Source organism: Microbacterium sp. MYb72, assembly GCF_002979415.1.
Classification (GTDB): domain Bacteria; phylum Actinomycetota; class Actinomycetes; order Actinomycetales; family Microbacteriaceae; genus Microbacterium; species Microbacterium natoriense.
The window spans coordinates 1-56302 of record NZ_PCOT01000023.1; the positions used below are offsets into that span (position 1 = coordinate 1).

Below are 56302 nucleotides of genomic sequence, written 5' to 3' on the forward strand. Positions count from 1 at the left end.
CGCGAAGCCGATGTCTCCGCCAGACAGCAGCACCACGACGACCCCGACGACCAGGACGGATGCTGCGCAGACCGGGGAGATCGGCGACGGCACGATGTCGGAGCTGCTGTCGTGGCTGGGGCGCGTGCTGGAGCCGGCGTACGGGTTCCGCTCGCTGCTGCGGTTCAAGGCCAAGTTCAATCCGGAGTACCGGCCCCTGTACATGGCCTACCCGGATCCCGGTCGGCTGCCGGCGATCGGGCTGGCGCTCGCCAGGGCCTATCTCCCGCACGTCACGGCGTCGGAGTACCTGGCACTGGCGAGGACTCTGCGGCGCTGATCCTGCTCGCGTCGGTCCCTCACTTGTGCGGGATTCCACGTCTGGATGCTCAGCTCGCGACGCCTGCTTGTTACGCTCGCCCATGCCGGTTCACGGGGGTGTGCCGGCTTCTGGGGGGCTGCTCACGTCGATCCGCATGCGGATCGTGCGCGGGCAGCCATGCTGTGGGGCAAGGGGGAAGCGATGGCTCTATTCGGGCGTCGGCGCCACGGAATCGACGTGCGCACAGAGCGTGCGGAACCGGCGGCGGGGGCGGCATCGGGTGGTGATGCGCTCGCGGTGATCGAGGAGCTCTTCGCGCCGACCGTGTCGTCTGCTGCGGATTCGCTCACGTTCTCGTGGACGGCCTCCGAATCGGAGACCGTCAGCGCTGCGCATCATGTCGCGCTGAGCGCTTCGGACGCGGGACTTCCTGCTCTCGATGTCGATCGAGGCGACGGTGCGGCGAAACGGGCACGAGCGGCCGCGACGGAGACGATCCCGAGCCTTCACGTGACCCCGGACAACTCTGCGATGCGGGATCGAACCCTGCGCGCAGCATCCATCAGCCACACCGGCAGCGAACAAGAAAGAGCAGCAATGGCACATCTCGAACAGTCCGTTCAGGACCTCCTGTCGATCGACGGCGCGACCGGAGCGGCCATCGTCGACTCCGCGTCCGGCATGGCACTCGGACAGGGAGGGCACCCCGGATTCGATCTGGGCGTCGCGGCCGCCGGCAACTCGAACGTCGTCCGCGCGAAGCTGCAGACGATGAAGGAGCTGGGGCTCGCCGGGCAGATCGACGACATCCTCATCACGCTCGACGAGCAGTATCACCTGATCAACGTGCTGAACGGCGCGGGCGCCGAAGGCCTGTTCATCTACCTGGTTCTCGACCGGTCGAAGGCCAACCTCGCCCTGGCCAGGCACAAGCTGGCCGCCGTCTCGGCGCAGATCGAGATCTGAGGGCGAGAGTCCGACCGACGAGGAGACCCCCTGCCTCGGCCGAGGCAGGGGGTCTCCTCGCGAATCTGAGGACCGACGGTCAGTCGGTCTCGACGATCTCGGAGTCGGCGTTCCGGCGGATCGAGTCGATGCCGTTGAGCGCTCCCGACTTCGAGGAGTAGCCCTCGCTGGACAGCGCGATGACCTCGCCGTTGCCCGCCTTCAGACGGAACCGGTACTCGCCGGACTTGTCGGTGTACAGCTCCCACTTGCCTGCCATGAGGCGTCCTTTCTCTTCGGATCGAGGGAACGACGCCCCTCCCGGGAACACGCTAGCCCCGGGATGCAGCGGGGGGAAGGGCGTCGTCACGAATCGTCGCGGCGGTGTTCAGCCGCGCGGATGCACCGCGACGGGTTCGGGGGACACGGCGATGCGCACGCGGTCCCCGAAGGCGGGGTGGATGCCGGGGGAGTGCTGCAGACGCACCAGCTCACCCGACTCCGTGCGCACCAGGGTGCGCCGCATGCTGCCGAGGAAGGTGCTCTCCTCGACGAGGGCGTCGGTGGCGGCATCCGCCTCCGATGCGAAGTACACGTTCTCCGGGCGCAGGTACACGTCGACGGGGCCGTCCGCGGGGTTCTGGAGCGGAAGCCGCTGCCCCCACACCGTGACGTGATCGCCCTCGGCCACTCCGGAGACGACGCTGGAGAGCCCGACGAATGCGGCCACCCCTGCCGTGGACGGCGTCGTGTACAGCTGCTCGGGAGAGCCGATCTGCTCGATGCGGCCGGAGTTCATCACCGCGATCCGATCGGACACCGCGAGGGCCTCCTCCTGGTCGTGGGTGACGAACACCGTCGTGATGCCGAGCCGCAGCTGGATGCGGCGGATCTCGTCGCGCAGCTGCACCCTGACCTTCGCGTCGAGCGCGGAGAGCGGCTCGTCGAGCAGGAGCACCTTCGGCTCGGTGACGAGAGCCCTGGCGAGTGCCACGCGCTGCTGCTGGCCGCCGGAGAGCTGATGCGGGAAACGGTCGGCGAAGTCTGCGAGGCCGACGAGAGCGAGGGCGTCGAGGGCCCGCGCCGCGGCATCCGCCTTGCCTGCCCCACGACGACGCAGCCCGAAGGCGGTGTTGTCGACCACCCTCAGATGCGGGAACAGCGAGTACGACTGGAACACCATTCCGATGTCGCGCTTGTTCGTCGGCACGCGGGAGACGTCCCCTCCGCCGAGGAGCACGGCGCCCTGGTCGGCGCCCTCGAGGCCGGCGAGCACCCGCAGGAGCGTGGTCTTGCCGCAGCCCGACGGGCCCAGCAGCGAGACGAACTCGCCCGGAGCGATGTCGAGGTCGACGCCGTGCAGCACGGTGGTGCCGGCATAGCTCTTCACGATGCCCTGCAGCTGCACGCGGGTGCCCTCTCCCGCCTCGGCGAGGAGGATGTTGTCGGCAGTCCGGGGAAGAGTCATGAGCGGGCCTTTCGGGTGCCGCGGGCGAGGCGGCCGATGAGGAGGAGCAGGGCGAAGACGAGCAGCAGCGCCAGCAGCGTGAAGATCGCCGGGGCATACGGGTCCTGCTTTCCGACCACGACCATGGCGGTCTGGAACACGGGCCGGTTCAGCAGCGATGCGATCGTGAACTCGCCGAGGACCACGGCGATCGAGATGAGGGAAGCGGCGAGCAGCCCCTGGCGCAGGTTGGGTGCGAGCACCCGGAGGACGACGGTCGGCCAGCTGGCACCGAGCGAGCGCGCGGCCTCCGAGAGGGTGCGCAGATCGGCCGCGTCGATGGATGCCTGGATCGAGCGGTAGGCGAAGGGCAGAACCGTGATGCCGTATGCGAACGCGAGTGTCCAGGTCCCGGTGCCGAGTGCCCGCCCGATCTGCAGGTAGATCGGGGCGAGGCCGACGACGAGCACGATCGCGGGGATCGAGATCGGCAACAGGGCGACGAACTCGAACACCGGCTTGAGCCTCGTGAAACGAAGATTCACGAGGATCATGGTCGGTGCGAGGATCAGCAGCACGATCACGACCGTGACGAGGGCGAGCACCAGCGAATTGCCGAGACCGATCCAGATCGGCTTGATCGCGGCGGACTTCACCGGGTCGAACAGGGCGATCCAGCGCGCGAACGAGAGCCCGCCCTTCGGATCGCGCAGCGTGTACAGCAGCGTGGAGAACAAAGGGATCGCGAAGAACGCACCGACGAGGATGCCGATGATCCAGCGGGTCAGTGGCGAGGGGCCGAGGCGGTTCATGCCTGCCACCTCGCAGCCCGACGCTGGATGGACGAGTACAGCGCCATCACGATGCCGACGATGACGATCATGCCGAGAGCGAGGGCCCCTGCGAGGTTCTCGCGGCCGAGCACGGTCTCGCTGGTCAGCGCCGTGCGGATCTGCAGGGGAACGATCTGCGACCCCTGGCTGGCGAGGGCCGCCGCGGTCGCGTACGACGAGAACGCGTTGGCGAACAGCAGCAGCAGGCTGGCGAGGAACGAGGGCGCGAGCACCGGGATGCCGATGCGCAGCCAGAAGCTCGTCCTGGTGCCGCCGAGCGTGAGGTTGGCCTCGGCCCACTGCGGCTTGAGAGCGGCGAGGGCGGGCATGAAGGTGATGACCATGAGCGGGACCTGGAAGTAGATGTAGGGCAGGATCAGCCCGGGCAGCTCGTACAGCCACGTGCCGTTCTCGTAGATGTTGAGACCGAACGTGTCCTTGAGGAGGAGCGTCATGACGCCCTGGATGCCGATCGTCGCGATGAAGGCGAAGGCGAGCATGACGCCGCCGAACTGGGCGAGCACGCCGGCCGCGGCATCCACCGTCTGACGGACGATGCCCTCGGGGTTCATGCCGAGGAGCGCGTAGCAGACGAGAGCGCCGACGACCGCTCCGACGGCGGCGGTCAGCAGCGACAGCCAGGCGGAGTTGGCGAAGGTCGTGAGCACGACCGGGTCGACGAGGGCGGTCAGGTTCGTCCAGGTGAAGCTGCCGTCCTTCGTGAAGAAGCCCGAGCCGATGGAGAGCACCGTCGGGACGGCGAGGAACAGGACCACGTAGACGGCGAAGGGGACGAGTCCCAGCCAGGAGAGGGAAGGGGCGAACCGCCGGACCCGCGAGGGTCCGGCGGTCGGGGTGGGGGCGGATGCCGCGGCATCCGCCCCCGTCAGCGCAGTCGAGGTCACTGGACCGCCGCTGCCCACTTCTCGCCGAGGAGCTTTCCGGCGTCGGCGGACTGCTTCTCGGTCGGGACGACCGTCTTCTCCGGGGCCTCGGGGAGCTTCGCGAGGAGGTCCTTGTCGATCGTTCCGGCCTCGGTCATCGCGTCGACGCGCGCCGGGCGTGCGCCGCCCTTGAGCCACAGGTTCTGCACGTCGTCGCTGTACAGGAACTCCTGCCACAGGCGCGCGGCCGCCGGGTGCGGGGCGTCGGCGTTGATCGCCTGGTTGTAGTAGCTGGAGTAGCCGGTGCCCGGGAGGACGACGACCTTCCAGTTCTCGTTGTCCTTCTGGTGCGACGTGTTCAGGTAGTCCCAGTCGAAGACGACGGGCGTCTCACCGCTCGCGACGGTCGAGGTGGTCACGTCGACCTTGAGCAGGTTGCCGGCCTTCTGCAGCTTCGAGAAGAAGTCGATGCCGGGCTCGAAGTCGTCGAGGGTGCCGTCGGACTGCACGGTGGCGAGGCCGACCGCCGCGAAGGCCGCTCCGGCCTGCGTCGGGTCGCCGTTCAGCGCCACGGCGCCCTTGTAGTCGGCGCCGAGCAGGTCGTCGAGGGTCTTCGGGGCGTCGTACTTCGACGAGTCGTAGCCGATCGACATGTACCCGCCGTAGTCGCCGACGAAGAGACCCGTGGACTCCTTGAGGTTGTCGGGGATCTCGTCCCACGTCTGCACCTTGTAGGGGGCGAAGCTCTTCGTGTTCTGCAGGGCGACCGCGATGCCGAGGTCGAACACGTCGGGTGCGGTGTCGAGGCCCTTGTTCGTCTCGGCGGCCTGGATCTCCTCGGCGCTGGACACGTCGGGGGAGGCCTCGTTGATGGTGATCTCCGGGTACTTCTTCGCGAAGAGATCGAGGATCTCGCCGTAGTTCGCCCAGTCGCGGGGGAGGGCGATGACGTTGAGCGCGCCCTCGGCCTTGGCTGCGGCCTCGAGGTCGGCGAACGTGCCGAAGTCGGAGACGGAGGTCGCGGATGCCGCGTCGACCTTGTCGCCGTCAGCGGCGGGAGCGTCGCCGCCGGATGCGCATCCGGCCAGGACGAGCGCGGCCGTGGCGGCGAGGGCGATGCCGGCGCCGAAGCGGGCGCGGCGGGGGAAGTGTGCCATGAGGGTCCTCTCGGTGTCCGGCGCGGGTACGCCGGGTCGGGTTGCGAGTGGACGCTACGGGGTGGAGGTTGCCGATCGTCGCGGGTCGGGTGAACGACAGATGACCGGGTGGTGGCTGACGGATGCTGCGGGTCGGCTGACGCCCCGGGGAGAGGCGCCGCGGAGAGGCGCCGGGAAGAGGCGCCGGGGTCAGTCCTGAGGGATGCGGAGCTTGAAGCCCACGTGCGAGCCCGTGTAGCCCAGCCGCTCGTAGAAGCGGTGCGCGTCGACGCGGGCGGCATCCGAGGTGAGCTGGACCATCGCCGCATCCAGCGCGGGGGCCGCGGCATCCGCCACCCAGCGCATCATCGCCGACCCGATCCCCGATGAGCGCAGATCGCTCCGGACCCGGACGGCTTCGACGAGGAGCCGCCGTGCGCCGCGGCGGGCCATGCCGGGGATGGACGTCAGCTGCATCGTGCCGACGACGCGGCCGGCGAGCTCGACGACCACAAGGTCATTCGACGCCTCGGCGAGGATCTCTGCGAGGGCGGTCTCGTACGCGGGACGGTCCTCGGCCGAGGCCACGTCGCCCCGCGCCGCGCTGATCGGATCGTCGGAGAGCAGAGTGATGAGAGCATCCGCATCGTCAGCCGTCGCGCGCCTCAGCGTGGCCCGTCCGGCTCGGGATTCGAAGACGTGCGGCAGCGGCAGGGCGTCGAGCATGCTCCCAGTCTGACATCCTGGGCGGATGGACATCGGCGCTGTGCTCGGGCTGGAGCAGCTCACCTGGGGCACGCTGATCCTCGTCGTGATCGCCGCGTTCGCCGCCGGCTGGATCGACGCCGTCGTGGGTGGCGGCGGTCTGCTGCAGCTGCCCGCCCTGCTCCTGATCCCCGGGATGGCTCCGGTGCAGGCCCTCGCGACGAACAAGCTCGCCTCTGTCTTCGGCACGGCGACGAGCAGCATCACCTACTACCGCAGGGCCAAGCCCGACATCCGCACGGCGGTGCCGATGGCGGTGATCGCGCTCATCGGGTCGTTCGGCGGGGCGGCGGTCGCGACGGTGCTCCCGTCCGCCGCGTTCAAGCCGATCATCGTCGTCGCGCTCTTGGCCGTGGCGCTGTTCACGGCCTTCCGCCCGCAGATGGGGGCCGCGACGCAGCTGCGCTTCAGCGGCCACCGGCATCACATCGCGGCGGGGGCGGCCGGCCTCGGAATCGGCTTCTACGACGGCATGATCGGCCCCGGTACCGGCACGTTCCTCGTGATCACCCTGGTCGCTCTCCTGGGATACGACTTCCTGCAGGCGAGCGCGAAGGCGAAGATCGTGAACTTCGCGACCAACGCCGGGGCGCTGCTGCTGTTCATCCCGCACGGCTCGGTGCTGTGGCTGCTGGGCGGCATCCTCGCCGTCGCGAACGTGGCGGGGAGCTACCTCGGGTCGCGCATGGCCATCTCCCGCGGCACGACGTTCATCCGCGTCGTCTTCCTCATCGTGGTCATCGGCCTCATCGCGAAGCTCGGCGTCGACGTCTGGAACGAGAACATCGCCCCGGCGCTCGGCCTGCCCGGTCGGTGAGCGGCTCCCTGTCACCGGTCGTTGAGCGAGGAGCGAAGCGACGAGACGAAACGCCCCATGCTCCGGGGAACATGAGGCATTTCGTCTCGCTTCGCTCGCTCAACGACCGGGTGGCTGGGGTCGCTCAACGAGCGGGTGGTCGGGCGCCGTGCGAGGGTCAGGCCTCGTCGTCCTCCGGGACGAAGTCGACGCCGGCCTCGGCGCGCTGCTCGGGGCTGATGGGCGCCGGAGCCGAGGTGAGCGGGTCGAAGCCGCCGCCCGACTTCGGGAAGGCGATCACGTCGCGGATCGACTCGCTCTTCGACAGGTGCTGCAGCACGCGGTCCATGCCCAGCGCGATGCCGCCGTGCGGCGGTGCGCCGAACTTGAACGCGTCGAGCAGGAAGCCGAACTGCTCCTGTGCGACCTCGTCGCTGATGCCCATGACCTCGAACACGCGCTTCTGCACGTCTTCGCGGTGGATGCGGATCGATCCGCCGCCGAGCTCGGAGCCGTTGCACACGATGTCGTACGCGTAGGCGAGAGCCGAGCCGGGGTCGGTGTCGAAGGTGTCCTCGAACTCGGGCTTCGGGCCCGTGAAGGCGTGGTGCACGGCGGTCCATGCCCCTGCGCCCACGGCGACGTCACCCGAGGCGACGGCATCCGCTGCGGACTCGAACATCGGAGCGTCGACGACCCAGGTGAACGCGAATTCGTCCGGGTTCAGGTAGCCGAGGCGGCGGCCGATCTCGACGCGCGCGGCGCCGAGGAGCGCGCGGCTCTCCTTCGCCGAACCCGCGGCGAAGAACACGCAGTCACCGGACTCGGCGCCGACGAGCGCCGCGAGCCCTGCCTGCTCGGCCTCGGACAGGTTCTTGGCGGCGGGGCCGCCGAGCGAACCATCCTCGTTGAAGAGCACGTAGGCGAGGCCGCGGGCGCCGCGCTGCTTGGCCCAGTCCTGCCAGGCGTCGAGCTGCTTGCGGGGCTGTGAGGCTCCGCCGGGCATGCGAACGGCGCCGACGTACTCCGCCTGGAACACGCGGAACGGCGTCTCAGCGAAGTACTCGGTGGCCTCGACGAGCTCCAGGCCGAAGCGCAGGTCGGGCTTGTCAGAGCCGTACTTCGCCATGGCGTCGGCGTACGTGATGCGCGGCAGCGGGGTCTGCACCTCGACGCCGATCGTCTTCCACATGGCGACGACGAGCGACTCCATGAGGGCGATGACGTCTTCCTGGTCGACGAAGCTCATCTCGATATCGAGCTGCGTGAACTCCGGCTGACGGTCGGCGCGGAAGTCCTCGTCGCGGTAGCAGCGCGCGATCTGGAAGTACTTCTCCACGCCGCCGACCATGAGCAGCTGCTTGAACAGCTGCGGCGACTGGGGCAGCGCGTACCAGCTGCCCGGGTGCAGGCGCGCGGGCACGACGAAGTCGCGGGCGCCCTCGGGAGTGGAACGCGTGAGCGTCGGCGTCTCCACCTCGGTGAAGTCCTCGGCGTGCAGCACGTCGCGGATCGCCTTGTAGACGTTCGAGCGCAGACGCAGAGCGGATGCCGTCGCAGGACGCCGCAGGTCGAGATAGCGGTACTTGAGGCGAGCCTCCTCGCCCACGTTCTCGGTCTCGGCGAGAGCCGTGGAGACCTGGAACGGCAGCGGGGCCGACTCGTTCAGCACGACGACGTCGCTCGCGATGAGCTCGATCTCGCCGGTCGGCAGGTTCGGGTTCTCGTTGCCGTCCGGGCGACGCGACACCTCTCCGGTGACCTTGAGGACGAACTCGTTGCGCAGCGGGTGGGCCACCTCTTCGTCGCGGATGACGACCTGGGCGATGCCCGAAGCATCCCGAAGATCGATGAACGCGACTCCTCCGTGATCACGACGACGATCGACCCAGCCCGTGAGGGTGACGGTCTGACCGATGTTCTCGGCTCGCAGGGAGCCTGCGGAGTGAGTGCGAAGCACGGAGGATTCCTCCTGATCTGGGAAATGATGAACCCGCCCATTCTACGTGGGCGCGGATCGCCTCCCCGCCTGTGTGGTGTCGATCAGTATGATCGCCTCGACACAGCCATCACACAGAAAGGATGCATCGTGGACTCCAACGGCATCTCCGATCTCTACGCATCGATCTTCTCCGGCACGACCGGTCTGATCGCGCTCGTCTTCTACGTCCTGGTGGCCATCGGCCTGTGGAAGGTGTTCTCCAAGGCGGGGTACCCCGGCATCCTCGCGATCATCCCGATCGTGAACATCGTCATCCTGGTGCGCATCGCCGGGATGTCCGGATGGCTCGCACTGCTGTACCTCATCCCGATCGTCGGTTTCGTGTTCGGCATCATCGTGGCGATCAAGCTCGGTGAGCGCTTCGGCAAGGGCGGCGTCTTCTCGTTCTTCCTGCTGTTCCTGTTCCCCTACATCGGCTACCTGATCCTCGGTTTCGGCGAGTCCCGCTACAGCAAGGCCTGACGTGCCGGCGAAGCGACTGCACCTCGTCCGCCACGGCGAGGTGCACAATCCCGCGCGGGTGCTCTACGGGCGGCTGCCCGACTACCACCTGAGCACCGCGGGACGTCGCATGGCGCAGGCGGCGGCCGATCACGTGGCCTCGTTGGATCGGCCCGTCGCCGCCCTGTACTCCTCGCCGCTGGAGCGGGCGCAGGAGTCGTCGGAGCCCTTCGCGGTGCGGTTCGACCTGGTGCCGGAGATCGACATCCGCATCATCGAGCCGACCAACGTGTTCGAGGGCACTCGGATGCGGCGCTCGCTCATGAATCCTCTCAACTGGTGGCACCTGCGACAGCCGTCGCTGCCGAGCTGGGGCGAGCCGTACACCTCGATCGCGGAGCGGATGCTGGGCGCCATGGGCGAGGCCTGGCAGGCAGCCGATGACGGCGACGTGGTGATGGTCTCGCACCAGGCGCCGATCTGGATCACGCATCTCCGCGTGGCAGGCCTGCCGTTGCGGCACGACCCGCGCACGCGGAGATGTGCGCTGTCGAGCGTCACGTCGTTCGAGCTCGTCGGCGATGTGTGGCGCGAGGTCGCCTATGCGGAACCGGCGACCACCGAGGGCGCAGTGGACGTCGGCGCCGTCTGACCCCTGACGCCCTCGACGCTCCGGGTCAGTGCTCGGCGGCGAGCAGCGACTGGATGATCCCCACCGCGGCGAGCTGGCCGGCCGTCGCCGCCAGCATCACGGCGGCCATCGGTCCCGGCAGCGTCGCGCGGTGCGCGAGATCGCCGGCCGCGAAGACGCCGGGCGCGGAGGTACGTCCGAAGTCGTCGATCTCGATCGCACCGGACTCGAGCATCCGCAGGTCGAGCTGCGCCGCGAACGGTGCGCGCTGGCGCATCGTCCCCGAGGCGACGAAGACACCGGCGACGGTGTGCTCGGCGTCGGACGTGCGCACCACGACACCGGCGTCAGCAGCCGAGACCGCGACGACCGCCGAGCCGCTCCCCCTGGCGCCGCGGGCCTCAAGGGACACGACCTCCTCGGTCGTGAAGGCGGTCCCCACGGGGATGACCGTGATCTCGCTCACGATCCGTCCGAGCATGCCGATCAGGTGCTCGGCGCGCGCCGCTCCACCGAGAACCGCGATCGGCTTCCCCGCGTGCTCGTGGCCGTCGCAGAAGGGGCAGGAGAACGCTCGGGTGCCCCAGAGTTCCGACAGCCCGGCGATCTCGGGCAGGTCGTCGACCACCCCGGTCGCGAGGATGATGTTCCGCCCCGATGCCGTGGAGCCGTCGGCGAGCGCCACGGTGAAGTCCCCCTCGCCGCCGGACACGCGGTCGGCGCGGACATCGCGGATCTCCACGTCGTCGTAGGCGCCGAGCTGTGCGCGTGCGGTCGCTCGGAACTCGGCGGGAGGGGTGCCGTCGTTCGCTATGACGTTGTGCATGTGCAGCACCGTGCCGTTGCGGTATTCGCCCGAGTCCAGGAGCAGCACCGACCGGTGCATGCGTCCGAGCGTGAGTGCCGCCTGCAGGCCCGCGGGGCCTGCGCCGATGACGATCGCGTCGTACATGTGCGGGTGTCCTTCCGTGGATGGGGTTGCGTTCCCGCTCAGTCTGTGACTTCATGTCGACATGAAGTCAAGCGCCGAGCATCCGTGGTCCGTCGGCGAGGTCGCCGCCCGCTTCGACCTCCCCACCAACGTGCTGCGGCACTGGGAGGTGGTGGGCCTGCTGCGGCCCGAACGCGACACGGCCGACCGGCGCCGCTACGGCGAGGACGAGGTCGTCCGCATCGCCGTGATCCAGCGCAGCAAGGCGGCGGGGATGAGCCTCGAGCAGATCGGGGTGCTGCTCGACGACGGGAGCGCTGGTCGGCATCAGGTGCTGCAGGAGCACCTCGACGATCTGGACCGGCGCATGGAGGAGATGCGCCGGTCGAGAGAGATGACCGAGCACGCGATGCGCTGCCGGTCGCACGACATCGCCACCTGCCCGCGTTTCCGCGAGGGCGTCGCCGACGTCCTCGCCCGGTTCTGACGTCCCTCCGGACGCCCTCGAGAACGGGCCCGCGGAGGCCCCACCCGTCCGGCTCACGCATAGGAACCCTTGCGTAGACTGGGAATCGTGCCACTCGCCTCGACGGTTCGCCCGATCCGCAGCGGCCGCCGCTCCCGCATTCGCGTCCTTCGTGGTGCGGTCGGAGCCGCGCTCGCCGCGGTGTTCGCCATCGGCCTCAGCGCCTGCGCCCCCGATGCCGTCAGCGACTCGTTCCTGAGCGGCGAGAACACCGGCTACGTGGCGGCCGACGGCGCGATCGTCGAGATCCCCGTCGCCGAGCGCGGCGACCCCGTCGACTTCGCAGGCGTCACCGAGGCGGGGGAGAAGTTCTCCAGCGCCGACATCGCCGGCAAGGTCGCCGTCGTGAACTTCTGGTACGCGGGCTGCGCGCCGTGCCGCGTCGAGGCGGGCGACCTCGAAGCGGTCTGGCAGAAGTTCGGCGACCAGGGCGTCTCGTTCATCGGCATCAACACGAGGGATCAGGCCGACACCGCCAAGGCCTTCTCCGACGAGTACGGCATCACCTACCCGAGCCTGATCGACGTCGACACCGCGGAGGCGAAGCTCGCGTTCGCCGAGGTCGTGCCGATCCAGGCCACGCCGACCACGCTGGTGCTCGACAAGCAGGGCCGCGTCGCCGCCCGCATCATCGGGCCGATCGACAGTCCGTCGATCCTCTCCACGCTCGTCAAGGACGCGCTCGCGGAGACCTCGTGAGCGCGCGGGGTGCGCTGTGAACCCCGAGGTCATCATCAACTCGGGTGCGCTCTGGTTGGCGATCCCTGTGGCGATGCTGGCGGGGCTCATCTCCTTCCTCTCCCCGTGCGTGCTCCCGCTCGTCCCCGGATACCTCGGCTTCCTCGGTGGTGCGGTGTCGCCGCGCGCTGCGCAGGGACGAACGGATGCCGTCGCACCAGGGCGCGGTCGTCTCGTGCTGGGAGTGCTGCTCTTCATCCTCGGCTTCAGCGTCGTCTTCGTCGCCATCACGGCACTCGGCGGCGTCGCGAACGTGTTCCTGATCCGATGGGGCGATCTGATCACCCGCATCCTCGGCGTCGTGATCATCATCATGGGCCTGGTGTTCCTCGGGCTCTTCGGCTTCGCCCAGCGCGAGTTCCGATTCCACGTCGACTCGAAGCTCGGCGTCGCCGGAGCCCCGCTGCTCGGCGTCGCGCTCGGCATCGGCTGGGCGCCCTGTCTCGGGCCCACTCTCACGGCGATCTTCGCGCTCTCGTTCAATGCGGGCGACCCGGTGCGCGCCGGATTCCTCGGGCTCGCGTACTCGCTCGGCCTCGGCATCCCGTTCCTGCTCGTCGCCCTCGGTTTCGGCTGGGCGACGAGGGCCATCGGCTTCCTGCGCCGCCACATCCGCGTGGTGAACGTCATCGGCGGCGTCCTGCTCATCGTGCTCGGCATCCTCATGGTGACCGGGCTGTGGACCGACATCATGTCCCGGCTGACGGCGGTGATGAACAGTGTCATCCTCCCGCTCTGACCTGAACGACCAGAAGGACCCCGTGGACACCGACCCGCTGCGCCCGTCCGACCACATCGACGGCGACGACACGATCGTCCAGCCCAAGCTCGGTTTCGTCGGCTGGCTGCGGTGGGGATGGCGCCAGCTCACCTCGATGCGCACGGCCCTGATCCTGCTGCTCGTGCTCGCGATCGCGGCGATCCCCGGCTCGATCTTCCCCCAGCGCATGGCCGACCCCAACGGCGTGACGCAGTGGGAGCGCAACAACCCCGACATCTTCCCGGTGCTCGACTCGCTGAAGATGTTCGACGTCTACCTGTCGCCGTGGTTCTCGGCGATCTACCTGCTGCTGTTCACCTCTCTCGTCGGCTGCGTGATCCCGCGCATCAAGCACCACCTCAAAGCCCTGCAGGCGCGCCCGCCGCGCACCCCCGCACGGCTGAAGAGGCTCGCCGACTTCCGCGCGGTGGAGCGCACGAGCACGGATGCCGCCGCCGACGCGGCCGCGTCCATCGACATCGCCCAGAAGCAGCTGAAGGCACTCGGGTACCGCGTCGAGCGCTACGACGCCGGGCGCACCTTCTCGGTCTCCGCCGAGCGCGGGTACTGGCGTGAGACGGGCAACCTGCTCTTCCACATCGCGCTGGTCGGAGTGCTCATCACGGTCGGCGTCGGCGGCGGCTTCGCCTACACCGGCCAGCGCGTGCTGGTCGAGGGGGAGACCTTCGCGAACACCCTTCTCGACTACGACTCCATGAACCGCGGCCGCTTCGTCGGCGACGGGGCTCTCACGCCCTACTCGATGCGGCTCGACAGCTTCGACGTCACCTACCAGCCGTTCGGAGAGCCCGGATCGGGGCAGGCCGGCGACTTCTCCGCCAACGTCACGCTCAAGGAGAACGGCGACACGCGCACCGGCTCGGTGAAGGTGAACCACCCGCTCGAGGTCGGGGGCGACCGGATCTACCTGCTCGGCAACGGCTACGCGCCGACCATCACGGTCCGCAACGCCGACGGCAAGGTCGTCTTCAAGAACAGCGTCCCCTTCCTCCCGCAGGACACGAGCATGACCTCGCTCGGCGTCGTCAAGGTCACCGACGGGATGCCGGAGCAGCTCGGTCTCCTCGGGTTCTTCTACCCCACCACCGGCGTGCTCGACACGGGGGCCTTCTTCTCCGCGTACGGCGATCTGACCAACCCCACGCTCACCCTCGACGTCTACTCGGGTGACCTCGGGATCAACGAGGGCACGCCCCGCTCGGTCTACGTGCTCGACACCACGGGGATGACGAAGCTCACCGGCCGCACCACGGACGTCGAATCGATCAAGCTGACCCCGGGCAAGACCGCAGACCTCCCGAACGGTCTCGGCACCGTGACCTTCGAAGACGAGTCTCCCGCTGGGGCGACCGACCTCACGCACTCGGTGAAGAGGTTCGCGTCGCTGCAGATCCACCACGACGCGTCGTCGGTGTGGGTGCTCGTGTTCGCCCTCCTGGCCCTCGGCGGGCTGATGCTGGCGCTCTTCGTGCCGCGCCGTCGCGTGTGGGTCAAGGCCACCCACTCCGGTGACGGGGTCGCCCTGGAGTACGCCGGTCTGGCGCGAGGCGAGGACCCCACGCTCGGCGCCGCCGTCGACGACCTCGTGGCCGGGCACGCACGGCTGCTCGACGCCGCCGGTGTCACGGCCGCCCGCGAGGCGGAAGACGAATCCGAGCCCCCGGCATCCGAGCCCCCGGCATCCGACACTCCGAAAGTAGACTGACAGCATGCTCGAGCTCACCGTGATCTCGCCCGTCCTCCTGTGGACCGCGATCGCGATCTACGCGGCCTCCTTCGTGGCGTACGCCTTCGACCTGGCGCGCCGCTCGCAGGCGACGGCCGATGCGAAGACCGTCCGCGAGGGCGAGCTCGTCGGCGTCGGCGCCCGTGGGGGAGCGCCGACGGTCACCGCGACCGGCGCCGCCGCGGATCCCGCGCCGCAGCGCTTCGTGATGGCGCGCATCGGCACCTCGCTGACGATCCTCGCCTGGGTGTTCCACCTCGCCGCCGTCGTCACCCGCAGCATCGCGGCCGGACGCGTGCCATGGGCCAACCTCTACGAGTTCGCGATGATCGGCACGCTCCTGATCGTCCTCGTCTACCTCGTCGTGCTCACCCGCATCGACCTCCGCTACCTCGGCACCTTCATCACCGGTCTCGTCGTGGTCCTGCTCGGACTCGCGGCGACGAACTTCTACGTCGCCGTCACGCCGCTGATGGACCCGCTGAAGAGCATCTGGCTGATCATCCACGTGTTCGTCGCGTCGCTCGCCACCGCGTTCTTCGCGCTCGCGTTCGCACTCTCGGTGATCCAGCTCATGCAGGCCCGCCGCGAGCGGCTGGTGCGCGAGGAGGCCGCGAAGACCGGTCCCGGATTCCTCCGCACGCTGCCGGGGTCCGACCGCCTCGAGAGCCTCGCCTACCGCTTCACGATCATCGGCTTCATCCTGTGGACGTTCACGCTGATCGCAGGGTCCATCTGGGCGCAGGACGCCTGGGGTCGCTACTGGGGCTTCGACGTCAAGGAGACCTGGACTTTCGTGATCTGGGTCGTGTACGCGGGCTACATCCACGCCAGGGCGACGCGTGGCTGGCGCGGCAACCCGTCGGCATGGCTGTCGATCGTCGGCTTCGCGTCGGTGATGTTCAACTTCACCATCGTGAATGTCTTCTTCAAGGGTCTGCACGCGTACTCGGGCCTCAGCTGAGCGCGGAGCCCCGCTCTCAGAACGGCCAGATCAGCGGCACGTAGAACACCGCCACCGCGAAGAACAGCGCCATCAGAGGCAACCCGAGCTTGGCGTAGTCGCCGAAGCGGTAGCCCCCGGGCTCCATCACCATGAGGTTCGCGGGGGTGGCGACCGGCGTGAGGAACGCCGCCGCCCCGGCCACCGTCAGCGCCATCATGAACGGCATCACTGACGCGTCCATGGCCGAGGCGAGGGCCACGGCCACCGGTGCGACGATGAGCACCGTGGCGGTGTTGCTGATGAGCTGGCCGAGCACGAGCGTGATCAGCACGATGACGGCGACCGCCGCATGAGGACCGGCTTCTCCGAGGAACGAGCGCAGCCCGTCGGCGATCAGCTGCGCCGCGCCCGTCTCCTGGAAGGCGGTCGAGAGCGGGATCATCCCGGCGACGAGGATCACCGTGGTCCAGGAGATCGCGCGGTAGGCCCGGGTGATCGAGACGACTCCGGTGAGGATCAGGGCGCCGGCGGCGAGGAGCCCGGCGATCGCCGCCGGCACGATGCCCGTCGCGAGCAGCACGATCATCGCGAGCAGGATCACGGCCGTCCGCTTGGCTCCGGCCCCGAGTGGCACGGAGCGACGCAGGGTCAGCGGCGCGTCCACCACGAGCACCTCCTCGCGCTTCGCGGTGTGCCGCTGCAGATCGTCCCATGACCCGTCGAGCAGCAGGGCGTCTCCGGCGCTGAGCTCGGTGCCCGATTCGTCGAAGGCCTCCTCGCCGCGACGGACGCCCAGGATGACGAGGTCGCCGCTGGGCGTGCACATTCCAGGGAACACGTGCAGCCCGATCAGCGAGGACCGAGGAGGCACGACGACCTCGGCGACGCCGCGCGCCGGAGACATCAGCGCACGCTCGGGGGCGATCTCGTAGTCGGCCCGCAGCGCCGCGGCGAGCTGCTCCAGGTCGACCGGGGCCGACACCGGGCTGCGCGTCGGCAGCAGGCGCGAACCGAGCAGCAGGATGATCGCGAGAGTTCCGACGAGCAGGGGGAGACCGGCCAGAGCGAACTCGAAGAACCCGAACTGCCTGCCGCCGTTCTCGGCGGCGATGTCGGAGACGATGATGTTCACCGGGGTCCCGGTCAGGGCGAGCATCGAACCGGCGTGCGCGGAGAACGCCAGCGGCATCAGCATCTGCGAGGGCGCGATGCCCGCGCGCGCCGCCACCACGACCACGAGGGGCAGCAGCGAGGCGACCGACCCGTTCACGCTGATCACTGCGGTCAGCACGGCGGTGAGCAGCCCGATCGTCAGCAGCAGTCTCCGGCGCCGGGTGCCGGTCCTGGCGATGACCTCCTGTCCGGCCCATGCGACGATGCCGGTGGCCTCCAGAGCCTCGCTCACGACGAAGAGCGAGGCGATGAACAGCACCGTCGGATCGCCGAACCCTGACAGCGCGGTGTTCAGATCGAGGACGCCGAAGAGGTACAGCGCGATCGAGACGCCCACGGCGACGACCCCGAGCGGGATCCGGTTCGAGACGAACGCGATCACCGCGCAGAGCAGGATGACGAGGGTGGAGGTGATCGGATCCATTGGTTCACACAATAGAAGGCCCCGACGTCAAGGGGACCCCCTAGTTCTAGGGGGTCAGCTTGCCCCGGCATCCCTCGCGCCAAGATCATGGGGCTATGGCTGGCGATATGACGCTGAGTGCCCCCGACGCCGATCGCAAGGGGTTCCTGAACTGGATCGAGAAGGTCGGCAACAAAGTCCCTGATCCGACGATCATGTTCGTCTATCTGATCGGGTTCATCGCCGTCCTCTCCTTCCTGCTCGCCTGGGCCGGAGTCTCCGTCACCGACGAGGTGGTCGTCCCCGGTCCGCAGAGCCAGCTGGACGAGCTCAACGAGCAGTTCGGCGGCGGCTGGCAGATCTACGACACCACCACCGGGCTGCCGGCCGAGACGCCCGACTACACGATCGAGGAGCGCACCTTCGAGGTGCGCAACCTCCTCTCCATCGAGGGCGCCCGCTTCTTCTTCTCCTCCTTCGTCGACAACTTCGCAGGCTTCGGAGTGGTCGCCGTCGTGCTGATCGCGATGGCGGGCGTCGGCGTCGCCGAGCACGCCGGTCTCATGGGGGCGATGATCCGTCGCGTCGTGAAGGTCGCGCCGCGCCGCTGGATCGCCGCGATCCTCATCTTCGTCGGCGTGCTCTCCTCGGTCGCCACGGATGCCGGGTATCTGATCCTGGTCCCGCTCGCGGCCGCGGCCTTCCTCACCGTCGGGCGGCATCCGCTCGCGGGGCTCGCCGGGGCGTTCGCGGGCGTCGGAGCCGCGTTCGGCGCCAACATCCTGATCACCCCGAGCGACAGCATGCTCACCGAGATCACCAACGAGGTGCTCACCGCTGCGGGCATGCAGCCGATCGAGGTGACCCAGAACTGGTACTTCGGCATCGTGTCGACGCTGCTGCTGACCACAGTCGCCCTGCTCGTGACCATGTTCATCACCGAGAAGCGGCTCGGTTCGTACGACCGCTCGGAGATGACCGTCGCCGACGAGGCCGACGGCGTCGACCACGATGCCGAGGCCCGGGGACTCCGCTTCTCCTTCTGGGCGCTGCTCGGCTACCTCGCCGTGATCCTGCTGCTGACCCTTCCCCCTGGCGCGCCGCTGCGCGACCCCGAGACGGGCGACATCATCGGCACCACGCCGTTCATGGCGAGTCTCGTGTTCATCATCTCGCTCGCGTTCCTCGTGTGCGGTGTCGCCTACGGCGCCGGGGCGAAGACGCTCAGGGGAGGCTCGGCCGCGGTCGGAGCCATCGCGAAGACGTTCGCCAGCCTCGGCGGACTGCTGGTGATGTTCCTGATGATCGCCCAGTTCATCGCGCTGTTCAACTGGACCAACCTGCCCACCGTGGCCGCGGTGTCAGCCGCCGAGCTCCTGCAGCAGGCGAGCGTGCCGGCGATCGTGCTCCTGCTCGCGTTCATCCTCGTGATCGTGATCCTCGACTTCATCCTCCCGGGGCTCGTGCCCAAGTGGGTGATCTTCGCTCCGGTGTTCATCCCGATCTTCGCCTCGCTCGACGTCGCGCCCCAGACGCTGCTGGCGGCGTATCGGGTGGGCGACTCCCCGGTCAACGTGCTCACCCCGCTGATGGTGTATCTGCCGTTCATGGTGACGGTCGCGCAGCGCTACAAGAAGGACGCGGGCATCGGCACGATCATCGCGCTGATGATCCCGTACGCGGTCTGGATGCTGATCTCCTGGGTCGCGCTCTACGTCGTGTGGTTCCTCCTCGGCATCCCGTGGGGACCCGGCTCACCGGTCGACGTCGTCGGCTGACCCTCCCCGCCGTCCGGCCTCGCCCTCCCCCGGGACCGGGCGGCGGGCCTCGACATCACCACCGCACGCAAGGAGCCATCATGGAACGCAGACCGAACAAGCTGATCCCCGCCGACCTCCCGACCGTGCCGGGCCTCGACGCGCTCGACGCCGCGACGATCACGGTCGGGGTCGTGCCAGACGACATCGAGGCGCTCGGCATCGGAGTGCACTCCGATGGCGACGTGCCGGCGGAGCTCGGCTTCGACAGAGCGGCGCTCGAGCAGGCCGGCTTCACCGGCGCGGCGGGGTCGTCTCTCCTGCTCCCTCAGGCGGGTGCGGCCGACATCGTCGCCGTAGGGCTCGGAGCACGGGGCGAGACGACGGCGAATGCGCTGCGGGATGCCGCCGCGACGTTCGTGCGCGCGGCATCCCGCCGTTCGCGACTGGGTCTCCGCATCGACGACCTCGACGACGTCGACGCGGACACCGCTGTTCGGATGCTGGCGGAGGGGGCCCTGCTCGCCCGCTACCAGTACACCGTGCTGCGCGGCTCCTCGCCGCACGTCCCGCTCGCCTCGCTCGTGCTCGATGTGCCAGGGGGTGCGGATGCCGCCATCGCCGAAGCACGCACGGGTGCGCGGGCGGCCGTGGTCGCGCGCGACCTCGCCAACACCCCGCCGGGGCACCTCACCGCCGTGAACCTCGGAGAGATCGCGACGGAGCTCGGAGAGCGATTCGGGTTCCAGGTGGAGCTGTTCGACAAGCAGGCGCTCATCGATCTCGGCTGCGGTGGCCTGCTCGGCGTCAACCAGGGCTCCGTGGAGGAGCCGCGGATGGTGAAGCTGAGCTACACCCCGTCGGGCGGAGCGACCGGCCACCTCGGGCTGGTCGGCAAGGGCATCATGTACGACTCCGGAGGCATCAGCCTCAAGCCCAGCGACCCCATGCACCTGCTCATGAAGATGGACATGGGAGGAGCCGCGGCGGTGCTCGGGGCCTTCACCGGCCTCCGCGACGCGGGCGTGACCGCTCAGGTCACCGGGTGGCTGATGTGCACCGACAACATGCCCTCGGGCACCTCGTACAAGCTCGGCGACGTGCTGACCGCCCGAGGGGGGACGACTGTGGAGGTCAAGAACACCGACGCCGAAGGACGACTGGTGATGATGGACGCTCTCGTGCTCGCGAACGAGGACGGCGTGGACGCCATCATCGACATCGCGACGCTCACCGGCGCCGCGCTGGTGTCGCTCGGCCCCGCGACCGCGCCGGTGCTCGGCAACGACCAGAAGACGATCGACCTCGTCCGCACGGCATCCGCCGCGGTGGACGAATCCGTGTGGCAGCTGCCGCTGGAGCGCAAGTACCGGCCGCAGCTCGACTCGGAGATCGCCGACATCGCCAACCTCGGCGGGCCGTTCGCCGGGGCGACGACTGCGGCGCTCTTCCTCGCGCACTTCGTGGGGGAGACCCCGTGGGCGCACCTCGACATCGCCGGCACGATGCAGACCGAGAAGGACGACTCCTGGCGGACGGCGGGGGCGACGGGCTTCGGCGCGCGCATCCTGCTGGAGTCCGCGCGCGCGTTCCGGGCGGGGGAGTGACCACCATGACCACGTCGAACTACGTCGGACCGCTGAGCTTCGCGGTCTTCGCTGTGCCGGCCGACGCGGAGCTCGTCTCCGTCATCGACGAGCTGCAGAGCCTGCAGCTCTCGCACGCCGTCGAGGTGCTCGATCTCGAGCTGGTGGAGCTCTCCGACGACGGGACGGTGCGCCGGCTGACCTTCGCAGACGAGACTGCGGCCGCCGCGGAGACCGATCTGCTCGATGACGACGACCTCTCCGAGATCGGACGCGAACTGCGAGCGGGCGAGCGGGCGCTCGTCGTCGTCTACGAGGACCGCAGCCTTGCGACGGTCGCCGACCGCATCACGGCGCTCGGCGGACGCGAGGCATGGGCGGGCGGCATCGACGCCGCCGATCTGGACGAGGGAGTCGCATCATGAGTCTGCTCCGCACGGCCGCACGCGCGGCGGTCGCCACCCGGGTGGTCGGCAACGTCCAGCGACGGCAGCACCAGCAGTGGGCGGCCCAGGACGCCGCCGTGGCCGCGCAGCAGGCGCAGGCGGCGGATGACGCCGCTGCTCGCCTCGCGGCCACCGCCGCTCCTGCACCGGCCGCTCCGGCGCCGGTCGCTGCGCCGGACATGACCCAGGTGATCGCACAGCTCCAGCAGCTCGGCCAGCTGCGGGACGCCGGCGTGCTCACCGACGCGGAGTTCGAGGCGCAGAAGCAGCGGCTCCTCGGCGCCTGAGCCCGACCCATGACCCAGGATGCCGCACCTGCGGCATCCGTCACGAACGCCGCAGACGCGGCAAGGAGTACAACAGCATGCATTTCTGGTCCTCGATCGTCGACATCCTCTGGTGGTCTCTCACGGTCTTCGTCTTCGTCGCCTATCTGATGGCGTTGTTCTCGATCATCAGCGACCTGTTCCGCGACCGCGCGCTCAACGGCTTCGCGAAGGCGGTCTGGCTGCTCTTCCTGGTGTTCCTGCCCTTCCTCACCGCGCTGGTGTACCTCATCGTGCGCGGCAAGGGCATGGGCGAGCGCGCCGCGCAGCAGTCCGCCGCCGCGCAGTCCGCTGCCGAGGACTACGTCCGCTCGGTTGCCGGGACGGCCGCGACGCCCACCGACGAGATCGAGCGGGCCAAGCGCTTGTTCGACGCCGGTGCGATCAGCGAGGCCGAGTTCGCCTCGTTGAAGCAGTCCGCGCTGCGTCGCGCCTCGGCGTGATGCGGTGCAGCGGCTGATCGGGCAGGCGATGCGCGATCACGACGAGGCCCCGGTCGGCGGCGCCCCCTTCTCCGGAAGGGGGATGCCGTCGGCCGGCGCCTCGTGGGCCGGCCGGCTGGCCACCTCCGCCGAGGGGATCTACGGGCTGATCATCGTCGCCGGCATGATCGTCGTCAGCCGCAACCTCACCGCGAGCTCCGGAGACGCCCTGATCTCGGTCGTGACGACGCTGCTGGTGTTCTTCGCGGCGCACGTCTACTCCTCGGCGGTCTCCTGGATGGCCAGGGGGTCCGAGCGCCGATCGCTCGGCGAGGCGCTCGCGCACGGGATCGGGGAGTCGTCCGGAATGATCGTCGTCGGTGCGGTTCCCGTCGTCATCCTGCTGCTCGGTGTGATCGGTGTCCTCCGCGATGCGGACGCCGTGTGGCTCGCCCTCGGCGCCGATGTGATGCTGCTCGGGCTGCTGGGCTGGTTCATCGCCGCCTCCCGCAGCGACAGCCTGTGGGTGCGCCTCGGGAGCATGCTCGTCACCGCCGCGTTCGGCGGGGTGCTCATCGCGCTGAAGGCGCTCGTCCATCATTGATGCCATGAAGGATTCGGACTCGCCCCGCCGTCGCTGGTGGCACGTCGATCCGGGCGGAGCGCTCGGCGGCCTGCTGCTGGCGGTGCTGTCGGCGACCCCGTCGTTGCTCCCTCGTGCGGCGCTGTTCCAGGGGCTCATCACGGCGGTCGCCTTCGCTGTGGGCTATGGAGTCGGCACGGCGGCGTGGCTCGGCATCCGACGCCTCGTGCCGATGCGCAGCCGACCGATCCTCTGGATCGCGTACGGGGTGCTCTGGCTCGTCGCGGTCGGAGCGCTGTCCGTGCTCGCCGTCGCATGGCAGAACGAGGTGCGCAGAGCAGTGGAGATGCCTCCGCTGGACGCCGTGGACCTCGCCGGGTTCCTGCTCGGATTCCTCCCGGTCGTCGTCATCCTGATCGCGGTCGGAAAGCTCAACCGTCGCGTCTTCCGTGCCCTCCAGCGCATGTCGGGCACACCGGTGGCGCTGCTCGGCACCCTCACCGCGCTGATCGCGGGCATCGCCGCGACCGTGCTCGTCGTCATGTTCGGCGTGGACGCCGTGTACAAGGGACTCAACGGAGCCCCGGATGCCGAGGCCGTCGAGCCGTCGAGCGAGTTCCGCTCCGCCGGGGCCGGGTCAGCGATCCGCTGGGAGGACCTGGGGCGGCACGGCAGCGCCTTCATCGGCGGTGGACCCACGGCGTCGGAGATCACGGCGCTCACCGGAGTGGAGGCGAAGGACCCCATCCGCGTCTACGCGGGGCTGGAGTCCGCGGAGACCCCGGAGGCGAGGGCGCAGCTCGTCGTCGACGAGTTGGAGCGGACGGGCGCGTTCGACCGCTCGGTGCTCGTCGTCGCGACGACCACCGGGTCGGGCTGGCTGGAGGCGCAGACCGTCGACGCGATCGAGTACCTGCACGCCGGTGACACCGCGATCGCCGCGATGCAGTACGCCTACACCCCGAGCTGGGTGTCGTTCCTGTTCGATCCGGACGCTCCCGTCGAGTCGGCGCGGGCGCTGTTCGACGCGGTCGAGGAGCGGTGGTCCCGGCTCCCCGCCGATGACCGCCCCGAGCTGATCGTGTACGGTCTGAGCCTCGGCGCTCACGGCGGACAGGCGGTGTTCGACGGCCTCGGCGATCTGCGGTCTCGTGCGGACGGGGCGATGTTCGTCGGCAGCCCCAACGGATCGGCGCTGTGGCGCACACTGCAGGGGGCGCGCGATCCCGGGAGCCCGGTGTGGCAGCCGGTGCTCGCAGACGGACGAGAGGTGCGGTGGATCTCCCGCGCGGGGGACGAGAGCCTGCTGCCAGGGCCCTGGTCGGAGCCGCGCGTGCTGTACCTGCAGCACGCGACCGACCCGGTGACCTGGCTCACTCCCGAGCTGATCTGGAGTCCGCCCGAGTGGCTGGATCCGTCGCAGCGAGCGGATGACGTCAGCCCGGAGATGCGGTGGATACCGGTCGTGACCGCCGTGCAGGTCGGCATCGACATGCTCGGCGGCGAGGCCGTGCCCGCACGGCACGGACACAACTTCGGCGATGTCGTCACGACGGGCTGGCGCGAGGTCGCCGGCGACGCGGGTCTCGACCAGGCGGCCGTGGACCGCATCCAGGAGGAGATCGAGGGCTACGCGCCCATCCAGCCCTACCTGGAGTGAGTCAGCCGCCGAGCGGGATGATCTCGGCGTACTCCCCGCCCTCGTCGTACCAGACGAACTCGGCCTCGGTTATGGTCTCGGTCGGCGGGAGCTCGAATGCGCGACGCGCCGCGCGCTCCAGAACCTCCCACTCCGCAGCGCCGAGGGAGCGTGCGTAGACGAGGGAGAGGTGGAACGTCCAGTCGTCGACGCTCAGCTCATCGAGCCGCCGGTAGTCGGTCGGCTCGAGCCTGTCCGTGAGACGGGAGTACGCCTGGACCAGGGACGCAGACCGCGCCGCGCGGAGGATGACGACCTGCCAGGGAGACGGGAACGCGTCGACGGCATCCGCCGTCACCTCGATCGGAGGCTGTTCAGCAGCCCACTCGCGGACCAGCCCCGCGACCTCTTCTCGGCGCCCCGCCTCGAAGAATCCGCGCAGCGTCACATGTCCGGTGTGCGGATGCTTCAGGTCGCGTGCGGGCCCGTCGAGCAGCGCGCGCTGCGTGCTCTCGTACTCGTGCGCGACGGCCGCGGAAGGCCGCAGCACGAGGTACTGCTGGCCCTGCAGCGAGGCGAGCTGATCCGGGGTGTCCATGAACGGTCGTCGCATGGGTCGAGGGTACGTGAGTCCGGTCGCCCCCGTGCGTCACATGACGGTGACGTTCCGGAGAAGCGCGGTCGACGACCGGGCGGCGACTCGAAGGTGCTGCCGACGTCAGGGGGCGACGGCGGGAGCGGGAGCGTCGATGGCGAGTTTCACGCCGATCGCGCCGAGCAGCGTGCCGGTGACCCGTTTCTGCCATCGCATCCACGTGGGCCTGCGCTGAAGGAAGGTGGCGACGGAGCCGGCGACGACGATGATCGCGCCGTTGACCACCACCCCGACGAGGATCTGGATCGCGCCGAGCTGGAATCCCTGCGCCACAATGCTGCCGGCGGCGGGATCGATGAACTGCGGAATGAGCGCGAGATAGAGGATCGCGACCTTCGGGTTCAACAGGTTCGTCAGAAGCCCCATGCGGAAGAGCGTGCCGAACGAATCGCGAGGCAGATCATCGGTCTCGAACGGGGACCTCCCACCCGGGCGAAGCGTCTTGTAGGCGAGCCAGAGGAGGTACAGGGCGCCCGCGATCTTCACAACGATGAACAGCCAGGGGACGACGAGGAAGACCGCCGCCAACCCGAGGTTGGCCATGACGAGGTACACGACGAAGCCCACAGCCGTCCCGGACAGCGACATCATCCCGGCACGCCATCCCTGGCTGATGCTGCGAGAGACCAGATACATCATGTTCGGTCCGGGGGTGAGGGCGAGCCCGAGCTCGATGAGCGCGATACCGAGGGCGGCGGACAACGAGATCATGCACGCTTCTTTCATCAGGAGGATTCACACGCGCATCCCCCTCGACGCTGCACCCAGTCTCGCATCCGATCTACGTATGAGCTCGCACACGCTCCGATGCGCCGGGGGAGATCTGTGCCGGCGCCGACGAGAACGCCTCCGCAGGTCGCTGTGCGGAGGCGTTCTCGGTCCCCCGGAGGGCGACGGTCGATGGATGCTCAGGCGGTCGCGAGCACCGTCTTCGCAGAGGTCGTCCGGCGAAGGGCGATCGCGAGGGTCGTGACGATCAGGGACAGCACACCCCAGACCACGAGCCCCGCTGCGGCCCCGCCGTTCGCGGCGATCAGACCCGTGAACGCGGGCGCCGTGGGCAGGGAGGCCCCGATCGCCGAGAGCCACCCGGGAACGGTCGAGATGAGCCCGGTCGCGACGGCCAGCACACCGACCAGAGCGCCGATCCAGCGGCCGATCCCGCCGAAGACCGCGACGAGCGCCTGGTTCACCGCGGCGAACACGACGCCGGCGAGCACAGCCGTGCCCGCGAACGCCCACCAGGTCGCCGCGTCATAGCTCGCCACGATCTGCACGATGAGCGCCACGAGCACGCCCTGACCGGCGCCGATCAGCGCGGCCGGCGCGAAGGAGCGCAGAGCGAGACCGGCCGAGGAGCGGCGGGACGTGAGGGTGCGCGCCGTGTGCGCCCGCATCACGATGAACGAGGCGAGTCCGCCGAACCACAGCACGACGGCGGCGAGCAGCGGGATCGCGGTCGGGCCGAAGATCGTGTCCATCTTCGAGTTCGAGGTGACCGGGTCGGCCATCACCGTCGCCAGCGACTTCGACTCGCCGTCGGTGAACGACGGCAGGGAGTCGGAGGCCTTGCGCAGTCCACCGGCGAGATCACCGGTGCCCGTCGCCAGGGTGTCGAGCCCGGTGGCGAGCTCGGTCGCTCCGGTGGACAGCTGCGTGGCGCCGTCCGACAGCTGCGTCGCCCCGTCGGCGAGCTGGCGGGCGCCGCTCGCGGACTTGTCGATGCCGTCGGTGGCGAGCTGGTTGAGGCCGGCGGAGATGGATGAGGCGGCGGTGCCGGCATCGCGCATGCTCGTCGCGAGCGTGGTAAATGTTCCGGGGAGGGCGGTGAGGCCGTTCTGGACGTCTTGATTGCTCAGGATGGCCGACGCGGTACCCGCGGACGTCGCGGCGTTTCCGGCCAGGCCCGAGGCCTCTTTGACCTGCGCGCACAGGTCGTCCGCTGTGGCGGACACACACGTCGCGGCCATCATGCCGAGGTCTTCAGCGAGCTTCGCCGTGTCCTTGGCGGCGCTTCCGGCCGATGTCGTCGCGATCTTGAGGTTGTCCACCAGCCCAGGCATGCCGGCCGTGTCGGTCGTGAGCTTCGACGCCCCGCCGAGCAGCCCGGACCCGAGCTGTCCCGCGCCGGCGGCGATCTGACGGGTGCTGCCGGCGATCGTGCCGAGGCCGTTCGCGAGATCGGAGGCGCCGGATCCGAGACCGGACGCGCCGGTGGCCAGCTTCGCGGCGCCGTCCGGGATCGCGGCCGCACCGGTCGCGGCATCCCGTGCTCCGGAGGCGAGTTGCAGCGCGCCGTCAGCCGCTTCGCCGATCTGGTCGCCGAGGGTGGTGAAGCCGACCAGCACGTTGCTCATGGTCGCCTCGCTGAGCATCGAGCCCATCGTCGACGTCGCGACCGAGGCGATCTGGCTGGTGATGAGATCGTCGGCGACGAGGCCGTCGGGTGGAGTGGTGACCGTGATGGTCGCCTTCTCAGCCTTGTCGGAGGCGGCGCCGCCTCCGTCGGAGATCGCCTGGCCTGCGGAGGTCGCGGCGGCGGAGAAGTCCTCGGGGATCGTGATGACGGCCTGGTAGGTGCCGTCGGCGAGCCCGTCGGCGGCGTCGTCCTTGTTGGAGATGACCCAGGTGAGGTTGGAGTCGAGGTCGTCCGAGCCCTCGACGAGCCCCGCAGAGAGCTGTCGGCCCAGCGGGGTCAGCTGCCCGTCGATCGTGACCGGGTCGTCGAGGTTCACGATCGCGGCGGTCATGGAGTCCAGCCGCTCGGTCGGGTTCTGCAGCGCCGCGACGAGGATGCCCCCGACGGCTGCGGGGAGCAGCAGGATGCCGAGGATCGTCAGCCACGTGATGGGCTTGCGGGAGCGTGCGCGCTCGATGGGGAGGGTCATGCGGTCACCTCGGTGGATTCTGCGGAGTCTTCGGCGTCGAGGCCGGCGGCATCCGTTGCGTCTGCGGCGGAGTCGGGGTGGGCGGCGGGCGCGTCGGCGAGGCGAGGAGCGGGTGCGCTCACGTCGACGAGGTCCGTGGTCTCGCGCCCGGCGGACGCGAGGATGTCGAGCGCCGCGGCGGGAGCAGCGGCGGTGAGAAGCACGGCCGTGGCGGCATCCGCGTCGCGCAGTCGCGCAGCGAGCTGATCGCGCGCCGCCTGCGGAAGCAGGTCGACGCCGTCGATCACGACGAGTGCGGGGCGGCCGCGCAGGGCTTCGGAGAGATCGGATGCCGTGGCTCCGGCATCCGTCGCGATCACCGTTCCGACGTGCGCCCTGACCCACGCTGCGCGTCCGGGGAGGAGGTGGCCGGCGACCCGCAGTCGACCGTCGTCGGGGGTGACGCGTCCGGCGATCGCGAGGGCGAGCGCGCGGAGTGTACCGGGGGCGGCTCCGGTGAGGACCGCCGATCCGCCGGGTGCGACGCGCAGGTGCAGTCCGTCGATGCCGGTGTCGGCGAGAACGAGACCGTCGGCGGCGACGACCGAGTCGTCTCCGGGCCAGGAGGAGAGGTGCCGCTCACGCTCCACGGCCTCGCCCTCGATGTCGACGCTGGGGAGGATCCGTTCGAGCCACGCGGGGATCTGCCAGGCGCGCTCGCCGAGGATGGCCATGAGCGCCGGGATCAGCGTCATCCGCACGAGGAAGGCGTCGATCGCGATGCCCGCGGCGAGCCCCAGCGCGATCGGCTTGAGCGAGGAGTCGCCCTCGGGGACGAACGCGACGAACACCGCGAACATGATGAGTCCTGCGGCGGTGACGACCTTCGCCGAGCCCGTGAAGCCAGTGCGCACGGCTCGGAGGGCCGCGGCCCGGCGCGCCGAGCGGTCGGGGTTCTTCGAGTCCTTGTCGTGCACGAAGTCCTCGCGCATGCGGGAGACGAGGAACACCTGGTAGTCCATCGCGAGTCCGAACAGCACGCCCATCAGGATGATCGGCATGAAGCTGATGATCGGGCCGACCTTCGCGACGTGCAGGAGGTCGGCGAACCAGCCCCACTCGAAGACGGCGCCGACGATGCCGAACGCCGCGACGATCGAGAGCAGGTAGCCGAGGGCGGCGGTGACGGGGACCCAGATCGAGCGGAACACGATGGTCAGCAGGATCAGCGAGAGGCCGATCACGAAGATGCCGAACGGCAGCAGCGCGTTGCCGAGCTGGTCGGAGATGTCGATCCCGACGGCGGTGAAGCCCGTGACCTTGAGATCGATGCCGAACTCCTTCAGCCACTCGTCGTGGTGGGAGCGGAGCTCGCGCACGAGATCGGCTGTCGCGGGGGCGTCGGGCGCCGTCTCGGGGATGATCTGCACGATGCCGGTGTCGGCGGTCTCGTTGGGGGTCGAGAGAGCGACCTCCTTCACGCCGTCGACCTTCGCGACGGCGTCTCCGAGATCCTCCATGAGGCCCAGCGGATCGGTCGACGTGACGATCGTGCCGGTGAGGATCAGCGGACCGTTGAAGCCGGCGCCGAACTCCTCGCCGACGAGGTCGTAGGTCTGCCGCGCCTCGGAGTCCTTCGGCAGCACGCCCGCGTTCGGGAGCGCGAGGTTCAGGCTCAGCGCGGGCACCGCGACGATGCCGAGGCCGATCACGACCGCGAGCGACACGAGGATCGGGCGCTTCGTGACGCCGGAGACCCAGCGCTGGCTGAACGAGCGACGGGCCTCGGGTGCGGAGGCGCCCTTGCGCGCCTTGCGCTCGCGGCGCGGCCAGCCGGTGACCCGGCCCTTGACGAAGCCGAGCACGGCCGGGGTGAGGGTCACGGCGATCGCCACGGCGACGGCGACCGCGACGGATGCCGCGATGCCCATGGTCGTGAGGAAGGGGATGCCGGCGAATCCGAGGCCGATCAGCGCGATCAGCACGGTGACTCCGGCGAACACGACCGCAGACCCCGCTGTGCCCACGGCGCGCGACGCGGACTCCTCGGGGTCGACGCCCTCGCGCACCTGATCCTGGTGTCTCGCCATGATGAACAGGGCGTAGTCGATGCCGACGGCGAGCCCGAGCATGAGCGCCAGGAGCGGCGTGGTCGAGGAGACGGTCGCGAAGGCCGTGGCGGCGAAGATGCCGGCCATGGAGATGCCGACGCCGAGGATCGCGGTGAGCAGCGGGAGTCCTGCGACGACGAAGGAGCGGAACGTGACGATGAGGACGAGCAGGGCGATCAGCAGGCCGACGGCCTCGGTGAGCGTCACGCCGGGGATGGACATCGCGAAGAGGTCTCCGCCGAGGGAGGTCTGCGAGCCGTCGGGGAGCGCTGCGGAGAGCTCGTCGACGGTGCGGGTGAGAGCATCCTTCGTCTCTGCCGAGACGTCGGTCGCCTGCCCTTCGAACTGCAGGCGCACGATCGCGGCGGTCTTGTCGTCGTTGATCATGCCCTTGACCATCTCGTCATAGGGCGAGGTGATGGCGAGCACGCCCTTCATCGTCGACAGCTCGTCGACGGCGTGCTCCACGTCTGTGCGGTAGGCGTCATCCGTGATGTGGTCGCCGTCGGCCGCGACGACGATGAACTGCGCGTTGGTGCCGCTCACCTGGGGGAACGAGCGGGACAGCTGCTCGAGGCCGGCCTGCGATTCGGTCCCGGGGATCGAGAAGGTGTTGTCGGTGCCCTGCCCCAGAGCCAGCGCACCGGCGCCGGCGATGCCGAGCACGATGAGCCAGGAGACGAGCACGCGCCAGGGGTGCCGGAACGACCAGCGCCCGAGCGAGGACAGGAGAGTGGACACGACGTTCCTCCGAGGATCCCAGTTGGATACACAGGTGTATCCAATACATAGATGTATCGTAAAGGTGTCGGCCCGCGAAAGTCTGTGTGCCGGGTGTGAGAATGAGGGGGCAGGAGGATTCGATGACGACATCCACGACGCGCAGTCGCGAGAACACACTAGCCAGGCTGCTCGATGCCGCAGCACAGGTGTTCGCCGAGGTGGGCCTCGACGGCGCATCGGTCGAGGCCGTGTGCGAGCGCGCAGGCTTCACCCGCGGAGCCTTCTACTCCAACTTCGAGTCCAAGGACGAGCTCTTCCTCACGCTCGCCGCCAGTGTGGGCGAGGTGCGCGTGAAGGCGGTCCGCGCCCGCGTCGAGGAGATGACGGCCGACGGCGCGCTCGCCGAGGGGTGCGATCCCGTCGAGCTCGTGCAGGACGTCATGGACTCGGGCGGCGACGACCGTCTCGGCGTGATGCTCATGAGCGAGATCCGCATCCGAGCACTTCGGGACGAGGCCTTCGGCGCCGCCTATCTCGCCCAGGAGCGCGAGATGGTCGCCAGCATCGCGCAGATCATCACCGACATCGTCGCCGCCGGTCTCCTGCGGCTGCGAGTGCCCGCCGAGGCCGCCGCGCGCATGCTCATGATCGTGTGGGAGGGAATGACCGTCCGCGGCGCGATGGACGGGCAGGATGCCGCGCAGCTTCGCCGCTCCGGCGGCGTCGAGCTCGGACGCCTGGTGCAGCTGCTCATCGAGGAGTGAGTCCGCGCCGCGAGGCGAGGATCACGATGCGGCGCGCGCTGCCCGCTTCTCCTGCTGGAACACGCGGATCGCTTCGTAGCGCTCAGCGGATCGGGCCTGGCGCTTCGCCGCCTCCTCCGCACGGTTCTTCGGCGGCGCCGGGGTGACGAGCTCGTCGAGCAGACGACGCGTCGACTCCGCGATCTCGGCGACGGCGCGGTCGAACACCTCCTGATTCGCTCGCGAGGGCTTCGTCGTGCCCGCGATCTTGCGCACGAACTGGAGCGCGGCGTCGTGGCACTCCTCGTCGGTGGCGGCCGGTTCGAGGTTGTTCAGAGGGACGATGTTGCGGCACATGCAGCCAGGCTAGGACGCATCTCCGACGCCGCCAAGCACCTCGTGGCAGCGGCCGAGGCGGGCCAGCCACCAGTCGCGGCGCTCGTCGGAGGCCGCGAGCCGCGTGAGCGCCGCGGCATCCGGTGCCACCCTGCCCACCGGGATCGAGCCGTCGACCGGACGGAGGTCGGCGACGTCGTCGAGGAACAGCGACGCCGTTCCGAGACCGCAGTCGAAGTCGAGCCGCGGCAGCGCGGCGGCGAGGGCGGCGCCCTGGGAGAGCCCGATCGCGGTGTCGAGGGCGCTCGACACGACCACGGGGAGTCCGGCGGCGGTCACGATCTGGAGCGCGTGCGTGACGCCGCCGAGCGGCTGCGCCTTCACGACGAGGAGGTCGGCCGCCTTCGCGCGGGCGACGGCGAGCGGGTCGGACGACTTGCGCACGCTCTCGTCGGCGGCGACCGGGATGCCCATGTACTTCACCCGTCGGCGCAGCTCGGCGAGCTCGTCGACCGTCGCGCACGGCTGCTCGACGTACTCCAGGTCGAACTCGTTGAGGGCGTGCACGGCGTGCTCGGCCTCGTCGACGTTCCACAGACCGTTCGCATCGACGCGGATGCGGCCCTCCGGACCCATGACCTCGCGCACGGCGCGCACGCGGGCCACGTCGTCGGCGAGCGTCTGACCGGGCTCGGCGACCTTGACCTTGGCGGTGCGGCACCCGGGGAACCGGGCGAGCACCTCGGCCACCTTCGACGCGTCGACCGCGGGGACGGTGGCATTGACCGGGATGCGGTCGCGCAGCGGCTCCGGCTGGGCGTTCCAGGCGAAGTCGATCGCCGCGGCGAGCCAGGTCGAGGCCTCGGCATCCGCGTACTCCACGAAGGGGGAGAACTCCGCCCAGCCCTCGGGGCCCTCGAAGAGCAGGGCCTCTCTCGTGTCGACGCCGCGGAAGCGCGTGTGCATCGGGAGGGAGACGACCCGTGCCGAGTCGATCAGGTCTGCGAGCGGCGGGAGCGTCATAGGGTCCATCTTGCTCCGTCGCGGGCCGAAACATGGCGGGAACTCGCCCCTAGGCTGGGAGCATGTCGCACCCCCGTCACGCCCTCGACATCGAGGCCTTCGACCGCCCGGCCCGCTCGCAGGCGCTGCTGGATGCCGTGCACTCGCGCGTGGTCATCGCCGACGGCGCGATGGGCACCATGCTGCAGCAGCACGATCTGTCTATCGAGGCCGACTTCCAGGGGCTCGAGGGGTGCAACGAGATCCTCAACGTCACCCGCCCCGACGTGATCGGCGGCATCCATGACGCGTACTTCGCGACGGGCATCGACGCGGTCGAGACCAACACGTTCGGGGCCAACTGGTCGAACCTGTCGGACTACGGCATCGACGACCGCATCCATGAGCTCGCCGAGCGCGGCGCGCGCATCGCCCGCGAGCGCGCGGAGGCCGCCGAGGCCGTGGACGGTCGCGTGCGCTGGGTGCTGGGGTCGATGGGGCCAGGCACCAAGCTGCCGACCCTCGGCCACACCACGTACGACCATCTCAAGCAGACGTTCGCGCTGCAGGCGGAGGGCCTGATCGACGGAGGCGCCGACGCGTTCCTCATCGAGACCAGCCAGGACCTGCTGCAGACGAAGGCCGCGGTGAACGGATGCCGTCAGGCGATCGTGGCGCGCGGCATCCGTCTGCCGATCTTCGTCGAGGTGACCGTCGAGACCACCGGCACCATGCTGATGGGGTCGGAGATCGGCGCCGCGCTGACGGCGCTGGAACCGCTCGGGGTCGACGCGATCGGCCTGAACTGCGCCACCGGCCCCGCCGAGATGAGCGAGCACCTGCGCCACCTGTCGAAGCACTCCACGGTGCCGATCGCGTGCATGCCCAACGCGGGGCTGCCCGTGCTCGGCGCGAACGGCGCGCACTACCCGCTGACCCCTGCGGAGCTGGCGACCGCGCACGAGCAGTTCGTGCGCGAGTTCGGTCTGGGGCTGGTGGGCGGATGCTGCGGCACCACCCCCGAGCACCTCGCCGCCGTGGTCGAGCGGCTGGAGCCGTACCGCACCCGCGCGCTGACCACTCGCACGCCCGAGGTCGAGTCGGGCGTCGCGTCGCTCTACCAGCACGTGTCGTTCGATCAGGACGCCTCGTACCTCGCGATCGGCGAGCGCACGAACGCGAACGGCTCGAAGGCGTTCCGCGAGGCGATGCTGGAGGAGCGCTGGGACGACTGCGTCGAGATCGCCCGCAACCAGATCCGCGTCGGCGCGCACCTGCTCGACGTGTGCGTGGACTACGTGGGGCGCGACGGCGTCGCCGACATCCGCGAGGTCGTCTCGCGCTTCGCCTCGCAGTCGACGCTGCCGCTCGTGATCGACTCGACCGAGCCGCCCGTGATCCAGGCGGGACTGGAGCTCATCGGAGGGCGCCCCGTCGTCAACTCCGTGAACCACGAAGACGGCGACGGCGCCGACAGCCGGTTCGGCCGCATCATGCCGCTCGTGAAGGAGCACGGCACCGCGGTCGTCGCGCTCACGATCGACGAACAGGGACAGGCCCGCACGACCGAGGGCAAGGTCGCGATCGCCTCGCGCCTGATCGACTCGCTGGTGGGCGAGTGGGGCATGCGCGTGGAGGACATCATCGTCGACGCGCTGACGTTCCCGATCGCCACAGGCCAGGAGGAGACCCGGCGCGACGGCATCGAGACGATCGAGGCCATCCGGCAGATCACGCAGAAGTACCCCGGCATCCACACCACCCTCGGCGTCTCGAACGTGTCGTTCGGGCTCAACCCCGCCGCGCGCATGGTGCTGAACTCGGTGTTCCTGCACGAGGCGTCGGAGGCGGGACTGTCGAGCGGCATCATCGACGCCGCCAAGATCGTGCCCCTGGCCTCGCTGCCCGAAGAGCAGCGCAAGGTCGCGCTCGACCTGGTGTGGGACCGCCGCGAGTACGACGTCGACGGGAACGTCACCTACGACCCGCTGTCGACCATGCTCGACCTGTTCGCCGGAGTCGACACCGCGGCCCTGCGCGACCAGCGCGCCGCCGAGCTCGCGGCACTCCCCGTCGGCGAGCGGCTGGAGCGGCGCATCATCGACGGCGAGGGCAAGGGTCTCGAAGCCGACCTCGACCTCGCACGTGCCGAGGGCAAGACCGCGCTCGGCATCATCAACGACCACCTGCTCGAGGGCATGAAGATCGTGGGTGAGCGGTTCGGCGCGGGTGAGATGCAGCTGCCGTTCGTGCTGCAGTCGGCCGAGGTCATGAAGACCGCGGTCGCGCTGCTCGAACCGCACATGGAGAAGTCGGATGCCTCGGGCAAGGGCACCATGGTGATCGCGACCGTGCGCGGAGACGTGCACGACATCGGCAAGAACCTCGTCGACATCATCCTCACGAACAACGGCTACAGGGTGATCAACCTCGGCATCAAGCAGCCGATCGCCGACATCATCGCGGCGGCCGAGGAGCACGACGCCGACGTGATCGGCATGTCGGGCCTGCTCGTGAAGTCGACCGTCGTGATGAAGGAGAACCTGCTCGAACTGCAGTCCCGCGGGCTCGCGAAGAAGTGGCCCGTGATCCTCGGAGGCGCCGCCCTCACTCGCGCCTACGTCGAGGACGATCTGGCGGGCATGTTCGACGGCGAGGTGCGCTACGCCAAGGACGCGTTCGAGGGGCTCGCGCTCATGGAGCCGCTCGTGCGGGTCGCGCGCGGCGAGGACCCCTCCGAAGTCGGACTGCCGGCGCTCAAGAAGCGCATCCACGCGCGCGGCGCCCAGCTCACGCTGACGGAGCCCGAGGCGATGCCCGGCCGCTCCGACGTGGCATCCGACAACGAGGTCCCTGCGCCGCCGTTCTGGGGCACCCGCATCGTGCGCGGCATCGCGCTCGCCGACTACGCTGCCTTCCTCGACGAGCGCGCCACCTTCATGGGGCAGTGGGGTCTCAAGCCCGGCCGCGGCGAAGACGGAGCGTCCTACGAGCAGCTCGTCGAGTCCGAGGGGCGCCCGCGCCTGCGGTACTGGCTCGACCGGATCCTCGGCGAGGGGATGCTCGACGCCTCCGTCGCCTACGGCTACTTCCCTGTGGTGTCGGAGGGGGATGACGTCGTGGTGCTGCACCACGGCGACGACCCGACCGGCACCCTGGGCGTGCCCGGACTGCTCGCGCCGGACGGCGGATCGGGCGGCCCGCTCGGGTCGGACCGCCTGCGGTTCACGTTCCCGCGCCAGCGTCGCGATCGACACCTGGACCTCGCCGACTTCGTGCGCTCGCGCGAGTCGGGGCAGGTCGATGTGCTCCCCGTGCAGCTCGTCACCGCGGGCGCCGCGATCGACAAGGTCACCGCGAAGCTGTTCGCCGAGGACCGGTACCGCGACTACTACGAGCTCAACGGCCTCGTGATGCAGCTCACGGAGGCGCTCGCCGAGTTCTGGCACGCGCGCATCCGCTCCGAACTCGGCTTCTCGGCCGAAGACCCCACCGACACGGCCGGTCTGTTCAAGCTCGAGTACCGTGGCGCCCGCTTCTCGCTGGGCTACCCCGCGTGCCCCGACATGGAGGACCGCCGCAAGGTCGTCGAGCTGCTGCGCCCCGAGCGCATGGGCGTCGAGCTCAGCGACGAGCTGCAGCTGCACCCGGAGCAGTCCACCGACGCGTTCGTGTTCCACCACCCCGAGGCGAAGTACTTCTCGGTCTGAGCAGGCTGCATCACTGATGCCCGTCTGAGTCTCGACGCCCGCTGGCAGACGTCAGCGAAGCGGGGCGTCGACGGCCAGGTGGGGCGTCGACCGGGTACGGCGGGCCGCCACGGGCTTCGCGCGGCGGAGGGCGGTGAGCACGGGGCGGCCGATCAGCGCGACGCCCACGATCGTCGTGATCGCGCGCAGGGTGTCCCAGCCCGCGCTCGAGGTGACGAGCGAGTACAGCAGGAAGCTGCCGAGGTTCTGCCCGATCGGCGCACCCGGCGCGTAGGAGATGGCCGTGTCCGATCCGATCGCGAAGGGCCAGAACCACAGGTTCAGCAGCAGGCCGAACAGGTAGGAGGCGAGGGCTCCGTATGCGCACAGCATCACGATCTCGCCCCAGCCCCGGACCCTGCGGGGGAGGAGCCCTGCACCGGCTCCCACCCAGGCGCACGCGAACATCTGGAAGGGCGTCCACGGGCCGAACCCGCCGAACACGGTCGACGACAGCAGGATGGTGGACACCCCGAGCAGCATGCCGAACCGGGCGCCGAACGTGCGACCGGCGAGCACGAGCAGGATGAACACGGCCTCGACGCCGCCCACGCCGGTGCTCGCGATGCGCAGGGCCGTGCCGATCGCCGCGAGCACGCCGAGGTACGCGAGCACGTGCGCTGATCGCACGGTCTGGTCGAGGGCCGCGACGGCGACGACCACGGCGATCGGCGCCAGCGCGAGAGCGACCCACGGGACCGCCGCGTCGGCCTGCGCGGGCACCGCCGCGGCGACGAAGGGCCAGGTGAAGGATGCCAGGGCCACGAGGTTCGCGGCGAGAAGTGTGAGCGGTGTCCAGCGCGCGGCGGGACGAGGAGCGGCAGACCCCGCCACGCGCCCACCGGTCACGCGCGGTGAACGAGCCGGAGCGGGGGCGCCGGCCACGGCATCCGCCGCTCGCGGATCCGTGCGCAGCGCCGCGTCGATCCGCGATGCACGGCTCTTGCCCGCCCGCTCGACGAGGGAGGGCAGAGACGGCGCTGCGACGGATGCCGGGACGATGCCGTCCCGCATCGGCAGCACCTTCGCGCCGAGTGCCGCCGCGAAGTCGGCGTCGTGCGTCGCCATGAGCACGGCGGCGCCGGCATCCGCCGCCTGCTCCAGCGCGGAGCGCACCTGCTCGCGGGCGCGGGAGTCGAGTCCGCGCGTGGGCTCGTCGATCATCAGCGCCTCGGGGGAGCGCGCGAGCTGCAGGGCGATCGCCAGGCACCTGCGCTCGCCGAGGGAGAGATCGCGGGGATGCCGCGGCATCCGCTCTGCGAGACCTGCGGCGTCGAGGCTGAGGAATGCCGCGAATCGGTCGGCCGTGGACGTGGGGGAGTGGATGCCGTGCCGCTGCGCCGAGCGGTCGGCCCGCGCGCACTCGGCGGCGACGGTGTCGCGCGTGAACAGATCGTCGGAGGCGTCGGGGACGAGCACGGGGGCGCCGACGACCTCCAGGCCGTGCGGCGGCAGGGCGAGGGCCGTGAGCAGCGACGACTTGCCCGCGCCGTTCGGTCCGATCAGCGCGGCGATCTCGCCGTTCCCGAGAGCGAGGGAGGCGTCGTGCACCGCGACGACGTCGCCGTGGGCGATGCGGACGTGCGACGCCGCGAGGACAGGCGACGGAGACGCTGACTGAGGGAGAGGGTCCGACGCGGTGCGGTGCGGTGCAGCTTCCGGAAGGATGACGTTCGGCGTCGCGCTGCGCTCGGTCGACCCCGTCGACACCGTGCCCTGCTCGATCGACCGCCACTCGTCGGCGACGCCGTCGAACGCGGCGGCCCTGTGCTCGGCGACGAGCACGCAGGATCCGCCCTCGTGAGCCAGAGCATCCAAGGCGGCGACGACGCGCACGCGCGCCTCTGCGTCCAGATCGGCGAGCGGCTCATCCACGAGCAGCAGGATCGGCTGCTCGACCACCGCGGCGGCGATCGCGACCATCGTCGCCTCCCCCGCGGAGAGCGTGTGCACGGAGCGGTCCCGCAGGCCGGCGATGTCCAGGCGCTCCATCACCTCGTCGACGCGGGCGCTCACGATCACGGCGGCGACGCCGCGCAGCTGCAGCGACAGGCCGATCTCGTCGCGGACGAGCTCGCTGCAGAACGCCTCACGGGGGTTCTGCAGCACCACGCCGACCAGCCGCGAGGAGTCGCGCGGCGGCATCCGCCGTCGGTCCCGGCCTGCGACCTCGACGACGCCCGTCGACCAGCCCCCGTCGACGTGGTCCACGAGGCCGGCGAGCCCGCGAAGCAGCGTCGACTTGCCCGAGCCGGTCGGTCCGGTGACGACGGTGAGCGCTCCGGTGCCGAGGGCGAGCTCGGGCACCGTCAGCACCGCGTCGTCGCCGAACCCGAACGCCGCCTCCTGCAGCCGGACCGGGCTCGTGCACTCCCCGTCGACGGGGTCGCCGCCGAAGCCGCGCAGCTCCAGCCCGTTCGCGACGGCGGCGGCGCGTTCCAGGGTGCGTTCGAGCACCGGCACCAGCATCCGCGGTCCCGGCCTCTCGCCGCGAAGACGCTGGGCGGTGTGCACCGTGCGAACGGCCTGACCGAGCCCGGGGAGCGTGGACCAGGCGACGGCGAGAGCACGGGCGATGCCGCGCAGCGGACCGCGCCTCGCGAGCAGCCCGAACGCCCTGGACACGTCGAAGATCGCGTTCAGCAGCCCGAACAGCAGGATGACGGCGGCGATCGGCAGTGCGGACAGCGCGGCATCCGCGAGCCCGTCGACCGTCACGGGGCCGAGGAGTGTCACCCAGCTGAACGGCGCGGGGAGGCGGATCGCGGGCAGAGGGAGCAGCACCGGGCCGCTGCCGGCGGCTCCGTTGAAGAGCACGCGGTAGAGGATGCGGGCGACGACGAACACCGCCGCCAGCCCCGCCGCCGCGCGCAGCGGGCCGGGTCTCAGTCTGAGCCGGCCCGCATCGCTCACGACGCGGGTGCGGCGGGAGCGCCGTTCAGCGTGAAGAGCAGCTCGACGCTGTCGCCGGGGTTGAGCTCGAGGGCGGAGAGACCCGTCTGCGCGTAGTCCCACGTGCCGCCTGCGGGCTTGACCCACAGGCCCCAGTACGCGGCGGCCGGAGGCATGTCGGCGCAGGTCTCGTGGTAGGCGGCGCCGTCGTCGCCGGTCAGCTCGGTGTCTTCGGCGGGCACGCCGTTCACACGGCAGATCACGTCGTCGGGGTACGTCGTGGTGCCGACGGTGGTGAACCCGGCTTCGGAGACGGCATCCGTCCCCAGGATCTTCCCGTCCGTGTCGACGCAGACCGAGGCGGAGGGATCGTCGGAGACGTCGAGGTCGCCCGTGTCGACGACCACGGTCACCCCGGCGCACGACTCAGCAGACGCGGTCGACGAGGACGACGGCGACGACGTGGGCTCGGAGGAGGGCGTCGGCGGCGTACAGGCGGTCAACGCGAGCGTCAGGGCGGATGCCGCGACGAGGGACAGGGCGAGGTGGCGGGTCTTCGGGGTCACCGTTACACCCTACGGAATCGGGGACATCTCGCCCGTCCGTCGTGTCACATTCGGCCGCGCGCCCCGTCGCGCGGAGCCCTCACCTCAGGCGCTTCTGCAGCTCGCCCATCCGCTCCCGAGGGCGGAAGCCGAGCAGGGTGTTCACGGCGAGCATGTGCGCATTGGACTCCGCGTTGTACGTGTACACGCAGGGGGTCCCCGGTGACTCGTGCTGCAGCATCCTGAGGTTCGCGACCTTGACGGCCGTTCCCAGTCGGTGCCCTCGATCCTCACGGCGCACGAGCGTGCCCCACTGGTAGGCGTTGCCGTCGTCGCCCGAGACCACGATCTGCGTGTAGGCGGCGACAGCGCCGTCCGAGGCCAGCGCGACGGTGCCGAAGGAGATGCGGTGCTGCAGCACGAGCAGGTCCTCGGTCTCGCGGATGCCGGCGATGTCCGGCGTCGCGGGCTCGATGTCGAGCTCGCCGCTGGGGGCCTCGGTCTCGATCGACGCGTCCAGCGACGCCCAGCCCTCGACCACGTCGTCGGGTACAGGGCCGATCCAGCTCCGCAGCGTGTAGCCCTCGTCGGGGACTCCGGCCTGCAGTCGGTCGAGCAGCGCGGGGTCGACGGGCAGGTCCAGCCGGTTCTGCACGTCGCCGAGGGCGAGGGAGTAGCCGTGACGGCGCGCGAACTCGCGCCCCGGTGAACCGGAGCCGTCGGGTCCGAGCTCGTACAGCCAACTCGTCGTGGACTGCGCGGTGGTGCGTCCGGCAGCCACGGCCTCGCCTTCGAGGAAGGCAAGTGCGTGCGAGCCGTAGCCTCGACGCCGATGACGGGGCGGCACGCCGAGGCCGAGGTGCGCCACGTGCGTGTTGTCCTTGAGGGGCAGCGCGAGGCTCGCGGCGCCGATGCACTCGCCGTCCGAGCGCAGCAGGTAGGTCCGCCGCTCCACGGCCGACGAGTCCTGCTGCAGCTCTCGCCTGGTCTCCTCGCGGGTCCATACCGGGGTGCCCTTCGCGCGGTCGGCGCGCTCGGCCGCGGCGTACGCGTCCCACCACTCGTCGACCGTCGCATCGTCGAAAGGGTCGACCCGGCTGATCTCGAGACTCATCCCTCCACGCTACCCGGCGCCCTCTCCGGCCTCGGCAGGTGGGGAGCAGTGAAGGAATCTCATCAATGTGCGCTTGACTATAGTGTGTGACACACAGTAATGTGATGGGCATGAACGAGACGCTCGACACGCACCTGCAGGAACTGCGGCGCGGCACCGTCGTCCTGGCCTGCCTGCAGCTGCTGCGCACGCCCGGCTACGGCTACGGACTGCTCGAAGAGCTGGAGGCGCGCGGCTTCGCGACCGACGCGAACACGCTGTACCCGCTGCTCCGCAGGCTGGAGAAGCAGGAGTACCTCACCAGCGAGTGGAACACCGAAGAGGCCAGGCCCCGCAAGTTCTACCGCACCTCGGATGCCGGCATCCGGCTCGCCGACACCCTCACCGACGAATGGCGATCGCTCACCACAGCGATCTCCGCCCTCACCGCAGAGGAGAACTGACATGACCACGACAGCCACTCTCACCGAGCGCTACATCGCCGCCACGGTCAAGGGCCTGCGACCCGAGACGCAGGACGATGTGCGGGCGGAGCTCGAAGCCTCCATCGCCGACGCGATCGAGGCGCGTCTCGAGCAGGGCGAGGCGCCGGATGACGCAGAGCGCGCCGTCCTCACGGAGCTCGGCGACCCCGGCATCCTCGCCGCCGGGTACGCGGATCGTCCGCTGCACCTGATCGGTCCGCGCTTCTACCTCACGTGGTGGCGGCTGCTGAAGCTGCTGCTGGCGATCGTCCCGGTGTGCGTGCTCGGCGCCGTCGCCCTCGGGCAGACGATCTCGGGCGCGGCTGTGGGCGAGGTCATCTCGACCTCGCTCGTCGCGGCAGGTGGCGCGATCATGCACATCTGCTTCTGGACGACCCTCGTGTTCGTCATCCTCGAGCGCACCGGGAGCACGACGACGATCGACGAGTGGGATCTCGACAAGCTGCCCGAGATCACCGACGACGGGGTGGGGCGCAGCGAGCTGATCGCCTCGCTCGTCTTTCTCGGCATCGCGGCCGGTGCGCTGCTCTGGGACCGCTTCCGTGGCTTCGTCCCCGGTGAGGCGCTGCCGATCCTCGACCCGGCCCTGTGGCCGTGGGGCATCAGCGTCCTGTTCGCGCTCATCGTGGCCGAGGTCGTGTTCGCCGTCGTCGTGTTCCGTCGCGGCTGGAGCACCGGGCTGGCCGTGGTCAACACCGTCCTGGCGCTGGCCTTCCTCGCCTGGACGCTCGTCCTGCTGCTGGGCGGGCAGCTCGTCAACCCGGACTTCCTCTCGTACATCGTCGCCGTGGGCGGGGAGGGGTTCGCGGCCGGCGATGCCGGGGCCGCAGGCGAAGGCGGCGTCTTCCGCATCCTGGCCGTCCTCCTCGGGTTCGGCGTCGCGATCGGCGTCGGGTGGGACATCGTCGACGGATGGCTCAAGACCGTCCGCCGCAGCCGCCGCTGACGGCATCCATGCAGAAGGCGCTGTTCCCCGGGGGAGCAGCGCCTTCCGCATGTCCACGCGGTCACGGGAATAGGCTGGATGCCGTGACCACACCCTTCGTCTCCGACCTGTTCGATCCCGAGGAGTGGGTGCTCGCGCCCGGTGCCGAGGACTACACCGACATCACGGCGCACGTCACGCACGACGGCGGGGTCGCGCGCATCGCGTTCAACCGGCCGGAGGTGCGCAACGCGTTCCGTCCGCACACGGTCGACGAGCTGTATCGCGCCCTCGACATCGCCCGGCAGGACCCGCGCATCGGAGCCGTGCTGCTCACGGGCAACGGCCCCAGCCCGAAGGACGGCGGCTGGGCGTTCTGCTCAGGCGGCGACCAGCGCATCCGCGGACGCGACGGCTACAAGTACTCCGATTCAGAGACCACCGTGCACGACTCCGCACGAGGCGGGCGTCTGCACATCCTCGAGGTGCAGCGGCTCATCCGCTTCATGCCCAAGGTCGTCATCGCGGTCATCCCCGGGTGGGCCGCGGGGGGCGGGCACTCGCTGCACGTCGTGTGCGACCTCTCGGTGGCATCGGCGGAGGAGGCGCGCTTCAAGCAGACGGATGCCGACGTCGGCAGCTTCGACGCGGGATACGGTTCCGCGTACATGGCGCGGCAGACCGGCCAGAAGATCGCGCGAGAGGTGTTCTTCCTCGCTGAGGAGTACTCGGCGCAGCGCGCGTACGAGATGGGCGCGGTCAACCGCGTCGTGCCGCACGCGGAGCTGGAGCGCGAAGCACTGGCGATGGCCAGGACGGTGCTCACCAAGTCGCCGACCGCGATCCGCATGCTGAAGTTCGCCTTCAACGCCGTCGACGACGGACTCGTCGGCCAGCAGGTGTTCGCGGGGGAGGCGACCCGTCTCGCCTACGGCACGGACGAGGCCGTGGAGGGTCGCGACTCCTTCCTCGAGAAGCGCGCTCCCGACTGGTCGTCCTTCCCGTACCACTACTGATCCCGCTCATGGTCTCGACGATCTTCGACCCTCTCCACCCCGGCATCGTGGGGGAAAAGCCCCGTGCTCGGCGGGGCGACCGATGATCGCGCTCAGGCCCACGGATGCCGACGACCCGGTCGCGCTGCGTGAGGCGCTGGCTCGGGCGCTCGACGGCGGACCCGCTCTGGGCTTCGGCATGCTCGACGGCGCCCCTGAGCGCGTGCCAGACGGCACGGCCGCGGTCATCGCGACCTCCGGGTCGAGCGGCATCCCGAAGCGGGTGGTCCTGAGCGGGGAGGCGCTGCGCTCCAGCGCCGAGGCCACCGCGTCGCGGATCGGCAGCGGCCGCTGGCTGCTCGCCCTCCCCGCGACCTATGTGGCCGGGCTCCAGGTGCTCGTCCGCTCCGTCGTCGCCGGCACCGAGCCCGCCGTGCTCGAGGGCCGGTTCTCGGCGGAGACGTTCGCGCAGACCACCCTGTCCATGCTGCGCACGGGGGAGGAGAGGCTCTACACCTCCCTCGTGCCCGCGCAGCTCGCGACGCTGCTGGATGCCGCGGACAGCATCCCCGTCCGTGCGGCGCTGCAGGCCTACCGCGCCATCCTGGTCGGCGGTCAGGCGCTGCCGGAGCCGCTCCGCGACCGTGCGGGAGAGCTCGGTGCGCGCCTGGTCCGCACCTACGGATCGAGCGAGACGAGCGGGGGCTGCGTGTACGACGGCGAGCCCCTCGACACGGTCGCCGTCCGCTCCGTCGACGGAGAGCTGCACATCGCCGGACCCATGCTCGCCGACGGCTACCTCGGAGACGAGGAGCTCACCGCCCGCTCCTTCACCCGAGACGAGCACGGCATCCGCTGGTACCGCACCGGCGACCTCGGACTGGTGGAGGACGGCATCGTGCGGGTGCACGGCCGTGCGGACAATGTGATCGTGTCCGGCGGCATCAACATCTCCCTCGACCGGGTCGAGCGGATCGTCCGGCGCGTCCCCGGACTCAGCGGCGCCGTCGTCGTCGGCGTCGCGGACGAGCGCTGGGGTGAGGCCTCCGTGATCGTCGCCGCCCGTGGTGAAGCGCTCCGCCGCAGCGAGTCCGAGCAGCTCGCCCACGCGAGGGATGCCGTCGCCGAAGAGCTCGGCAGGCACGCGCGCCCCGCGCGGCTCATCCTCGTCGACGAGCTCGACGTCCTGACCTCGGGCAAGCCCGACCGCGAGTCGATCCGCAGGGCCGTCTCCGAGCTGCGCTGATCGTCGCCGTGGCGGGCGCGGTCTCCGGCAGGTGCCAGACTGGAGCATGGCCACGTACACGCATGGACACCACTCGTCCGTCCTCCGCTCCCACAGCAGCCGCGACATCTCGAACTCCGCCGAGTACCTCCGCCCGCACCTCACCCCGTCGACGCGGCTCCTCGACGTCGGGGCCGGTCCCGGATCGATCACGGTCGACTTCGCCGGACTCGTGGCCCGCGTCACGGCCACCGAGATCGACGAGAACGCCCTGGCGCTGTCGCGCGGGCTCGCGGAGAGCCGGGGCGTCGCGAACATCGACTTCTCGGTCGAGGACGTGCACGCGCTGAGCTTCGCCGACGACAGCTTCGACGTGGTGCACGCGCACCAGGTGCTGCAGCACGTCGGCGACCCGGTGCAGGCGCTGCGGGAGATGCGCAGGGTCACCGTGCCCGGCGGCGTCGTCGCGGCGCGGGACGCCGACTACGCGGGCTTTCACTGGTTCCCGATGCTGCCGGAGCTCGACCGCTGGCTCGACCTGTACCGGCGCGCGGCGCAGGCCAACGGCGGTGAACCGGACGCCGGGCGACGTCTGCTGTCGTGGGCGCGCGCCGCCGGCTTCGTCGACGTCACGGCGACGGCATCCACCTGGTGCTACGCGAACCCCGAGGATCGGGCGTGGTGGGGCGGCATGTGGGCCGACCGCATCCTGGAATCCGCGCTGACCCGTCAACTGCTCGACAGCGGCATGGCGACCGACGCGGAACTGCGCGGCATCAGCGAGGCCTGGCATCGCTGGGCCGACGACGGCGACGGCTGGTTCCTCGTGCCGCACGGGGAGATCATCGCGCGCGCCTGAGGTTCACAACTCCTCAAGAATCGGGCCGGGATGCCGCGACGGCGTCTTCGCAGCGCCCGATCATCGGATTCTTGAGGAGTTGTGAACGCGGCGGATCGGATACATCCGCAGACGGATGCGGCGTCCTGACGCGGCCCCGTACCGTAGGAGGGTGTTCCGCCCCGTCTCCCGAGCCTGGCTCGTCGTCGACATCATCGGCGCCGTCTTCGGCTTCGTCGTCACCACCCCGCTGACGTTCATCGCCGGCTCCAGCTGGCTCAGCGCGTGGATCGGCGCCGAGCCGGTGGCCGTCGTGATGTACGTCATCGTCGGCCTCATCCTGTGGGGAGCCGCGGCGATCAGCCGCCTGTCTCCCACCCTCGCGATCGGCATCGCCTGGTTCGGCGCCGTCGTGCAGATGGCGGCAGGGCTGCCTCCGAGCGCCTACGACGCGGGCATCCTCGTGGTGCTCTTCGCGACAGCCGCGTGGGGCACGCGGCGGATCCTCTGGATCGGCGGCGTCTCGGCGCTGGGCGGCGGGATTATCGGCGGCCTGTACTTCGCGGTCATCTGGTCGGGAGAGCTGCTGACGGATGCCGCGAGCACTATGCGCGCGGCGCTGATCGGCTCGCTGATGGCCTCCGTCTTCGTGCTCGCGATGGTGATGTCCTGGGGCACCGGGCTCCTCTGGCGCGTGGTGCTGAACGGACGGGAGACGCAGGTCGCCCGTGCCCAGGCCGAACTGCTGGCGGCCGAGGAGCAGGAGCGCGTGCGGATCGCGCGCGACATGCACGACATCGTGGCGCACTCGCTGGCCGTCGTGATCGCGCAGGCCGACGGCGCGCGGTATGCGGCGGCGGTCAAACCCGAGATGGCGACCGAGGCGCTGAGCACGATCGCGCAGACGGCTCGCGGGGCGCTGTCGGACGTGCGGCTGCTCCTCACCCAGCTGCGGCATCGGCAGGGAGACGGCCCTCAGCCGACCCTCGCCGACCTCGAGACGCTCTTCGCGCAGGTGCGTCAGGCGGGCGTCGAACCGCGCATCACCGTCGATCCGATGCCGCCGGGGGAGCCGCCGGGGGCGATCCAGCTCGCCGTCTACCGGATCCTGCAGGAGGCGCTCACGAACGCCATCCGACACGGCGACGGCGCGGTCGACGTGCGGCTCGCGTGGCTCCCCGACCGCGTCGACGTCGTCGTCGCCAACGCCTTCGAGAAGGAGACCGCGTCGCTCGGGGGCGGCCACGGCGTCATCGGCATGCGTGAGCGCGCCCAGCTCGTGGGCGGTAGCCTTCAGGCGGGGCAGGAGGGCGAACGGTTCGTCGTGCGCGCCTCGCTTCCCATCGGAGGAGCCGCATGATCAGGGTCGTACTCGTCGATGACCAGGCGCTGTTCCGCGCCGGCATCCGCATGCTCGTCGCGTCGCAGCCCGACCTCGACGTCGTGGGCGAGGCGGGCGACGGGCGAGAGGCGATCGACGTCGTCCGGGCCACGCGCCCCGACGTCGTGCTGATGGACATCCGGATGCCGGTCATGGACGGCCTCACGGCCACCGCCGAGATCCTCACCCAGCCCGACGCCCCTCGCATCGTGATGCTGACGACCTTCGACCTCGACGAGGCGGCGGCCAGAGCCATCCGTCAGGGGGCCAGCGGGTTCCTCCTGAAGGACGCCGACCCCGAGTTCCTGCTCGCGGCGATCCGCACCGTGCACGGAGGGTCGAGCGTGATCGCGGCATCCGCCACCCGTGATCTCTTCGCGCACTTCGCCGAGGCTCCCAAGCCCGTCCCCGCGCAGTACGCCGACCTCACCGACCGGGAGAGGGAGATCTTCGCGCTCGCGGCGAGGGGCCTCTCGAACTCCGAGATCGCCGCGCGCGAGTACCTCAGCGAGGCGACCGTGAAGACGCACATCAGCCGGATCCTCACCAAGCTCTCCCTGCGCGACCGGGTGCAGCTCGTCGTGTTCGCGTTCGAGCACGGGCTCACCTGACCCGATCCGCGGTCCTGGGCGCCGGATGTCGGCGGACGGGAGGATGCTGTCGTCATGACAGAACCTCTCGTCCCGATCTCCGTCCGCCTCGACATCGACACCGTCGCCCCGCATTTCTCCCGGGCGCTCGCCCATCTCGACAACGCGATGGTCCGCGAGCTCGACGCGGTGGGCTTCGAGAGCCGCCTGCGCGAGCTGGTGCGTCTCAGAGCCTCCCAGCTGAACGGCTGCAGTTACTGCGTCGAGCTGCACTCCGGCGATGCCCTCACGGCGGGCGACACCCCGCAGCGGATCAACGCGGTCGCGGTGTGGCGCGAGTCCCCGCTGTTCACCGCCCGCGATCGCGCCGCCCTCGCGCTGACCGAGAGCATCACGAGGACGTCGGAGACGCACGTCCCCGACGCCGACTGGGATGCGGCCGCCGCCGTCTTCTCGACCGAGGAGCTGGGGGCGCTCGTGGCGCTCATCGTCACGATCAACGCCTGGAACGCGGTCGGTGTGTCGACGCACGCCTGGGTGGGGTGACGGCCACAGACGTCTGTGCGGGGTGAAGGCCACAGACGCCTGTGTGGGATGAAGGCCGCAGAAGCCTGTGTGGGGTGAAGGCCACGGACGCTTGTTTCGGGGTGACGGCGAAGTCATCCTCCAGATGTACGCGGATGCGCCGCACGGGCGACGCGCCCGCTGATGCCGCCGAAATAGCGTCGAAGGCATGGAGATCACGACCACAGACCTGGGGCTCGCCGCCCGCGTCCAGCACCTGAAGAAGACCTACGGCGCCGTCGAGGGCACCGTGCGCGCCCTCGACGATGTGAGCGTCGGCATCCGTCGCGGTCAGTTCACCGCGATCATGGGCCCATCGGGCTCCGGCAAGTCCACGCTCATGCACATCATGGCCGGACTCGACACCCCCACCGAGGGGCGTGCCTGGATCGGAGACACCGAGATCACCGGACTCGGAGACCTCGACCTCACGATCCTGCGCCGACGCCGTGTCGGCTTCATCTTCCAGGCGTTCAACCTCGTGCCCACGCTCACGGCGCTCGGCAACATCATGCTGCCCTTCGAGCTCGACGGGCGTCGTCCGAGCGCGATCGAGAAGGCTCGCATCGACGGCCTCATCGACACCCTCGGACTCGGCGCGCGCCTGGACCACCGCCCGCACCAGCTCTCGGGCGGCCAGCAGCAGCGCGTCGCGATCGCCCGCGCCCTCGCCACGGCCCCCGACCTCGTCTTCGCCGACGAGCCGACGGGCAACCTCGACTCCAAGACCGGTCGTGAGGTGCTCCAGCTGCTCGCCACCGCCAGCCGCGAGCACGGCCAGTCCATCGCGATGGTCACGCACGACGCGATCGCCGCAAGCCATGCCGACCGCGTGCTCTTCCTCGGCGACGGCCGCATCGTCGCCGATCACCCGCGGCAGACCGCCGAGGAGATCTCGGCGTACATGCTCGCCGCCGAGGTGGCGGCGTGAGCGCGGTCGCGACGGTCGTTCCTCAGACATCGGCGACCGGTCCTCGGCTGGCCTGGCTCAGTGACAGGGGCATGGGCGCCAGCATCCTCGTGGCGACGCTGTCGGCCGCGTTCGGCGTGCTCCTGGTGGAGACGACGGTGTTCATCGGCGCGGTGCTGCAGGCCGACCCCTTCATCGGAGACAGCGAGACGCTCGCCATCGTCGTCGGCATCCTGTCGGTGCTGCTGACGGGCGTCGCGATGTACGTCGCCGCGATCGTCACCGCCAACACGTTCTCCACGATCATCGCGGGGCGCACCAGGCAGATCGCCCTCATGCGCCTGATCGGGGCCACGGCGCGCTCGCAGCGCGGTGAGGTGGGACGTCAGGGGCTGATCGTCGGCATCATCGGCGCCGCGCTCGGACTGCTCGTCGGGCTGCTCGCCTCCGTCGCCGGCGTGCAGATCGCCTCTGGGCTGCTCGCCAACCCTCCCGTCGGCTTCTCGCTCGCGCAGCCGTTCATCGTGCTGCCCGCCGTCGGCGTCGCGCTCACGACCTGGGCTGCGGCCTGGGCGGGATCCCGCCGTGTGCTGGCGGTGACCCCGCTGCAGGCGATCGGCGGCTCCGTCGAGCGCACGCACGACGAGGTCTCCCGCCCCGGCCGTCACATCGGCGCGTGGGTGCTTCTGGCCATCGGCGCGGCCCTCCTCGCCGGCGGCGTGCTGGTCGGACTCGCGAGCCCGCTCGGCGTCGTCGTCGCGTTCTTCGGCGGTCTGCTGTCGTTCACCGGGCTCGCCCTGGGCTCGGTGCTCTTCATGCCTCCGGTGCTCCGCCTCGTCGGCCGTCTCTTCGGGCGCAGTGCGACGGCGCGCCTCGCCGCCGAGAACGCCCTCCGGTACCCGGAGCGCTCCTCGCGCATGGCCATCGGCGTCGTGATGGGCGTGACGCTCGTGACGATGTTCGCCGTCGCGCTCGAGTCGGTGAAGCAGATGATGATCAACCAGGTGGAGGGCGAGGTGCCCGCGGAGTTCTTCGCGCCCTTCGACGCCTTCGCCTCGGTCATGATGGTGCTCGTCGCGGTCTCCGCGGTGATCGCCGCCGTCGGACTCGTGAACCTGCTCACGATCGGCGTGGTGCAGCGCCGTCGGGAGCTTGGGCTGCTCCGTTCGATCGGGCTGTCCAACGGTCAGGTGCGCCGCATGGTGCTGCTGGAGGCGACGCACATCACCGTCGCGGCGACGCTGACCGGACTCGTGCTGGGCGTCGTGTACGGCTGGATCGCCGCGCAGTCGCTGCTGGGGTCGGTCCCCACGCTGCCTGACTTCGTGCCGGCGGGTCTCGTGCCTCCGCACGTCCCGTGGCTGCCGATCGTGATCATCGTCGCCGCGACCGCGGTGCTGACGCTCGTCGCGGCGGCCACCCCCACGCGTCTCGCGACCCGCGTCGCTCCGGTCGAGGCGCTGGCCGCCGACTGAACGTCTCCGGAACCGATGCGGGAGCCGATCTCGCGTGCGGGGCCCCGGTGACGGAGACGGACGCCTCTGCGGTGCGGAGGCGTCCGTTTCGGGCACTCCGTGGCGGCGGGCCTGGCTTCCTGGGGCGGCGGGCCCGCTCTCCGGGACGCATAGGCTGGACGGATGGCTTCGCCGTTCGATCAGTCCACCTATCAGGTCCGCCACGAGTGGGGTGTCGCCGGGCTCGCGCGCCTGGCGGCGGCCGACATCGTCGTGGTGGTCGACGTGCTGCGGTTCTCCTCGACGCTCCCGGACGCCGTGGCGTCGGGGACCGCCGTCGCGCTCGCAGACGCCGTCGAGTGGTCGAGCAACGGCGCCGCCGTGGCCGCATCGGCGGGCGACGCTCTCGTCCTGGTGGGCGGGCTGCGCAACGCCGCGGCGGTGGCGAGAGCCGTGCAGACCGTGCAGGAGCGACGACAGGCGCGCACCTCGGTCGCCGTGATCGCGGCGGGCGAGAAGGCGGATGACGGGTCGCTGCGCTTCGCGGTGGAGGATCAGCTCGGGGCGGGTGCGGTGATCGCCGCGCTCACCGACCTCGGCATCGATCACACCGCGCCGGATGCGGCGGTCGCCGCCGAGGGTTTCCGCGCCCTGCGGCGGGCTCTGGGCCACCTGCTCAGCGCCAGCGGCTCCGCCCGAGAGCTGGAGATCGGCGTGGCCTCCACCGCGCGGATGGCGGAGTCCGGCATCCGCCCCGCGTCCGTCGCCGAGGCGGCTGCCCTGGACTCGAGCGATGTCGTCCCTGTTCTTCGCGAGGGCCTGTTCGTCCGGTTCGAGTAGGCCGCGGCATCCGCCCCGCCGCGACGTAGGGTGGCGGCGCACGGCGCGACCATCCGTCGCAGTCCTCAACAGGCCGTGCGTCCGGCGAGGAATCCGCCGCCGCGGACGTAGGGTCGTGGCATGAGGTACCTCCCCGCCTTCCTCGTCGACGCCGTGCTCGTTCTGATCTTCGCCGTGATCGGACGTGCGTCCCACGGCGAGAGTCCGATCGGCTTCCTCCTCACGGCTTGGCCGTTCCTCGTCGCCCTCGTCGTCGGACATGCCCTCGCCGCCCTGATGGGCAGCGGACCGCGCAAGCCGTGGTCGATCCTGTGGGGCGCCGTCGTCTGGGTCGTGACCGTGGCCGGCGGGATGCTGTTGCGCGTGGTCTCGGGCGACACGGCGCAGGTGCCGTTCATCATCGTCGCCACGATCGTGCTCGGTGTCTTCCTGGTCGGATGGCGGGCGCTCGCCGCCCTGCTGCGTCGCAGGCGGGGCGTGCAGGAGAGCACGACGGATGCTGCGGCATCCGATGCTCCCGAGGAGCCGACGTCGGTCTGAGCCCGCGGGCCGCCGTCGGTCAGCGTGCGGACTGTGCCGCCAGCCGCACGTCGGCGGTGATCTCGCGTCGCGTCCAGGTGAACTGATGCCGGGCGTCGAAGGACCGCGAGCAGCGGGCGCACGAGGTCGCACGCGTCGGACGGCGGTGTCGATAGGTCACGTGCCCTGCGGGGCAGGTGCCGACCCAGGGGGCGAGCTCCACCGCCGTCTCGCCGTGATGCGTGGTGCCGCCGACGTAGCCCAGATCGCGCGCGACGCGCTTCCACGTCGGGCCGTGCGCCGCTCGATGCCCGGCGAGCGCGTGGGCCACCTCGTGCAGCAGCACCTGATGGATCTCATCGTCGTCGAATCGCGCGGCGAGATAGCGCGACACGGTGATCCGCTTGTTCGTGTAATCGCACTGTCCTGCACGGCGCTTCGCATTGTCGAAGCCGAACGACCAGCTGTCATCGAGATGCAGCGTGATCAGTGCTTCGCCCCAGACGCGCACACGGTCGAGTTCCGCCATGCGCCCAGGCTAAGCCATGACGGGGACGTTGAGGTCGGCTCGACGCACCGCGTCAGGGGGAATGGGCGGATTCAGCCCGCCACGAGCTGCGTCGAGCGACGACGCTCCGCCGCGTCGATGGCGAGCAGCGCCGTCTCCAGCTCGCGGTCCTCGGCGCCGGCCTCGCGGCGCAGGAAGAGCGACCTCTTGAAGCTCTCGCGCGCAGTCTCGTAGTCCTCGGCCTCGTACGCGTTCTTGCCGTGGTGCTGGTGGGCGAAGGCGGCGATCGACAGCCACCGCTGTCCTTCGGCCTCGTCGGCGCAGGTGGCGAGCTCCTGTTCGGCCGCCGCGTGGGCGCCGCGGAACTGCAGGACGGTCGCATGCAGCACGCGGGCGCGCAGAACGTCCTTGCGGGTGCCGGCCATGCGGGCCTGGCGCACGGCCTCGTCCGCCAGCGCGAGCGCATCGTCGAGGCGTCCGAGCACCTTCAGCAGCCACACGCGCTCCAGCAGAGCCGGAAGGCTGCGCTGATACTCGATCTCGGCGAGCCTCGTCTCGCACTCATCGAGATCGACCAGCTCGCGGAGGGTGTCCTGGTCGTATCCCCGGATGAAACTCATTGCTCTCCTTCCGCAGCGTCCCGCGTTCCAGTCTGCATCGCCTCGCCGTGGTCGCGGGGGCGGCGCGCCCCGCTCCTCGGCATCCGATTCCGCAGGTCGTGCTCCGCCCGGGCTGAGGAGCCGAGAATCGTCGGATGCAGAGCCCTCGAAGGGACATGGTGTGACCCCTCAGCCCGGCAGAGCGGCGCGCGCGAGCGAAGGCGGCGGGTCAGCGCAGGAAGAGGGAGGCGTCGGGGCGAGGGGATGCCACGGCATCCGCGTCCGTCACCACTCGCGCACCCTGGATGAACGAGGCGACCTCCGCACCCTGGGCGATCTTCGCGGGATGCGGACCCGCCGCGAGCATCCTCGGCAGCCACTCGGTGGGCAGCGGGGTGGCGGATGCCGCGATCACGAGGTTGCCGAAGCGGCGGCCCTTGAGCACCTGGGTGTCGGCGAGGATGCCGATCTCTGGGAGCACCTCCGCGACCGTCGCGGCCTGGCGTCGGGCGAAAGCGAGCCCTGGGCCGTCGGCCACATTCACGAGCAGCACGCCGGATGGCGCCAGCAGCTCGCGCAGCTCCCGGTAGAACTCGACGCTCGTGAGGTGCGCGGGAGTCTGCGCTCCGGAGTAGACGTCGGAGACGACGAGGTCGCAGGCGCCCGTGAGCGCCGGTGGCAGCTTCTGCACGCCCGCCCTCGCGTCGCCGATGCGCACGCGGATCGCCGCGCCCCGGGGCAGCGGCAGGTGTTCGCGCACGAGTGCCGCGAGCGGACCCTCGAGCTCGATGACCTGCTGACGGGATCCGGGCCGCGTGGCCTCGACGTAGCGAGGGATCGTCATGGCGCCCGCACCCAGGTGCACGGCCGTCAGCGGGCCAGGGGGCAGCTGGTCGATCACGGCGCCCATGCGCACGATGTACTCGAAGTGCAGATGCGTCGGGTCGTCGAGATCGACGTGCGACTGCGGGGTGTCGTCGACGATCAGCTCGAACCCGCTCGTGAACTCCGAGGGCACGATGCGGGCGAGGCCTCCCTGGTCGAGTCGGGCCTGCGGATGCTCGGTGTCTCGTGCGCGCGTCCTGCCCATGCTCCGAGACTACGCCGTCGTGCTCCGAGACTACGCGGTCGTGCTCCGAGCCCTTGCGGTCACTTCGACTGCCTGCCGTTGGAGCAGGTCTCCTGATCCACGGACTGTCCGGAGATCTCCGGGGGCAGCGTCGTGCGCACCTCGGGAGTCTCGGTGGGCGTCGCGGTCTCGACCGGAGGCGCGGTGGGCGCCGGGGTGACCAGCTCGACGCCGGAGTTCGTCGCCACGTCGCCGGAGAGGGCGATCGGCTGACCCGCGATCAGCGCCTGCCAGAGATGCTCGGCGGCGGCTTCGTCGGGGACGACCTTGTCGCTGTCCGCCGGGTCTGCTCCGTTGGGGAACTGCACGAACACGAAGTCCGAGAACGGCACGTCCTTCAGGGCGAGGCCGAGCTGCGTCAGCGTGAGCGCGTTGTTGAGCGATTCGCTGGGGACGATGTTGTCGGCGACGGTGGTCGCCAGGCGCAGCACCTTCGCCGGATCGGTGAGCGTCTCGGCGCTGAGGATCTTCTTCGCCAGACGCGACATGTACTGCTGCTGGTTCGAGATGCGGGCGAGGTCGCTCTCGTCGCCGACGCCGTGCCTGGTGCGGATGAACGCGAGAGCGTCCGGGCCCGACACCGTGTGGGTGCCCGGCGGCAGGTTGATGCCGGCCTGCGAATCGCGGATGCCCTTGCCCGCGACGCAGACCTCGACGCCGCCGATCGCGTCGGTGATCTCGATCACGCCGTCGAAGCTGATCTTGGCGGCGAACCCGATGGGGATGCCGCTGAGCTCGGAGACGGTCTTCACGATGCAGGAGACGCCGGCGCGGTCGAACAGGCTGTTGAAGGCGACCCTGGGGGAGGAGGGCGCAGTGGAGCCGTCTTCTCTCGTGCACGACGGCACCTTGACCATGAGGTCGCGCGGGAAGGATACGACCGTGACGTTCCGCGGCTCGGCGGAGACGTGCACGAGGAGGTTCACGTCGTTGCGGATGCCGTCGTCGACCTTCTCGCAGCGCTCGGCGAGGTACTGCTTCGAGATCTCCCCGCATTCGTCCGTGCCGACGACGAGGATGTCGAACGACTTGTCCGCCGGATAGGGGCCGAGAGCGGGTGGCGCGACCGTGGGTGCGCCCTCGAGGACGACGGCGCCATCGCCGATGCGGTTCGCGAAGTCGGCGACGAGGTATCCGGCCACGGCGATCGCCGACACGAGCACGACGCTCAGGGCGATGCCCGTCAGCTTGAGGCCAACGGAGAGGCGGGAGGGGGAGGGCAGATGTGCGTGACGTGCGACGGTCGAGCGATCGGTGCTGTCGTGGGGACGGCGCATGGGCAGAGCCTACCTTTGGAAATTTGTGTCACAACGAGATGACGATCTTGAGAATTAGTTGCAGCGAATTAGTTAGTCGTAGATACTTATCTCAGTTGGTGAGCACCCGATGCCGCCAGGACGTTTCAAAGAGGAGATCCCTGATGCACAAGCGCATTCTCTCGGCTGTGGCGCTGGGCGCCGTGGCCACCCTGGGCCTTGCAGCCTGCTCGAGCGGTGGAGGAACCGGCTCCAGTGATGGCGGATCCGTCGACGGAAAGGGCAAGGAGCTCACCGTCTGGATCATGAAGGGCACCAACCCCGACTCGACCGCCTTCTACGACGCCGTCTCCAAGGAGTTCAAGAAGGAGACCGGCGCGACGGTCAAGATCGAAGAGGTGCAGTGGGCGGATGCGCACGACCGCTTCGTGACCTCGATCGCGGGACAGACGACCCCCGACATCGCCGAGACCGGCACCACCTGGACCGCCGAGTTCGCCGACGCCGGCGCACTGCTGCCCATCGACGACTACGTCGCCGCCGAGAAGGGCCTCGACAAGGACCTCGTCGAGGGCCTCAAGGTCGCGGGCACCTACGACGGCGAGCTCTACGGCATGCCGTGGTACGCCGGCGTCCGCTCGCTCGTGTACCGCACCGACGTCTTCGAGGAGCTCGGTCTCGACGCTCCGAAGAACTGGGACGACATCGTCGCCGCCGGCGAGGCCATCAAGGCCGCCAAGCCCGACATGCTGCCCTTCCCGGTTCCGGGTGACGCCGAGTTCCAGGTCTACCCCTGGGTCTGGGGCGCGGGCGGAGAGGTCGCGACCCTCGACGGCAAGACGTGGACCAGCGAGCTCGACAGCAAGAAGTCCCAGGAGGGCATCGAGTTCTACACCGACCTCGCGACGAAGCACGGCTTCTCGTCGGCCGGCGCCACGACCTGGAAGGAGACGGACCTCCGCGACGCCTTCACCCAGGGCAACGTCGCCATGATGCTCTCGGGCTCGTGGACCCCCAAGGCCCTCATCGAGGCCAACCCCGAGCTCGACGGCAAGATCGGCGCCGCGGTCATCCCTGGCAAGGACGGCGGCATCGCCCCCTCCGTGCTGGGCGGCTCGCACCTGTCGATCTTCAACACGACCAAGAACGCCGACCTCGCCTGGAAGTTCGTCCAGCTCATGAC

The 56302-nt window shown here is 70.1% G+C and carries 54 protein-coding genes (1 of these 54 cut by a window edge); 32 read left to right on the plus strand and 22 right to left on the minus strand.

Annotated elements, in window-relative coordinates; translation table 11 throughout:
- Together CQ047_RS13110 and CQ047_RS13115 are read left to right on the plus strand one after the other, a co-directional pair.
- The coding region (locus CQ047_RS13110; RefSeq protein ID WP_146114351.1) for a phosphatidylglycerol lysyltransferase domain-containing protein at positions 1-319 on the plus strand (319 nt) is incomplete at its 5' end.
- 579 nt (positions 320-898) lie between these two features.
- A complete protein-coding gene (locus tag CQ047_RS13115; protein ID WP_105676081.1) occupies positions 899-1267 on the plus strand; it encodes a hypothetical protein in 369 nt (122 codons plus the stop codon).
- A gap of 79 nt (positions 1268-1346) precedes the next feature.
- Here CQ047_RS13115 and CQ047_RS13120 read toward each other — a convergent pair whose 3' ends face one another.
- The 6 genes from CQ047_RS13120 to CQ047_RS13145 form a co-directional block, all read right to left on the minus strand.
- A complete protein-coding gene (locus CQ047_RS13120) occupies positions 1347-1526 on the minus strand; it encodes a DUF1508 domain-containing protein (RefSeq protein ID WP_105675965.1) in 180 nt (59 codons plus the stop codon).
- Positions 1527-1634: 108 nt separating this feature from the next.
- Complete coding sequence (locus tag CQ047_RS13125; protein ID WP_105675968.1) at positions 1635-2714, minus strand: ABC transporter ATP-binding protein; 1080 nt, start codon at positions 2712-2714, stop codon at positions 1635-1637.
- Positions 2711-3505: an ABC transporter permease gene (locus CQ047_RS13130; RefSeq protein ID WP_105675970.1), complete on the minus strand. Its 795-nt coding sequence runs from the start codon at positions 3503-3505 to the stop codon at positions 2711-2713. The genes CQ047_RS13125 and CQ047_RS13130 overlap by 4 nt, the downstream gene beginning before the upstream one ends.
- Entirely contained in the window at positions 3502-4431 is a 930-nt protein-coding gene (locus tag CQ047_RS13135) for an ABC transporter permease subunit (protein ID WP_223587045.1), read from the minus strand. The genes CQ047_RS13130 and CQ047_RS13135 overlap by 4 nt, the downstream gene beginning before the upstream one ends.
- On the minus strand, positions 4428-5567 hold the full coding sequence (locus tag CQ047_RS13140) for an ABC transporter substrate-binding protein (protein WP_105675974.1): 1140 nt from the start codon (positions 5565-5567) through the stop codon (positions 4428-4430). The genes CQ047_RS13135 and CQ047_RS13140 overlap by 4 nt, the downstream gene beginning before the upstream one ends.
- A gap of 189 nt (positions 5568-5756) precedes the next feature.
- Positions 5757-6272, minus strand: coding sequence for a GNAT family N-acetyltransferase (locus tag CQ047_RS13145; protein ID WP_105675976.1), 516 nt, complete (start codon positions 6270-6272; stop codon positions 5757-5759).
- Between the two features lie 25 nt (positions 6273-6297).
- Here CQ047_RS13145 and CQ047_RS13150 point away from each other — a divergent pair, with 25 nt between their 5' ends.
- The gene (locus tag CQ047_RS13150; protein ID WP_105675978.1) at positions 6298-7128 is read left to right on the plus strand and encodes a TSUP family transporter; all 831 of its coding nucleotides are present in this window, start codon (positions 6298-6300) and stop codon (positions 7126-7128) included.
- Positions 7129-7285: 157 nt separating this feature from the next.
- Here CQ047_RS13150 and aspS read toward each other — a convergent pair whose 3' ends face one another.
- Positions 7286-9067 (minus strand): aspartate--tRNA ligase, encoded by a 1782-nt coding sequence (gene aspS / locus CQ047_RS13155; protein WP_105675980.1) that lies wholly within the window; start codon positions 9065-9067, stop codon positions 7286-7288.
- Between the two features lie 129 nt (positions 9068-9196).
- Between aspS and CQ047_RS13160 the strand changes: the two genes are divergently transcribed.
- Entirely contained in the window at positions 9197-9571 is a 375-nt protein-coding gene (locus CQ047_RS13160) for a DUF5684 domain-containing protein (protein WP_105675982.1), read from the plus strand.
- A 1-nt stretch (position 9572) separates the two neighbouring features.
- Positions 9573-10202 carry a histidine phosphatase family protein gene (locus CQ047_RS13165; RefSeq protein WP_105675984.1) on the plus strand — a complete coding sequence of 210 codons (630 nt, stop codon included), beginning with the start codon at positions 9573-9575 and terminating at the stop codon, positions 10200-10202.
- Between the two features lie 25 nt (positions 10203-10227).
- Here the strand turns inward: CQ047_RS13165 and CQ047_RS13170 are convergent, their stop codons facing one another.
- A complete protein-coding gene (locus tag CQ047_RS13170) occupies positions 10228-11133 on the minus strand; it encodes an NAD(P)/FAD-dependent oxidoreductase (RefSeq protein ID WP_105675986.1) in 906 nt (301 codons plus the stop codon).
- 61 nt (positions 11134-11194) lie between these two features.
- On the opposite strand from CQ047_RS13170, the gene CQ047_RS13175 reads away from it, so the two are divergent.
- From CQ047_RS13175 to ccsB, 5 genes are all read left to right on the plus strand, one after another.
- The gene (locus tag CQ047_RS13175; protein ID WP_105675988.1) at positions 11195-11599 is read left to right on the plus strand and encodes a MerR family transcriptional regulator; all 405 of its coding nucleotides are present in this window, start codon (positions 11195-11197) and stop codon (positions 11597-11599) included.
- Between the two features lie 87 nt (positions 11600-11686).
- Positions 11687-12337: a TlpA disulfide reductase family protein gene (locus CQ047_RS13180; RefSeq protein WP_105675990.1), complete on the plus strand. Its 651-nt coding sequence runs from the start codon at positions 11687-11689 to the stop codon at positions 12335-12337.
- 16 nt (positions 12338-12353) lie between these two features.
- On the plus strand, positions 12354-13115 hold the full coding sequence (locus tag CQ047_RS13185) for a cytochrome c biogenesis CcdA family protein (protein WP_105675992.1): 762 nt from the start codon (positions 12354-12356) through the stop codon (positions 13113-13115).
- A gap of 22 nt (positions 13116-13137) precedes the next feature.
- On the plus strand, positions 13138-14862 hold the full coding sequence (locus CQ047_RS13190; RefSeq protein WP_258132649.1) for a cytochrome c biogenesis protein ResB: 1725 nt from the start codon (positions 13138-13140) through the stop codon (positions 14860-14862).
- A 4-nt stretch (positions 14863-14866) separates the two neighbouring features.
- The gene (ccsB, locus tag CQ047_RS13195; RefSeq protein ID WP_105675994.1) at positions 14867-15847 is read left to right on the plus strand and encodes a c-type cytochrome biogenesis protein CcsB; all 981 of its coding nucleotides are present in this window, start codon (positions 14867-14869) and stop codon (positions 15845-15847) included.
- A gap of 16 nt (positions 15848-15863) precedes the next feature.
- Here the strand turns inward: ccsB and CQ047_RS13200 are convergent, their stop codons facing one another.
- Entirely contained in the window at positions 15864-17426 is a 1563-nt protein-coding gene (locus CQ047_RS13200; protein ID WP_105675996.1) for an SLC13 family permease, read from the minus strand.
- Between the two features lie 107 nt (positions 17427-17533).
- Here CQ047_RS13200 and CQ047_RS13205 point away from each other — a divergent pair, with 107 nt between their 5' ends.
- The 7 genes from CQ047_RS13205 to CQ047_RS13235 all read left to right on the plus strand — a co-directional run bounded on the left by CQ047_RS13205 (position 17534) and on the right by CQ047_RS13235 (position 24185).
- The gene (locus tag CQ047_RS13205; RefSeq protein ID WP_105675998.1) at positions 17534-19183 is read left to right on the plus strand and encodes an AbgT family transporter; all 1650 of its coding nucleotides are present in this window, start codon (positions 17534-17536) and stop codon (positions 19181-19183) included.
- An 80-nt stretch (positions 19184-19263) separates the two neighbouring features.
- A complete protein-coding gene (locus tag CQ047_RS13210) occupies positions 19264-20769 on the plus strand; it encodes a M17 family metallopeptidase (protein ID WP_105676000.1) in 1506 nt (501 codons plus the stop codon).
- Between the two features lie 5 nt (positions 20770-20774).
- Positions 20775-21173 carry a hypothetical protein gene (locus CQ047_RS13215; RefSeq protein WP_146114352.1) on the plus strand — a complete coding sequence of 133 codons (399 nt, stop codon included), beginning with the start codon at positions 20775-20777 and terminating at the stop codon, positions 21171-21173.
- On the plus strand, positions 21170-21481 hold the full coding sequence (locus CQ047_RS13220; protein ID WP_105676004.1) for an SHOCT domain-containing protein: 312 nt from the start codon (positions 21170-21172) through the stop codon (positions 21479-21481). The genes CQ047_RS13215 and CQ047_RS13220 overlap by 4 nt, the downstream gene beginning before the upstream one ends.
- A 77-nt stretch (positions 21482-21558) precedes the next feature.
- Complete coding sequence (locus CQ047_RS13225; RefSeq protein WP_105676006.1) at positions 21559-21963, plus strand: SHOCT domain-containing protein; 405 nt, start codon at positions 21559-21561, stop codon at positions 21961-21963.
- Positions 21964-21967: 4 nt separating this feature from the next.
- Complete coding sequence (locus CQ047_RS13230; RefSeq protein ID WP_105676008.1) at positions 21968-22546, plus strand: hypothetical protein; 579 nt, start codon at positions 21968-21970, stop codon at positions 22544-22546.
- A 4-nt stretch (positions 22547-22550) separates the two neighbouring features.
- Complete coding sequence (locus CQ047_RS13235) at positions 22551-24185, plus strand: alpha/beta-hydrolase family protein (RefSeq protein WP_105676010.1); 1635 nt, start codon at positions 22551-22553, stop codon at positions 24183-24185.
- 1 nt (position 24186) lies between these two features.
- On the opposite strand, the gene CQ047_RS13240 is transcribed toward CQ047_RS13235, so the two are convergent.
- The 4 genes from CQ047_RS13240 to CQ047_RS13255 all read right to left on the minus strand — a co-directional run bounded on the left by CQ047_RS13240 (position 24187) and on the right by CQ047_RS13255 (position 30538).
- Positions 24187-24777: a 2'-5' RNA ligase family protein gene (locus CQ047_RS13240; RefSeq protein ID WP_258132651.1), complete on the minus strand. Its 591-nt coding sequence runs from the start codon at positions 24775-24777 to the stop codon at positions 24187-24189.
- A 105-nt stretch (positions 24778-24882) separates the two neighbouring features.
- On the minus strand, positions 24883-25530 hold the full coding sequence (locus CQ047_RS13245) for a LysE family translocator (protein ID WP_105676014.1): 648 nt from the start codon (positions 25528-25530) through the stop codon (positions 24883-24885).
- A 197-nt stretch (positions 25531-25727) separates the two neighbouring features.
- Positions 25728-27707, minus strand: coding sequence for a YhgE/Pip domain-containing protein (locus tag CQ047_RS13250; RefSeq protein WP_105676016.1), 1980 nt, complete (start codon positions 27705-27707; stop codon positions 25728-25730).
- Positions 27704-30538 (minus strand): efflux RND transporter permease subunit, encoded by a 2835-nt coding sequence (locus CQ047_RS13255; RefSeq protein ID WP_105676018.1) that lies wholly within the window; start codon positions 30536-30538, stop codon positions 27704-27706. The genes CQ047_RS13250 and CQ047_RS13255 overlap by 4 nt, the downstream gene beginning before the upstream one ends.
- Before the next feature lie 122 nt (positions 30539-30660).
- On the opposite strand from CQ047_RS13255, the gene CQ047_RS13260 reads away from it, so the two are divergent.
- Positions 30661-31284 (plus strand): TetR/AcrR family transcriptional regulator, encoded by a 624-nt coding sequence (locus CQ047_RS13260; protein ID WP_105676020.1) that lies wholly within the window; start codon positions 30661-30663, stop codon positions 31282-31284.
- A gap of 21 nt (positions 31285-31305) precedes the next feature.
- On the opposite strand, the gene CQ047_RS13265 is transcribed toward CQ047_RS13260, so the two are convergent.
- Positions 31306-31620, minus strand: coding sequence for a DUF2277 domain-containing protein (locus CQ047_RS13265; protein ID WP_105676022.1), 315 nt, complete (start codon positions 31618-31620; stop codon positions 31306-31308).
- A 9-nt stretch (positions 31621-31629) separates the two neighbouring features.
- Positions 31630-32622, minus strand: coding sequence for an o-succinylbenzoate synthase (locus tag CQ047_RS13270; protein WP_105676024.1), 993 nt, complete (start codon positions 32620-32622; stop codon positions 31630-31632).
- A 62-nt stretch (positions 32623-32684) separates the two neighbouring features.
- Here CQ047_RS13270 and metH point away from each other — a divergent pair, with 62 nt between their 5' ends.
- Positions 32685-36311, plus strand: coding sequence for a methionine synthase (metH, locus tag CQ047_RS13275; RefSeq protein ID WP_105676026.1), 3627 nt, complete (start codon positions 32685-32687; stop codon positions 36309-36311).
- Between the two features lie 51 nt (positions 36312-36362).
- Here the strand turns inward: metH and CQ047_RS13280 are convergent, their stop codons facing one another.
- The 3 genes from CQ047_RS13280 to CQ047_RS13290 all read right to left on the minus strand — a co-directional run bounded on the left by CQ047_RS13280 (position 36363) and on the right by CQ047_RS13290 (position 40901).
- Entirely contained in the window at positions 36363-39263 is a 2901-nt protein-coding gene (locus CQ047_RS13280; RefSeq protein WP_105676028.1) for an ATP-binding cassette domain-containing protein, read from the minus strand.
- A complete protein-coding gene (locus CQ047_RS13285) occupies positions 39260-39808 on the minus strand; it encodes a hypothetical protein (RefSeq protein WP_105676030.1) in 549 nt (182 codons plus the stop codon). Before CQ047_RS13285 ends, CQ047_RS13280 begins: the two co-directional genes overlap by 4 nt.
- Positions 39809-39887: 79 nt before the next feature.
- Positions 39888-40901: a GNAT family N-acetyltransferase gene (locus CQ047_RS13290; RefSeq protein WP_105676032.1), complete on the minus strand. Its 1014-nt coding sequence runs from the start codon at positions 40899-40901 to the stop codon at positions 39888-39890.
- A gap of 110 nt (positions 40902-41011) precedes the next feature.
- On the opposite strand from CQ047_RS13290, the gene CQ047_RS13295 reads away from it, so the two are divergent.
- From CQ047_RS13295 to CQ047_RS13350, 12 genes are all read left to right on the plus strand, one after another.
- Complete coding sequence (locus CQ047_RS13295; protein ID WP_105676085.1) at positions 41012-41344, plus strand: PadR family transcriptional regulator; 333 nt, start codon at positions 41012-41014, stop codon at positions 41342-41344.
- Between the two features lies 1 nt (position 41345).
- A complete protein-coding gene (locus tag CQ047_RS13300) occupies positions 41346-42332 on the plus strand; it encodes a permease prefix domain 1-containing protein (RefSeq protein WP_105676034.1) in 987 nt (328 codons plus the stop codon).
- Between the two features lie 83 nt (positions 42333-42415).
- On the plus strand, positions 42416-43327 hold the full coding sequence (locus tag CQ047_RS13305) for a 1,4-dihydroxy-2-naphthoyl-CoA synthase (protein WP_105676036.1): 912 nt from the start codon (positions 42416-42418) through the stop codon (positions 43325-43327).
- Between the two features lie 82 nt (positions 43328-43409).
- Positions 43410-44552 (plus strand): AMP-binding protein, encoded by a 1143-nt coding sequence (locus CQ047_RS13310; RefSeq protein ID WP_105676038.1) that lies wholly within the window; start codon positions 43410-43412, stop codon positions 44550-44552.
- A gap of 46 nt (positions 44553-44598) precedes the next feature.
- The gene (locus CQ047_RS13315; protein ID WP_105676040.1) at positions 44599-45390 is read left to right on the plus strand and encodes a class I SAM-dependent methyltransferase; all 792 of its coding nucleotides are present in this window, start codon (positions 44599-44601) and stop codon (positions 45388-45390) included.
- 151 nt (positions 45391-45541) lie between these two features.
- Positions 45542-46729 (plus strand): sensor histidine kinase, encoded by a 1188-nt coding sequence (locus CQ047_RS13320; protein WP_105676042.1) that lies wholly within the window; start codon positions 45542-45544, stop codon positions 46727-46729.
- Positions 46726-47361: a response regulator transcription factor gene (locus CQ047_RS13325; protein WP_105676044.1), complete on the plus strand. Its 636-nt coding sequence runs from the start codon at positions 46726-46728 to the stop codon at positions 47359-47361. Before CQ047_RS13320 ends, CQ047_RS13325 begins: the two co-directional genes overlap by 4 nt.
- Positions 47362-47415: 54 nt before the next feature.
- Positions 47416-47886, plus strand: a complete 471-nt coding sequence (locus CQ047_RS13330; protein ID WP_105676046.1) for a carboxymuconolactone decarboxylase family protein — start codon at positions 47416-47418, stop codon at positions 47884-47886.
- Positions 47887-48073: 187 nt separating this feature from the next.
- Positions 48074-48835, plus strand: coding sequence for an ABC transporter ATP-binding protein (locus CQ047_RS13335; protein ID WP_105676048.1), 762 nt, complete (start codon positions 48074-48076; stop codon positions 48833-48835).
- Entirely contained in the window at positions 48832-50289 is a 1458-nt protein-coding gene (locus tag CQ047_RS13340; protein WP_258132653.1) for an FtsX-like permease family protein, read from the plus strand. The genes CQ047_RS13335 and CQ047_RS13340 overlap by 4 nt, the downstream gene beginning before the upstream one ends.
- 162 nt (positions 50290-50451) lie before the next feature.
- Positions 50452-51108, plus strand: coding sequence for a 2-phosphosulfolactate phosphatase (locus CQ047_RS13345; RefSeq protein WP_105676050.1), 657 nt, complete (start codon positions 50452-50454; stop codon positions 51106-51108).
- Positions 51109-51228: 120 nt separating this feature from the next.
- Positions 51229-51648 carry a DUF3054 domain-containing protein gene (locus tag CQ047_RS13350; protein ID WP_105676052.1) on the plus strand — a complete coding sequence of 140 codons (420 nt, stop codon included), beginning with the start codon at positions 51229-51231 and terminating at the stop codon, positions 51646-51648.
- A gap of 19 nt (positions 51649-51667) precedes the next feature.
- Here CQ047_RS13350 and CQ047_RS13355 read toward each other — a convergent pair whose 3' ends face one another.
- From CQ047_RS13355 to CQ047_RS13370, 4 genes are all read right to left on the minus strand, one after another.
- Positions 51668-52156, minus strand: a complete 489-nt coding sequence (locus CQ047_RS13355; protein WP_105676054.1) for a SprT-like domain-containing protein — start codon at positions 52154-52156, stop codon at positions 51668-51670.
- Positions 52157-52227: 71 nt separating this feature from the next.
- Positions 52228-52755 (minus strand): hypothetical protein, encoded by a 528-nt coding sequence (locus CQ047_RS13360; protein ID WP_105676056.1) that lies wholly within the window; start codon positions 52753-52755, stop codon positions 52228-52230.
- Between the two features lie 208 nt (positions 52756-52963).
- Complete coding sequence (locus tag CQ047_RS13365) at positions 52964-53824, minus strand: spermidine synthase (RefSeq protein ID WP_105676058.1); 861 nt, start codon at positions 53822-53824, stop codon at positions 52964-52966.
- A 59-nt stretch (positions 53825-53883) separates the two neighbouring features.
- A complete protein-coding gene (locus CQ047_RS13370; protein WP_105676060.1) occupies positions 53884-55140 on the minus strand; it encodes an LCP family protein in 1257 nt (418 codons plus the stop codon).
- A gap of 143 nt (positions 55141-55283) precedes the next feature.
- On the opposite strand from CQ047_RS13370, the gene CQ047_RS13375 reads away from it, so the two are divergent.
- Positions 55284-56302, plus strand: partial view of a sugar ABC transporter substrate-binding protein gene (locus CQ047_RS13375; protein WP_105676062.1) — the 5' portion only. 283 nt of this gene lie beyond the right edge of the window; only the first 1019 of its 1302 coding nucleotides appear in the window; it begins with the start codon at positions 55284-55286; its stop codon lies beyond the right edge, outside the window.

Coding starts and splice junctions, on each gene's coding strand:
- ccsB (WP_105675994.1), top strand. CDS start 14,867: ATGCTCGAGCTCACCGTGATCTCGCCCGTCCTCCTGTGGACCGCGATC.
- CQ047_RS13215 (WP_146114352.1), top strand. CDS start 20,775: ATGACCACGTCGAACTACGTCGGACCGCTGAGCTTCGCGGTCTTCGCT.
- CQ047_RS13250 (WP_105676016.1), bottom strand. CDS start 27,707: ATGACCCTCCCCATCGAGCGCGCACGCTCCCGCAAGCCCATCACGTGG.
- CQ047_RS13150 (WP_105675978.1), top strand. CDS start 6,298: ATGGACATCGGCGCTGTGCTCGGGCTGGAGCAGCTCACCTGGGGCACG.
- CQ047_RS13125 (WP_105675968.1), bottom strand. CDS start 2,714: ATGACTCTTCCCCGGACTGCCGACAACATCCTCCTCGCCGAGGCGGGA.
- CQ047_RS13240 (WP_258132651.1), bottom strand. CDS start 24,777: ATGCGACGACCGTTCATGGACACCCCGGATCAGCTCGCCTCGCTGCAG.
- CQ047_RS13290 (WP_105676032.1), bottom strand. CDS start 40,901: ATGAGTCTCGAGATCAGCCGGGTCGACCCTTTCGACGATGCGACGGTC.
- CQ047_RS13325 (WP_105676044.1), top strand. CDS start 46,726: ATGATCAGGGTCGTACTCGTCGATGACCAGGCGCTGTTCCGCGCCGGC.
- CQ047_RS13365 (WP_105676058.1), bottom strand. CDS start 53,824: ATGGGCAGGACGCGCGCACGAGACACCGAGCATCCGCAGGCCCGACTC.
- CQ047_RS13170 (WP_105675986.1), bottom strand. CDS start 11,133: ATGTACGACGCGATCGTCATCGGCGCAGGCCCCGCGGGCCTGCAGGCG.
- CQ047_RS13130 (WP_105675970.1), bottom strand. CDS start 3,505: ATGAACCGCCTCGGCCCCTCGCCACTGACCCGCTGGATCATCGGCATC.
- CQ047_RS13350 (WP_105676052.1), top strand. CDS start 51,229: ATGAGGTACCTCCCCGCCTTCCTCGTCGACGCCGTGCTCGTTCTGATC.
- CQ047_RS13120 (WP_105675965.1), bottom strand. CDS start 1,526: ATGGCAGGCAAGTGGGAGCTGTACACCGACAAGTCCGGCGAGTACCGG.
- CQ047_RS13210 (WP_105676000.1), top strand. CDS start 19,264: ATGGAACGCAGACCGAACAAGCTGATCCCCGCCGACCTCCCGACCGTG.
- CQ047_RS13300 (WP_105676034.1), top strand. CDS start 41,346: ATGACCACGACAGCCACTCTCACCGAGCGCTACATCGCCGCCACGGTC.
- CQ047_RS13360 (WP_105676056.1), bottom strand. CDS start 52,755: ATGAGTTTCATCCGGGGATACGACCAGGACACCCTCCGCGAGCTGGTC.
- CQ047_RS13205 (WP_105675998.1), top strand. CDS start 17,534: ATGACGCTGAGTGCCCCCGACGCCGATCGCAAGGGGTTCCTGAACTGG.
- CQ047_RS13270 (WP_105676024.1), bottom strand. CDS start 32,622: ATGACGCTCCCGCCGCTCGCAGACCTGATCGACTCGGCACGGGTCGTC.
- CQ047_RS13200 (WP_105675996.1), bottom strand. CDS start 17,426: ATGGATCCGATCACCTCCACCCTCGTCATCCTGCTCTGCGCGGTGATC.
- CQ047_RS13245 (WP_105676014.1), bottom strand. CDS start 25,530: ATGATCTCGTTGTCCGCCGCCCTCGGTATCGCGCTCATCGAGCTCGGG.
- CQ047_RS13140 (WP_105675974.1), bottom strand. CDS start 5,567: ATGGCACACTTCCCCCGCCGCGCCCGCTTCGGCGCCGGCATCGCCCTC.
- CQ047_RS13145 (WP_105675976.1), bottom strand. CDS start 6,272: ATGCTCGACGCCCTGCCGCTGCCGCACGTCTTCGAATCCCGAGCCGGA.
- CQ047_RS13175 (WP_105675988.1), top strand. CDS start 11,195: ATGAAGTCAAGCGCCGAGCATCCGTGGTCCGTCGGCGAGGTCGCCGCC.
- metH (WP_105676026.1), top strand. CDS start 32,685: ATGTCGCACCCCCGTCACGCCCTCGACATCGAGGCCTTCGACCGCCCG.
- CQ047_RS13220 (WP_105676004.1), top strand. CDS start 21,170: ATGAGTCTGCTCCGCACGGCCGCACGCGCGGCGGTCGCCACCCGGGTG.
- CQ047_RS13260 (WP_105676020.1), top strand. CDS start 30,661: ATGACGACATCCACGACGCGCAGTCGCGAGAACACACTAGCCAGGCTG.
- CQ047_RS13355 (WP_105676054.1), bottom strand. CDS start 52,156: ATGGCGGAACTCGACCGTGTGCGCGTCTGGGGCGAAGCACTGATCACG.
- CQ047_RS13345 (WP_105676050.1), top strand. CDS start 50,452: ATGGCTTCGCCGTTCGATCAGTCCACCTATCAGGTCCGCCACGAGTGG.
- CQ047_RS13295 (WP_105676085.1), top strand. CDS start 41,012: ATGAACGAGACGCTCGACACGCACCTGCAGGAACTGCGGCGCGGCACC.
- CQ047_RS13235 (WP_105676010.1), top strand. CDS start 22,551: ATGAAGGATTCGGACTCGCCCCGCCGTCGCTGGTGGCACGTCGATCCG.
- CQ047_RS13225 (WP_105676006.1), top strand. CDS start 21,559: ATGCATTTCTGGTCCTCGATCGTCGACATCCTCTGGTGGTCTCTCACG.
- CQ047_RS13310 (WP_105676038.1), top strand. CDS start 43,410: ATGATCGCGCTCAGGCCCACGGATGCCGACGACCCGGTCGCGCTGCGT.
- CQ047_RS13370 (WP_105676060.1), bottom strand. CDS start 55,140: ATGCGCCGTCCCCACGACAGCACCGATCGCTCGACCGTCGCACGTCAC.
- CQ047_RS13315 (WP_105676040.1), top strand. CDS start 44,599: ATGGCCACGTACACGCATGGACACCACTCGTCCGTCCTCCGCTCCCAC.
- CQ047_RS13265 (WP_105676022.1), bottom strand. CDS start 31,620: ATGTGCCGCAACATCGTCCCTCTGAACAACCTCGAACCGGCCGCCACC.
- CQ047_RS13335 (WP_105676048.1), top strand. CDS start 48,074: ATGGAGATCACGACCACAGACCTGGGGCTCGCCGCCCGCGTCCAGCAC.
- CQ047_RS13115 (WP_105676081.1), top strand. CDS start 899: ATGGCACATCTCGAACAGTCCGTTCAGGACCTCCTGTCGATCGACGGC.
- CQ047_RS13330 (WP_105676046.1), top strand. CDS start 47,416: ATGACAGAACCTCTCGTCCCGATCTCCGTCCGCCTCGACATCGACACC.